Consider the following 57,671-nt stretch of genomic DNA (forward strand, 5'->3'; position numbering starts at 1 on the left):
GCCGGACCTGGGCGAGATGGGCGACCAGTGGGAGCAGGTCGGGGACGACTTCGAGACCTCCCCGTGGCAGGACGTGGCCGGCCCGGACCGGTGGGACGAGTCGGACTGGCAGTGGCACGGGCCGCCGGAGCAGGAGCAGGGCGGCCAGGGCGACGGCAGGGGCAACGGGGGGAATTGACCTGTGGGTCTGGGGGACGCGTTCGAAGCGGTCGGCGACGGAGTCGAGTGGGCCGGCGGCAAGGCCGCCGACGGCCTGGAGAGCGTAGGGCTGGAAGGCGCAGCCGAGGGCGTACGGGACGCCGGCGAGTGGACGGCGGACAAGCTCGGTGCCGACGTCTCCGAACGGCAGCTGGGGGAGACGGAGGACCCGAAGGAGATCATCCACGGCGACGTGGAGAAGCTGACCGACCGGGCCGAGCATCTGCGGGACTTCTACAAGGCGTTCGACAAGCTCGGCTCCGGCCTGAAGCGCCTGGACGTGCACGGCTGGGAAGGCGAGGCCGGGGAGGCGTTCCGCTCCGAGTTCCAGCCGCAGCCGAAGTTCTGGCTGCAGGCAGCCGACGCGTGCGAGGCCGCCGCGAAGCAGATGGTCCAGTACGCCTCCACCGTGCAGTGGGCGCAGGGCGAGGCCAAGGAGGCCATCGCCCTGTACAAGAAGTCGAAGGCCGCCTCCGACAAGGCAGTTGACGACTACAACGCCAAGGCCGACGAGTGGAACCGCAAGAACGACTCCGGTCAGGACGCCGGCCCGAAGCCGCCGCCGTTCCAGGACCCGGGCAAGGCCGGACTGGACCGGGCCCAGCACATGGTCGGCGAGGCCAGGCATCAGCGCGACGACGCCGCGCGCCGCGCGAAGGACGCCATGAAGGGGCTCGTCGAGCAGGCCCCGAAGCTGCCCGGCGCCTGGGACATGGCCAAGCTGGCCTTCAAGTCCATGGGCGAGGGCATGGCGCTCAACAGCGTGCACCTGGTCGGCGGGGCACTGAAGGGCCTGGGTGAGACGGTCGGCCTGGTGCGGATGCTCAACCCCCAGGATCCGTACAACCTGACCCACCCGGCCCAGTACATGCAGAACGTCAACGGCGTCGCCACCGGCCTGGCCTCCACCGTCGCCCACCCCGAACGCCTCGTCGGCATCGTCAAGAACCAGAACTGGCGCGACCCGGCCGAGGCCATCGGGAAAGTCGCCGTCGACCTCATCGGCGGCAAGGGCGCCGGCGGCGCCGCCAAGGGAGGCCTCAAGGGCGCCCTGAAGGCCGGCGGCAAGGAAGCCGCCGAGCAGGGCGCGAAGCAGGCTGCCCGGAAGTCGGTCAAGGAGCGCATCAGCGACCTCGCGCGGGACCTGAAGTGCAAGGTGCTGCGCAACGAGCCCGTGGACATGGCCACCGGGCGGATGGTGCTGCCGCAGACCGACGTCAGCCTGCCGGGCACCTTCCCGCTCGACTTCAGCCGCACCTTCGAGTCCGCGTACCGCAACGGCGGCTGGTTCGGGCCCGCTTGGGCCTCCACCATCGACGAGCGTCTGGAGGCCGACGCCGAAGGTGTCGTGCACGTCGCCGCCGACGGCAGCGTGCGCGCCTATCCCCATCCGGCGCCGGACCTGTCCGTCACCCCGGTCAAGGGAGTGCCGTGGACGCTGGAGCGTCACCCGGACGGCTCGTACGTCCTCCACGACCCGGTCGAGCGGATCACCCGCACCTTCGAAGCGCCCGCCGGTGTGGAACCGGGCGGGGACGGCATCGCCAGGCTCGCTTCCGTCTCCGACGCGCAGGGCAACTGGATCTCCGTCGAGTGGGATCTGGGACAGCCGCACTCCATGTCCCACTCCGGCGGCTACGAGCTGCTGTTCACCTGCGACGCGGGACGCATCACGGCGCTGTCGCTGAGCACCCCCGAGGGTCCGGTGCGGCTGCGTTCCTACGCCTACGGCGAGCGCGGCTTCCTCACCTCCGTGGCCGACTTCGAGGACCGTGCCACCCGCTACGAGGTGGACGAACGCGGCCGCATCGTCAAGTGGACCGACAGCAACGACAGTTCGTTCTCGTACGTCTACGACGACGAGGACCGCTGCATCCACCACGAGGGCGAAGCCGGACACCTCAAGTCCCGCTTCGAGTACGGCCTGGACAGCAGCGAACCCGGATGCACCACGACCCGGGTCACCGACTCCCTGGGACACATCTCCCTGTTCACGGTCGACGCCCAGCTGCGGATCGTGGCCGAGACCGACCGCGCCGGCCGCACCACCCGCACCACGTACGACGACGAGCACCGGCCGCTGACGGTGACGGACCCTTTCCCGGCCTCCGGCCGGGGAGACCCCAAGGGTGCGACGGTCTCGTACACCTACGACGAGGTCGGGCGTCCGCTGCGCGTCGTGCTGCCCGACGGCGGCGAGGTCTCCGTCGAGTACGACGAGCACGGCCGTCCGGTTCGCAGGACCGACGCCGACGGCGCGGAGTGGCACTACGCCCGCGACGAGCGAGGACTGCTCACCGCAGTCACCGACCCGGCCGGTTCGACCACCACCTACGGCTACGACGCCCGCGGCCATCTCGCGTCCGTCACCGACGTGTTGGGCGCCACCACCGCGGTCCGCTGCGACGCGGCAGGCCTGCCGGTGTGGATCACCGACCCCCTGGGAGGGACGACCGCGTACGTGCGCGACGCGTTCGGGCGGCCCGTCACCGTCACCGAACCGTCGGGCGCCGTCACCAGCTTGGAGTGGACGACGGAGGGCCACCTCCTGAGCCGTACCGACCCCGGCGGCGAGGTGCAGAGCTGGACGTACGACGGGGAGGGCAACTGCCTCACCCACACCGACGCCGTCGGCGGCGAAACCCACTACGAATACACGCACTTCGACCTGCGCACCGCCCGGACCGGCCCCGACGGCGTGCGGCACACCTTCGCCTACGACACCGAACTGCGCCTCGTCCAGGTCGCCAACCCGCAGGGACTGACCTGGAGTTACACCTACGACCCCGCGGGCCGCCTGATATCGGAGACCGACTTCGACGGCCGCACCGTGCAGTACGGCCAGGACGACGCCGGGCGCCTGGCCTTCCGCACCAACCCGGCGGGCGAGACGGTCAGCTTCACCCGCGACGCCATGGGCCGCGTCACGAGGAAGAACGCCGACGGCGACGCCACCGACTTCACCTACGACGCGGCCGGGCGTCTCATATCCGCCTCGGGCCCCGACGCGGAGCTGGTCTGCCGCCGCGACAAGCTCGGACGCGTCAAGGACGAGGTCGTCAACGGCCGTGTCCTCACCCACGATTACGACGCTCTCGGCCGCCGCACCCGCCGGGTCACCCCCGCCGGCACCGTCACCACCTACACCTACGACGCGGTCGGCAACCGCACGTCACTCACCACCAACGGGCACACGCTCACCTTCGACCACGACGAGTCGGGTCGCGAGACCAGTCGCAGCGTCGGCGACGCCCTGACGTTCACCAGCCTGTGGGACCCGGCGGGGCGTCTGGCGTCCCAGACGATCGCCGGCCCCTCGGCAGGCACGGTGCAGCAGCGCACGTACCGCTACCGCGCCGACAGTCATCTCGTGGGCGTCGACGACCGGTTGAACGGCTCGCAGCTCTTCGACCTCGACCCGGCCGGGCGCGTGACGGCAGTGCGTGCGGAGAACTGGTCGGAGGCGTACGCGTACGACGAGGCGGGCAACCAGACCAGTGCCGACTGGCCCGCGCAGCACGCGGGTTCGGACGCGCGGGGTGAGCGCAGCTACAGCGGCACGAAGCTGCTGACCGCGGGGTCGATCCGCTACGAGTACGACGAGGCGGGCCGTGCGGTGCTGCGGCAGAAGTCGCGGCTGTCGAAGAAGCCGGACACCTGGCGCTACTCCTGGGACGGGGAGGACCGTCTGACGTCGGTGACGACGCCGGACGGGACGCGCTGGCGGTACTTGTACGACCCGCTGGGCCGGCGCATCGCCAAGCAGCGGCTCGGCGGCGACGACGGCCAGGGCGACGGTGAACAGGTGCTGGAGCAGGTCGACTTCACCTGGGACGGTACGACGCTGGTGGAGCAGACGAGCACTGCTCCGAATCTGCCGGATCCGGTGACGCTCACGTGGGATCACGACGGTCTGCGGCCGTTGACGCAGACCGAGCGCATCACGAACGAGACGACGCAGGCCGAGATCGACTCGCGGTTCTTCGCGATCGCCACGGACCTGGTGGGTGCTCCGTCCGAACTGCTCGATGAGAGCGGCGGCATCGCCTGGCGCACGCGCAGCACCCTGTGGGGCACGACGACGTGGAACGCGGACGCCACGGCCTACACGCCGCTGCGTTTCCCCGGCCAGTACGCCGACCCGGAGACGGGCCTGCACTACAACTTCCACCGCCACTACGACCCCACCACGGCCCGCTACATCTCCCAGGACCCCCTGGGCCTCGACCCTGCCCCTAACCCGGTCACGTACGTGCACAACCCGCACACGTGGGCGGACCCGCTCGGCTTGGCCGCATGTCCCGCAGCTATGCGGCGGGATTTCGACGGCCTACCTGACGGAAAGCAGAAAGGGAAAGTCAAAGTAGTTGAAAGCGTGGGGGAATTGCGCGCCAAGTTCGACTCGTGGACACAGGGTGCAGAGCGTCTTCCTGCACGAGGACCAAAGATCCCTGAGGTGTACAAGCTGGAAGACGGAACTGTGGTGCAATGGCGAACGACGTCCGCTTCTGGTGGCGAGACGATCGATATCATTGAGCCAGGGAAGTCCACCCCTAAGAAGGTGCACATTGACAGCGGTTCGTGAAGGAGGCCGATGAGGGATCGGTTGCAGGCCTTCGTTACTGAGATCCTTCGTGATGCAGAAGACGACTGGATTATGGTAGATAGTGTCATCGCGTATGGATGGGAAGCAGGTGGTCAGGAAGGTGATGACCCTCGTGAGGTTACAGTCGAGCTGATCCGTTTCCTCCTGGAGGAGGGTTTGATGCGGGTCGGTGATCTCGGCGAAAGTGGGTTCGAGGCTTGGACATGTTCTGTGGACGAATCGGTCAGGAAATTCGTCGACGGTTGTGAGGCCTACGACTGGGAACCGCAGGGGGCACTTTGGTGGCTTGAAATCACCAACAAGGGCAGAGAACGGATTGATCGATCGGCGTGATTCTTCTGGCGTTGTTGCAGTGCTGACCACGTCGCATAGTGGTTCATGAAGGAACCTCAATCCCGCCTCCGCACTAAGGGAAATATGGACCAAGCGGCCTTGAGGTCATGAGCGGTAGGATCTGCTTCTTCGTTGACTCACTAACGTGGCGGGGTTGGGGGCGGCGATGGCAACGAATTCGATGCTGCTGGAACTCTGTGAACCCGGGCAGCTTCCTGGTGTGCGTTGTCCTTTCTGTATTCGCTCTGCGGGAGCTTCTTTGAGGCCTCGATGGCTCCTGGAAGCGCCAGGTCTGGTGTGCCCTGTTGCGGTGTACTGAGTTGCTTTCAGGCTGGATGCATGGGAGTCCTGCCTTGCGCACCGGCTCCCTGAACTCCTCTCCGGTCACGCAGCGTTACGCCCGCCGATCGCCATCCGCGCCCCTGCGCCGATCGCCGGGGCGGCCTGTGGCCGTGACTCGGCCCCTGGTCCGAGCGGGCGCCGGGCCCCGTGTCAGCCCGACCCCGGAGCCTTGCCGCAGCCGCCACCCGCCCGCCCGCCCCCAGTCGCTCACACTTTGTCCACATCGTGGATGAAGCCAACTTATCCGTTGCCAAAGGGGTTTCCGAATGGGACGAAGATGGCTACCGTCCTGTGGTGCAACGGACATGAGCCGCGTTCCCCCTCGTAGTTCGTACGGCTCCCGCACCTTCCCGTAAGCCCCGACTCCCGACGCACCACCGCACCACGGTCCTGCCAGGACAACCACCATGCGGCGCGACGGCGCGCGCCTGTGCCAGCTCAAGCGGTCAACGACACCCACGTCACCAACCGTTCTCCCTCTCAGGAGTAGTCGCGTGCACAGGATCACCCGTTCTTCATTCCTGCCCTCCGGACCAAACAGACACCCACGGCAGCGCCACTCGCCGCCCCGCCCCCGGCGGCGGCGCAGCGCGTTCCGCTCCCGCATCGCCGTTCTTCTCTCGGGCGTGCTGGTCGCCGGCGGCCTCACACTCGGCGCCGCACCGGCCTCGGCGGCACCGCCCCGCGGTGCGGACGCCAAGCCCGAGGCCGCCGACTTCCAACAGGTCACTCTCGCGAAGGGAGTTGCCGAGACCGGTGAGCCGATGACGTTCACGGTGCTGCCGGACCGGTCCGTGCTGCACACCTCGCGCGACGGCACGCTGCGCCTCACCGACGCGGGGGGCTCCACGAAGGTGGCCGGGCAGATCCCCGTCTACAGCCACGACGAGGAAGGGCTCCAAGGCATAGGCGCCGACCCGGACTTCGCCGACAACCGCTTCGTCTACCTCTACTACGCGCCGCCCCTGAACACCCCCGAGGGCGACGTTCCCGAGACGGGCAACCCGGACGACTTCAAGCCCTTCGAAGGTGTCAACCGGCTCTCCCGCTACGTGCTGTCCGAGGACGGCACCCTCGACATGGACAGCGAGAAGACGATCCTCGAGGTCCCCGCCAGCCGTGGCCTGTGCTGCCACGTCGGCGGCGACATCGCCTTCGACAACGACGGCAACCTGCTGCTGTCCACCGGCGACGACACCAACCCGTTCCAGTCCGACGGCTACACCCCGATCGACGAACGGGCCGACCGAAACCCGGCGTTCGACGCGCAGCGCAGCTCCGGCAACACCAACGACCTGCGCGGCAAGATCCTCCGCATCAAGGTGAAGGACGACGGCTCCTACGACATCCCGGAGGGCAACCTCTTCGAGCCGGGCACCGGGAAGACACGCCCCGAGATCTACGCGATGGGCTTCCGCAACCCGTTCCGCATGAGCGTCGACAAGCCCACGGGCATCGTCTACGTCGGCGACTACGGTCCCGACGCCGGCACCGCCGACCCGGCCCGTGGTCCCGCAGGGCAGGTGGAGTTCGCGCGCGTCACCGAGGCGGGGAACTACGGCTGGCCGTACTGCACCGGCGACAACGACGCCTTCACCGACTACGACTTCGGCACCGGCGAGTCCGGCGAGAAGTTCGACTGCGACGCCCCGAAGAACGACTCGCCCAACAACACCGGCCTCACCGAGCTGCCGCCGGCGCAGGCGGCCTGGATTCCCTACGACGGCGCGTCCGTGCCGGAGTTCGGTGACGGTTCCGAGTCGCCCATGGGCGGCCCCGTCTACCGCTACGACAAGAACCTCGACTCGGATGTGAAGTTCCCGAAGGAGTACGACGGTGACTTCTTCGCCGGCGAGTTCGGGCGGCAGTGGCTCAAGCGGATCGAGCAGAAGAAGGACGGCACCGTCACCTCCATCAACGACTTCCCCTGGGCGGGGACGCAGGTGATGGACATGGAGTTCGGTCCGGACGGAGCGCTGTACGTGCTCGACTACGGCACCGGCTTCTTCAACGGCGACGAGAACTCGGCGGTGTACCGCATCGAGAACGCCACCGACGGCCACAGTCCCGTCGCGGAGGCCACGTCGGACAGGACCAGCGGACAGGCGCCGCTGGAGGTCGCGTTCTCCTCCGAGGGCAGCAGCGACGCCGACGGGGACGAGCTCAGCTTCAGCTGGGACTTCGGTGACGGCGGGACCTCCGACGAGGCGAACCCGACGCACACCTACACCGAGAACGGCACGTACTCCGCGACGGTGACAGCCACCGACCCCGGCGGCCGCACCGGAAGCGCGAGCGTCATCGTCACCGTGGGGAACACCGCGCCCACCGTGACGCTGCAACTGCCCGCCGACGGCCAGCCGTTCGGCTTCGGTGACGAGGTGCCCTTCAAGGTCGAGGTGACCGACCCGGAGGACGGCGAGATCGACTGCTCCAAGGTCGAGGTCAGTTACGTGCTCGGCCACGACAGCCACGGCCATCCGATCACCTCGGCCAAGGGCTGCTCCGGCACCATCAAGACCAGCGCGGACGGCGAACACGACCCGAACGCCGACATCTTCGGGGTCTTCGACGCGAAGTACACCGACGGCGGAGGCGGCGGCCAGGACCCCCTGACCGGCCACGACCAGAGCATCCTCCAGCCGGAGCACCGGCAGGCCGAGCACTTCACCTCCTCGGCCGACGGCGTGACCGTCGCCGATGCGGAAGGCGCCGAAGGCGGACGTGCCGTGACCGGAGTGGAGAACGGCCAGTGGATCGCCTTCGACCCGTATGTCACCGAGCACGTCACCGAGTTGTCCGCCCGCGTCAAGAGCGGCGGCAGCGAGGGTGGCGCCGTCGAGGTACGGGCGGGAGCGCCGGACGGCACCCTGCTCGGCACCGCAGAGGCCGGTACCGGAGACGGCTGGCGGGATGTGACCACCGCCGTCGAGAACGCACCGCAGGGCACCGGGAAGCTCTTCCTGGTCTTCAAGGGCGGCGCGGGCGAGCTGTTCGACCTGGACAGCTTCAAGGTCACCACCGGTTGAGAGGAGGAGAGCAGATGACACGAACACGAACACGAACACGCAGGTCACGCGGAACGCCCGGAACCGGCGGACCTCGCACCGCTCGTGCCGCCGTCACCGCGGCCTCGGCGCTGCTGCTGGCCGCGTCGGCAGCGGTGCCGGTGCAGGCTGCGGCGCCGCAGAAACCGCCGCGCGACGGCGAATCCGTGCTGGTCTTCTCCCGCACGGCCGGCTTCCGGCACGACTCCATACCCGACGGGATCGAGGCGCTGCGGAACCTCGGTGAACAGCACGGCTTCACGGTCGACGCCACGGAGGACGCGCGCGTCTTCACCCCGGGACGCCTCGCCGCCTACGACGCGGTGGTCTTCCTCTCCACGACGGGCGACGTACTCGACAAGTCACAACAGGCCGCGTTCGAGGGCTACATAGCGGACGGAGGAGGTTACGTCGGCGTGCACGCCGCGGCCGACACGGAGTACGACTGGCCGTGGTACGGGGGGCTCGTGGGCGCGTGGTTCGACTCGCACCCGCACATCCAGCCGGCCACGGTCGACGTCGAGGACAGGGGCAACCCCGCCACCGCCCATCTGGGCACCGCCTGGGAGCGCACCGACGAGTGGTACAACTACCGCTCCAACCCGCGTGAGGACGTCCACGTCCTCGCGGCCCTCGACGAGGGCTCGTACACGGGCGGCAACATGGGCGGCGACCATCCCATCGCCTGGTGTCACGAGTACGGCGGCGGCCGGGCCTTCTACACCGGTGGCGGGCACACCAAGGAGTCCTACGCGGACGACGCCTTCCGCACGCATCTGCTGGGCGGCGTGCGGTGGGCGACCGGCGCCGCGCAGGCCGACTGCCGTCCGGAGAACGGCTACAGGGCCCTCTACGACAGCGGCACCGGGCTGGGTGAGTGGAAGCAGGCCGGGCCGGGCCACTTCGAGGAGAGCGACGACGGAACCCTCAACACCGTCGGCGGAATGGGCTTGTTGTGGCACGGAACCGAGCTGAAGGGCAGCTATTCCCTGAAGTTCGACTGGAAGATGGCCGGCGACGACAACTCCGGTGTCTTCGTGGGCTTCCCGGCCTCCGACGACCCGTGGTCCGCGGTCGACAACGGCTACGAGATCCAGATCGACGCGACGGACGTGCCGGAGAAGACGACCGGTTCGGTCTACGGATTCCAGTCGGCCGACCTGGAGGCCCGTGACGCGGCGCTCAACCCGCCGGGGGAGTGGAACACCTACGAGATCCGCGTCGAGGGCGAACGCCTCCAGGTATGGCTCAACGGCACCCGCATCAACGACTTCACCAACACCGATCCGGCCCGCAGTCTCACCGACGGCCACATCGGCCTGCAGAACCACGGTGACGACGACGAAGTGGCCTTCCGCGACATCAGGCTGCGCCCACTGGAGCCCGCGGCGGGCGGCACAAGCCGGCAGGGAGGACGGCACTGAGCCGGGGGCCCGGCCGCGCCCCGCCGCCCGGCGGGCGGGGCCGCGCCCGAAGGTGACCCCTACGTGAACCGCTGTCCGGCACACGCCGGATGACGGACCGCAGCCGGCGGTCCGTCGACACGGTGTCCACCGGTCCGAGGGGGGCCGCGGACACCGGCAGGCGGCGGGCGAGGAGAACGCCGACTCCTCCCCGCCGCCCCAGCCGTGAGCGGTGCGGCACCCGGCCCGGGAGCCGCACCGGGCACATCACCCAACGACCCGAACCAACCACCCGAACCCAACGACGCGACCGACACAACCGACCCGACCCGAACCGACCCGACCCGGAACGGCACCGGTACGGCCGCGGCAACGGGTCCGGGCTCCGCCCGGCCGGGTCCGACGACGGTTCCCGTCCGTGCGGGCGGCACGGTCCCGGGCGTGCAGCTCCGGTGCAGCTCCGTGCAACTCCGGGGCCGCGCAACCCTGTTCGGCACCCCCTCACCGCGACACCGCTACACCGCGAGACCCGGTCCACCCGTACACCCCCTCACAGCGGAGGCAGGCCGTGACCGAAGACAACCCGACCCAGTCCGACGCCACCCCGGACGGCGCGCGCACCGGTGTGTGGCTCATCGGAGCGCGCGGCTCCGTCGCCACGACGGCGGTCGCGGGCTGCGCCGCTCTCGCCTCCGGAATGCACCCGCCCACCGGCATGGTCACCGAGACCGACGCCTTCGCCGGAAGCGGGCTGCCCCCGCTGGGACAGCTGGTCTTCGGCGGCCACGACACCGCCTCGTGCCCGCTGCCCAAGCGTGCCGAACATCTCGTCGCGGGCGGGGTCCTCCCGCACGGCCTCCCCGCGGCCGTGTACGACGGGCTCGCCGCAGCCGACGCCTGTATACGTCCCGGCGGCCCCCTCCCCGGAGGTTCCCTCTCCGGCGGCCCCCTCCCCGGAGGTTCCCTCCGGCCCTCCGGGGCCGAGGGGGAGGACCCGCGCGAGGAGGACGAACTGATCGACGCCTTCGCCGCCGACATCACGGCCTTCACCCGCGACAACGCCCTCGCCCGCACAATCGTCGTCAACGTGGCCTCCACGGAGGGCAGTTGCCGCGGCGACGACGCTGCGATGCCGCCCAGCTCCCGCTACGCGGCCGCCGCGCTCCGCGCAGGCTGCCCGTATGTGAACTTCACGCCGTCCACGGGCCTGCACCATCCACGGCTGCGCGGGGAAGCCGGCCGCCGCGGGCTTCCCCACGCGGGCCGCGACGGCAAGACCGGCCAGACGCTGCTGCGTTCCGTGCTCGCGCCGATGTTCGCGCAGCGCGCGCTGCCGGTGCGCGCCTGGTCGGGAACCAACCTTCTCGGCGGGGGCGACGGCTCCGCCCTGGCCGACCCCGGCGCCGCCGCCGCCAAGAACGCCGGCAAGGAGCGCGTTCTCGCCGACAACCTGGGCGGACTGCCGGAGGGGCAGCTGCACATCGACGACGTCCCGGCGCTGGGGGACTGGAAGACGGCGTGGGACCACGTCGCCTTCGACGGCTTCCTCGGCTCCCGCATGATCCTCCAGACCGTCTGGCAGGGCTGCGACTCGGCGCTCGCGGCGCCCCTCGTGCTCGACCTCGCACGCATCGTCGCGCGCGCCCACGAGGCCGGCATCGAGGGAGCGGTGGACGGACTCGGGTTCTACTTCAAGGACCCCGACAGCGGCCCCGCCGATCTGCCGGGTCAGTGGCACGAACTGCTGGCCCTGGCCGGCCGGTTGCGGGCGGCCGCATGAGCGGCGAGTGCAGGACGCGCGGTCACGCGACGGACGGCCACGCGACGGGCGGTCACATGACGGGCCGTCGCGCAAGGAGGTGGGGGACGCCGTCCGCGCGCGGCGGCTCCGCCGCTGCCGCCTGGGCCGAACTGCTGCGCGTGTCGGCCCTGTTCACGGTGCCCGGCGACGCGATCGCGGGCGCCGCGGCAGCCGGCCACCGGCCCAACCGCGGTACGGCCCTGGCGGCCGGCTCGTCGCTGTGCCTGTACGAGGCCGGCATGGCCCTCAACGACTACTCGGACCGGCACATCGACGCTGTCGAACGCCCCGGGCGCCCGCTTCCGTCCGGACGCATCACCCCGGCACGGGCACTGGCGGCCGCAGCGGCGCTGACGGCCGCGGGAGTGGGCCTGGCCGCAGCGGCGGGCCGCCCGGCGCTGCTGACCGCCACCGCGCTCGCCGGCACGGTCTGGGCCTACGACCTGCGGCTCAAGCACACGCCGTTCGGCCCGGCGGCGATGTCGGCCGCCCGCGGCCTCGACCTCGTCATGGGCGCGGCGGCGACCGTGCCCGCCACCGCGGCCCCCGCCGTGCCCACCACCGTACCCCCCACCGCACGGCCCACCGCGCACCCCGGCACGCGAGGACGCAGGGGCGAGGTGCTGCGGGCCGCCGGACTGCTCGCAGCCCACACCTTCGCCGTGACCGCTCTCTCGCGCCGGGAGACGCTCGGCGCGTCACCGGCGGTGCCCCTCGCCGCGCTGGGCGCCGTCGGAGCGGTCGCCGCTGTCGCCGGCGGAGCCCCCGGGCCGGCGAGCGGCAGGACGACGGGCCGGGCCCGTGCCGTGATGGCCGCGGCCTACGCGGCCACCGCCGCCCGCCCCCTGGCCCATGCCGTCCTCAACCCCTCGCCGCCGCTGCTCCAGCGCGCCGTCGGAGGAGGGATACGCGCCACGATCCCGCTCCAGGCGGCGCTGGGCGCGCGTGCGGGGCGGCCCGGTCCGGCGGCCCTGGTGCTCGCGCTGCTGCCGTCGGCCGCGCGGCTCTCACGGAAGGTCAGCCCCACATGACCGGGACCGCAGGAGCCGGGACCGGGACAGCAACCGGGACCGCCCGGCAGCAGCGAAGCTCCGGCCTGCGCTACGCGTACGGCACCAACGGCCTCGCCGACCTGAGGCTCGCCGACGCCCTCGCTCTCCTCGCGGACCTCGGCTACGACGGCGTGGGACTCACGCTCGACCACATGCATCTCGATCCGCTCGCACCGGACCTGGCGCGGCGGACGGCCACCGTGGGCAGGACGCTGGGGCGGCACGGGCTGTCCGCGACCGTGGAGACCGGGGCCCGCTACGTGCTCGACCCGCGCCGCAAGCACCACCCCACCCTCCTGGACCCCGATCCCGAAGCGCGGGCCGCGCGCCTGGAGTTGCTGCTGAAGGCCGTGCGCGTCACCGCCGATCTCGGCGCGCACGCCCTGCACTTCTTCAGCGGCACACTGCCGGACGGCGTGGACGCGCACACCGGCTGGCCCCGCTTCGTGGACGGCGTCGGCGCGCTGCTCGCGGCAGCGCAGGCCGCGGGCGTGGCACTGGCGGTCGAGCCCGAACCGGGGCATCTGCTGGGCGACTTGGCGGCGTTCCACCGGCTGCGCTCCAGCCTCGGCGAGCCAGAAGGCCTCGGCCTGACGCTGGACGTCGGGCACTGCCTGTGCCTGGAGCCCGAGCCGCCGCACGAGTGCGTGCGGGCCGCGGCGCCCTGGCTGAGGCATGTGCAGATCGAGGACATGCGGCGCGGCGTGCACGAACATCTCCCGTTCGGCGAAGGCGAGATGGACGTGCCGCCGGTTCTCGCCGCGCTGCGCGAGGCGCGCTACGGGGGGCTCGTCACCGTCGAACTGCCCCGCCACTCGCACGCCGGGCCCGACTGCGCCCGCGACGCCCTCCGCTTCCTCCGGCGGGCCGAGGCCCGTGCGGCCAGCAGCGGCGGCGCGGCCGGCCCCGGGGGAGCGGCGGAACGGCCGCTGCCCGAGACGGAGAGAGGAGCAGCACCATGCTGAACCCCCGCGTCCCTCACGACCCCCCTCCCCCCGCCCCGCCCCGGCTTCCCGACGCGCACGGACATCCCACGCTCCAGGACATCCGGGTGCGGCTGGAGCACCACCTGGACGCCGACGGGCGCGCATGGCTGGCAGAAGCGCTCTCCGAGGCAGCCCAGGCAGCCGAGGCAGCCGAGGCACCGGCCGAGACGGGGCACGCCCCCGGGAACGCCGCCTGGGAGCTGCACTTCGCCTCCGCAGGGCGCCATTGCGGACGCACCGCCGCAGGTGACGCCCGCATCCTCCTCCTGCACGCGGCGGACGCCGGCACGGACACCCTCACCCGTCTGTACCGGCAGGGCACCGCAACCGAACGCGCCGCCGTGCTGCGCGCGTTGCCCCTGCTGCCCGCGGGTGCCGCCCCGGAGGCGCTGCCGCTGGTCGAGGACGCGCTGCGCGCCAACGACACGACCCTCGTGGCCGCCGCCGTCGGCCCGTACGCGGCAGCACATCTCGACCCGCACGGCTGGCGGCACGCGGTGCTGAAGTGCCTGTTCACCTCGGTTCCCCTCGACGCGGTCGCCGGCCTGGCGCGCCGAGCACGCGGCGACGCCGAACTGGCCCGGATGCTCGGCGACTTCGCCCATGAACGCACCGCCGCCGGCCGCCCCGTACCGGCGGATGTGCACCGCGCCCTCGGCCTGACGGGCCCCCCGGGCGGATGCCCGCCCGCCGCCGGAGCACCGGAGGACCACGCCCCCGCGCACCCGCCCGAGGAGATCTGATGCGCATCTTCGACCCGCACATCCACATGACCTCGCGGACCACCGACGACTACACCGCCATGTACGAGGCGGGCGTGCGCGCCCTCGTCGAACCGTCCTTCTGGCTGGGCCAGCCCCGCACGTCGCCCCGGTCCTTCTACGACTACTTCGACTCCCTCCTGGGCTGGGAGCCCTTCCGGGCCGCCCAGCACGGCATCGCCCACCACTGCACCATCGCCCTCAACCCCAAGGAGGCCGGCGACCCCCGCTGCGTGCCCGTCCTCGACGAACTGCCCCGCTACCTCGTCAAGGACGGCGTCGTCGCCGTGGGCGAGATCGGCTACGACTCGATGACACCGGCCGAGGACACCGCGCTCGCCGCCCAGCTCCAACTCGCCGCCGACCACGGCCTGCCCGCCCTCGTGCACACCCCGCACCGCGACAAGGCCGCGGGCCTGCGGCGCACGCTCGACGTGCTCGGCGAGTCCGATCTGCCGCCGGAGCGTGTCGTGCTCGACCACCTCAACGAGGCGACGGTGGACGAAGCGGCCTCGTCCGGCTGCTGGATGGGCTTCTCCATCTACCCCGACACCAAGATGGACGAGATCCGCATGGTGCGGCTGCTGCGACTGCACGGCACGGACCGTGTCCTGGTCAACTCCGCTGCCGACTGGGGCCGCAGCGATCCGCTCAAGACCCGCGCCGTGGGCGACGCCATGCTCGACGCCGGCTTCGGCGACGACGAGGTCGACAAGGTGCTGTGGCGCAACCCCGTCGCCTTCTACGGGCAGAGCGGCCGGCTCGACCTGGAGACCGCCGCCGGCTGCGGACCGGCCACGCACGAAGGCAACTCCATTCTTCGCGGCGGGAATTGAGAGGCGGACTGCCATGCGCTTCAGACACCCCGACGGCTCGACCGTCCACCTCGCCTACTGCACCAACGTGCACGCCGCCGAGGACCTCGACGGCGTGCTGGACCAGCTGCGCGAACACGCCGAACCCGTGCGCCGCCGCCTGCACCGCGACCGCCTCGGCATCGGCCTGTGGCTGGCCCACGACGCCGTACGCAGACTCACCGCCGACCCCTCGGCCGTCCGGGCGCTGCGCGCCGAACTCGACCACCGCGGCCTCGAAGTCGTCACCCTCAACGGATTCCCCTACCAGGGGTTCGGCGCCGAACGGGTCAAGTACCGCGTCTACAGGCCCGACTGGACCGAACCCGAACGGCTGGAGCACACCACCGAACTGGCCCGGCTCCTGACCGTGCTGCTCCCCGAGGACGCCGACGCAGGCACCGTCTCGACCCTGCCGCTGGCCTGGCGCGAGGGGTTCACACCCGAGCGGCGCCGCGCTGCCCTCTCCGCCCTCGGCAAGCTTGCCGCGCGCCTCGACGCGCTGGAGGAGACGACCGGACGCAGCATCCGCGTCGGCCTCGAACCCGAGCCGGGCTGCACCGTGGAGACCACGGCAGACGCGCTGGAGGTGCTCGGCGGCGCGGACGGACCGCCCGCGCACCGCATCGGCGTGTGCGTCGACACCTGCCATCTGGCCACCCAGTTCGAGGAGCCCGGCCGTGCGCTGGACGCCCTCACCGAAGCGCGCGTGCCGGTCGTCAAGAGCCAGCTCTCCGCCGCGCTGCACGCCCAGCATCCGGATGCCGAGGGGGCGTTGGCGGCACTCGGCGCCTTCGACGAACCCCGCTTCCTCCACCAGACCCGCGCCCTGACCCCCACCGGGGTGCGCGGCACCGACGACCTCGGCGAGGCCCTGCGCGACGGAGCCCTGCCGCAGTCCGTCCCCTGGCGTTCGCACTTCCACGTGCCGCTGCACGCGCCGCCCCAGCCGCCGCTGACCTCCACCCTCGACGTGCTGGAGGCCGCCCTGGCCCGGCTCGTCGGCGGCGCCGTCCCGCTGACACACCACCTCGAGGTGGAGACCTACACCTGGCAGGCCCTCCCGCACGGCCTGCGGCCGCGCAGCCGCGCCCAGCTGGCGGACGGGATCGCCGCCGAACTCGACGCGGCACGGGAGATGCTCACCGCCCTCGGCCTGAAGGAGCTGCCGTGAACGAGCCCCGGCAGGACCAGCAGTCGCCCCGCCCCCGGGGGTCCGGCCAGGCACCGACTCCGCTGCTCGTCCTGGACGTCGTCGGCCTGACCCCGCAACTCCTCGCCCACATGCCGCGGTTGAAGTCCCTGGCCGGCGAGGGCAGCTACCGGCCGCTGGGCACGGTGCTGCCGGCGGTCACCTGCGCCGCGCAGTCCACGTTCCTCACGGGCCTCACCCCGCAGGAGCACGGAATCGTCGGCAACGGCTGGTACTTCCGCGAACTTGGCGAGGTACTGCTGTGGCGCCAGCACAACGCTCTGGTCTCCGGCGAGCGACTGTGGGAAGCCGCCCGCGCCCTGCACCCCGGCTACACCGTCGCCAACGTCTGCTGGTGGTACGCCATGGGAGCCGGCACCGACTGGACCGTCACCCCGCGCCCCGTCTACTACGCCGACGGACGCAAGGAGCCCGACTGCTACACCCGGCCGCCGGAACTCCATGACGAACTCACCGACGCCCTCGGCACGTTCCCCCTCTTCCACTTCTGGGGCCCCGGAGCGGACCTGGTCTCCTCGCGCTGGATCGTCGAGGCGACCCGGCACCTGCTGCGCACCCGCCGGCCCGATCTCGCCCTGGCTTACGTCCCGCACCTCGACTACGACCTTCAGCGCTACGGTCCCGACGACCCCCGCTCCCACCGCGCCGCCGCCGAACTCGACGCCGTCCTCGCCCCGTTGCTGGACGATGCGGACGCCGAGGGACGCACCGTCGTCGCGCTCTCCGAATACGGAATCACACGCGTCGACCGCACCGTCGACATCAACCGTGCGCTGCGCCGCGCGGGTCTGCTCGAAGTGCACGCCCAGGACGGCATGGAGTACCTGGACCCCACCACCTCGCGTGCCTTCGCCGTCGTCGACCATCAGCTCGCCCACGTCTACGTCCGCGACCCCGCCGCCGACCTGGAGGCGGCCCGCGAGGTGGTGGAGTCCCTGGACGGCGTCGCCGAACTCCTCGACGAGCGCGGCAAGAAGGCGCACCACCTGGACCATCCCCGCTCCGGTGAACTCGTCGCCGTCGCCGAGCCCCGCGCCTGGTTCACCTACTACTACTGGCTCGACGACGCCCGCGCCCCCGACTTCGCCCGGCTTGTCGAGATCCACCGCAAGCCGGGCTACGACCCCGCCGAGCTGTTCATGGACCCGCTCGACCCGTACGTGCGAGTGCGCGCCGCGACGGCGCTCGCCCGCAAGAAGACCGGCATGCGCTACCGCATGGCGGTCGTGCCCCTCGACCCCTCACCGGTGCGCGGCAGCCACGGCCGGCTTCCCGGACGCAGCGACGAAGGCCCCGTCTTCATCTGCTCACGCCCCGGCGTGGCGGAGGGTACCGGTCCGCTGCCCGCCACCGACGTCAAGTCCCTGCTCGTCAACCTCGCTCTGGGAGAGCCCACATGAGACGTCCGACGAACACCCCCGACCCCGAACTGTCCCGCCGGCTGCGCCGCCGCGGCTTCCTCGGCGTCGCCGCAGGCGCCGCCGCAGCCTCCCTCCTGGGCACGGGCGCCGGAACGGCACACGCCGCCGGCGGAACCGAGGCGGCGGCGCACGGCCGCTGCGGCCCGCTGGTGCCCAAGGGCCGCCTGGGCATCCAGCTCTACACCCTGCGCGACAAGGTCGCCTCGCTCGGCTTCGCCGCCGTCTTCGAGGAGCTGTCCCGCTACGGCTACGAGCAGGTCGAGTTCGCCGGCTACAGCCAGGGGACCGGGGAGATCTCCCTCGCCGAACTGCGCAAGCTGCTGCGGGAGTACGGGCTGCGCGGCATCGGCAGCCACGTCGGCTACTACTCCGGCAACCCGGACGACTACACCTTCGACACCCAGCTGGAGAAGGTCCTCGACGACGCCGCCGCGCTCGGTCTGCCCCATGTCGGCACCGCCGCGAGCCCCGACCGGTACGGGCGCACCGTCGACGCGTGGAAGCGCGCGGCGGAGGACTTCAACCGGTACGGGGCCGCCGCCCGCAGGCGCGGCCTGAAGTTCTACCAGCACAACCACCAGATGGAGTTCGGCTTCGCCGAGGACCGCCCCGACGTGCGCCTGTACGACGTGCTGCTCGCCGAGACCGACCCGGACCTGGTGTACCTGGAGATGGACATCTACTGGGCGTACGCCGGCCAGTACCGCTTCAGCGTCCGCCCGGACGGCACCCCGGCACCCTTCGAGCCCGTCGACTACGTCCTCGCGCAGCCGGAGCGCTACCCGCTCTTCCACGTCAAGGACGGCGAGCACGACGAGACGTCCGACGACGGCTACCGGATGGTGGACGTCGGCGACGGCGACATCGACTACCGGCGCTTCCTGACGGAGGTCGGCCGCTCGCCCGGCGGGAAGAGGCACAACTGGCTGGTGGAGCACGACCGGCCGGAGGACTCCCTCAGGACGGCGCGCCGCTCGGCGTCGTATCTGCGCTCGCTGCGCGGCAGTTCACGCTGAAACGTCCGACGGCACCGGGCCGCTTCCCCCTGTGCGGGTGGGGGAGGCGGCCCGCGGCGGTGTGCACACGTGCCGCGTGTCCCACACCCCCGCTGCCCGGGGATGGCCGAGATGACACTCGTCACGCTCCGCGCACGTCGATAAGGTTGTCCGTGACGGTCCGTCACGACTCCGGAGGTATCGGTGGGGAAGCACGGGGGGAAACCCGATCCGTCCGAAAGCGACGGCCACAAGCCTGAGAAACCCATTCCGCCGCCGCCTCCTCCGCCGAAGAAGGACTGACCGTGTCCGGCCCGGAGCAGCTGGCCGCGTACCTGCACGACGCCGGTCATCTCTCCGACGACTGGCTGGAGACTTTCCGCAAGGTCCGGCGGGAGGACTTCATCCCCCATCGCATCTGGGTCCGTACCGAAGCGGGTTACCAAGCCCTCACCCGCGGCGCCGATCACGCACGGTGGCTGCGGCTGGTGTACTCCGACACGGCGCTGGTCACCCAGGTCGAGGACGACGACGGCTCGAACATCGCGCTGGTGCCGACCAGTTCGTCGAGCATGCCGCGTGTGGTCGCCGGGATGCTCCGCGGTCTCCGGGCAGAGGAGGGGCACCGCGTCCTGGAGGCGGGCACCGGCACCGGATTCAACGCCGCCCTGCTGGCCCACCGGCTGGCCGACCACAACGTCACCACGATCGAGGCCGACCCCGAACTCGCCGACGCCGCCCGGGTCTCGCTCACGCGCGCCGGCCGTGCCCCGACGGTGGTCACCGGCGACGGTGCCGAGGGCTGGGCCGAAGGCGCCCCCTACGACCGGGTCATCGTCACCTACGCGCTGCACCACGTCCCGTACCGGCTCGTTCAACAGACCGCCCCGGGCGGCCAGTTGCTGCTGCCCTGGGGGACCGGCCTCTACAACGGCGTCCTGGCCAGGCTCACCGCCGGACCGGCGGGCGACGGCACCGCAAGCGGACCGGTCCTGGGCGACTGCGCGTTCATGTGGGACCGGGGCCAGGCCCCGCCTCAGCGGGACGTCATGGCCGCCGTGAGTCACCGGGACGACGCGGTCGCCGGCCGCACCGCGCTCGACCCCCGCCTGGTCCTTGGCGACGACGACGCGGCTTTCGCCGCCGGCGTCGCGGTGCCGGGCTGCCGGTACACCGTGGGCCACGGTGCCGCCGGGGAGTGGACGCTGTGGCTCGCCGACGCCGGCAGCGGATCGTGGGCCTCGCTCGACTTCCTTCCCGGCGCCGGGTCCTTCGACGTGCAGCAGCACGGGCCGCGCATGCTGTGGGACGAGGTCGCCGCCGCGTACACCTGGTGGCGGGAGGCGGGCAGCCCGCCGCGTACCCGTTTCGGGCTCACCGTTGGGCCGGACGGGCAGCACGTCTGGCTCGACACCCCCGACAACCCCGTGCCGGGCCGGGAATGACCGGGGGTGGGGGTGCTGCCGCCCCGCGAAGTCGTCCTGCCCGCACGGGAGTCGAGGCGGATGAAGGCGCAGCGGCGGGCGCACCGAGGCACGCGCCGACGGACAACTGCCGGGCCACCCGCGGGATGCGGGCGGCCCGGCAGTTGCCGGATCTGTCGTCCTCTGTCTCCTCTTCCTCACTCACCGCCGATCGGCTGCGGGTTGGGCTTGATGACCGACTTGCGGGGCCGCCCCGGCTGCGTCAGGAACAGCGCGACGACACCCGCGAACAGCGACGTGCTGCCGGCGAGCCAGAACGCGCCGCCGAAGCCCCACGAGCTCACGACCATCGAGCCCAGGCCCGCGCCGGCTATGCCGGACAGCAGCTTGGAGCTGTAGACCATGCCGTAGTTGGTGGCGTTGTTGTTCTCACCGAAGTAGTCCGCCGTCATCGCCGCGAACATCGGGAAGATCGCGCCGCCGCCGAAGCCGGAGATCATCGAGCAGAGCAGGAACAGCGGCATCGACTTCGCCTCGCCGGACAGCAGGATGCCGAACTGCGACAGCCCCAGTACGGCGCAGACGAAGATCAGGCACTGCTTGCGCCCGTAGCGGTCGGACAGCCAGCCGATGACGCCTCGGCCGGTGCCGTTGACGATGGCCTTCAGCGACATGGCGGTGGCGACGATGCCGCCCGCGAAACCCATTTCGTTGCCGAAGGGCACCTGGAAGGCGATACCGAAGATGTTCACGCCGGACGTGCACAGCAGACAGAACCACATCAGCGGCACCCGTCCGGTCTGGAACGCTTCCTTGGCGGAGTACTGCTTGACCGCGGGCGGGTTCATCTTCAGCGCGCGGCGTGCGCGCGGGTCGTCCGGCTCCTTGAGCGGGTCGACGTGCGCGGGCCACCAGTTCTTCGGTGGGTCCTTGAAGAAGGAGCCGGCGAACGCCACCACGGCCGCGAGGAAGATGCCGACGGAGATCAGCACCCAGCGGAAGTTGCCGACGTCCATGAAGCCGGTGAAGATGAACACGAACGGCACCGAGCCGTAGGCGAAACCGCCGTTGACGAAACCGGTCTTGCCGCCGCGGCGCTCCGGATACCACTTGCCGACCATGTTCACACAGGTCGCGTACACCGCTCCGGCGCCCATGCCACTGAAGACACTGAAGCCGATGTAGGCGAGGATGACGTTCGGCGAGTAGGCGAGTGCCAGGTAGCCGATGAAGGTGCCCAGGGCACCCCACATCATCGCCTGCCGTGCGGGGAAGCGGCCCGACTCGCGCAGCTTGCCCACCGGGAAGGCCACGCCTCCCTGGAAGAGGACCCAGATGCCCATCATCCAGAAGATGTGCGCGCTGTTCCAGCCGTGCGCGGTGTGGAGGGTCGACTCGGCGGACGCGAACGCGTATTCGGCCGACGAGATGCCCATCATTCCGACCCAGGGGAGGATGACCATCCAACGGCGGTGCCGCCCCATGATGTCGATGTCGGTCTCGCCTATCCGGTAGGTCCGACCGTTCTTGTCGGTCACCTCCCTGTACGGGAGGGCCGACGGTGCTTCCGTTGTTGTCATGTTCTGCACCCCTTGCGTGGAGAGAGTCTGGCCAGCGCCCCCTGTCCCGATCTCTTGCTCTGGTGCTGCGTCCTGCCTTTCAGCTCGTCCTGCGGGTGTGGGGACTCCGGCGGCCGCGGTTCCGCCGGAGCCCTGCCGGGGCTTCCCGCCGTAGCGGCGGAGGGAGGTGGATCCGCCCTCATGTGGGAAGCCCACGGCATCTGCGGCTCGTCAGTGGTGTCGCTGTTGTCGTCTCCTGTGCGGTGTCACACGCGGTGTCACGTGCGGTGTCACCGCAGCAGGCCCGCCGCCCGGGCCCACCGGTACTTGGCGCCCAGCACCGCGACCGGCTTCTCCGTCGTGTACGGGTAGGCGACCACGCCGCGTTCGAAGAGGTACTGACTTGCCTCCTCGACCTCGGTGTCGCCCGCGAGGGACGCCACCACCGGCTTCTCGATGCCCTTCTCCCGCGCCTCGGCCACGACCCTGGCCGTCAGCTCCGCGAACACCATCGGCGGAGTGACGATCGTGTGCCAGTAGCCGAGCACGAGAGAGTGGATGCGGGGGTCCTCCAGCCCGAGCCGGATCGTGGCCTCGTACGTGGAGGGCGGTTCACCGCCGGTGATGTCCACCGGGTTGCCCGCGGCGCCGAACGGCGGGATGAAGGCGCGGAAGGCCTCGTCCAGGTCCGGCGGGATCTCCATGAGCGACATTCCGTTGTCGACGATGGCGTCCGAGAGCAGCACTCCCGAACCGCCCGCGCCGGTGATGATCACGGTGTTGTCGCCCTGGGGGGTGGGCAGCACGGGCAACGCCCGCGCGTACTCCAGCATTTCGTTCAGGCCCGGCGCCCGGATGACGCCGGCCTGCCGCAGGACGTCGTCGTAGACGGCGTCGTCGCCCGCGAGCGCACCAGTGTGCGAACCCGCGGCCTTGGCGCCCGCACTGGTGCGGCCCGCCTTGAGCACGACGACCGGTTTCTTCGGCACCGTCGCCCGTGCCGCTTCGACGAACGCCCGCCCGTCCTTGAGGTCTTCGAGGTGCATCGCGATGCACTTCGTGTTCGGGTCGTCCGCGAAGTAGGTGAGCAGGTCGTCCTCGTCGAGGTCGGACTTGTTGCCGAGCCCCACGATCGCGGAGACACCGGTGCTGGTGCTGCGCGCGAAGCCGAGGATGGCCATGCCGATGCCGCCGGACTGGGAGGTGAGCGCCACACCGCCCTTGACGTCGTACGGCGTGCAGAACGTGGCGCACAGGTCGTGCCACGTCGAGTAGTAGCCGTAGATGTTCGGACCCAGCAGCCGCACACCGTGCTTCTCGCCGATGGCGACGATCTTCTCCTGGAGCTCCACCTCACCCGTCTCGGCGAAACCGGACGGAATCAGCACGGCGTTGGGAATCCCCTTCGCGCCGACGGCCTCCAGGGTGTCCGGCACGAACTTCGCCGGCACGGCGAAGACCGCCACGTCGACGTCGCCGGGGATGTCGGCGACCGACTTGTACGCCTTGCGCCCCAGGATCTCGTCGGCCTTGGGGTTGACGGGGTGGATCTCCCCGGGGAAACCGCCGTCGACGAGGTTGCGCATGACCGAATTGCCGATCTTGCCCTGCTCGTTGGAGGCACCGATCACCGCGACCGACGACGGCTGCATGAGCCGCTTCATCGAGGTGCGGATCTCCTCCGGCGAGTAGCGCCGCCGCTCCGCGGGCTGCCCTTCGGAGAGGAGGATACGGATGTCCGCCGCCATCGCGCCGTCGGGCGAGGCGAACACCGGGTTCAGGTCGACCTCCACCAACTCCGGGAAATCGTGGGCGAGTTGCGAGACGGAGGTGATCACCTGCGTCAGCGCCTCGCGGTCGACCGGGTCGCCGCCGCGTACGCCCTTGAGGATCTCGGAGGCCCCGATGCCGTCGAGCATCGACTCCGCGTCCTCGCGGGACGCCGGCGCCAGGCGGAAGGTGACGTCCTTGAGGACCTCAACCAGCACGCCGCCCAGACCGAAGGCGACGACCTTGCCGAAGGTGGGGTCGGTGACAGTGCCGACCAGCACCTCCTGCCCGGGCTTGGCCATCTGCTGCACCTGCACGCCGAGCACGTTCGCGTTCGCGTCGTACCTGCGGGCGTTGCCGACGATCTCCGTGTAGGCGCTGCGCACCTCGGCGGAGGAGGACACCCCGACGCGGACGCCGCCCGCGTCGGTCTTGTGCAGGATGTCCGGCGAGACGATCTTCATGACGACGGGGAAGCCCAGCCTGTCGGCCAGCTGCACCGCCTCGTCGGCGGATTCCGCCAGTCCCTCGTCCGGCACCGGGATGCCGTAGGCGTCCGCGACGCGCTTGCCCTCGGGAGCCGTCAGCGACGTGCGCCCCTCGGCGCGGGCGGCATCCAGTACCGCCCGTACCGCTTCCTTGTCCGGCGTGGCGAGGCCGTCGTTCTTATCCTGCGCCATCGGTCAGATCACTCCGTTCGTCTTGAGCAGCGCCAGTTCTTCCTCGTTCAGGCCCAGCTCGCCTATGTAGACCTCCTCGTTGTGTTCGCCCAGCAGCGGCGAGGAGGTGATTTCCACCGGGGAGTCGGAGAGCTTCATCGGGGAGCCCACGGTGGTGAACGAACCGCGCTGGGGGTGATCGACCTCGACGATCATCCCGTTGGCGGCCAGGGACTCGTCCTCGACGATCTCCTTCGTCGAAAGGATCGGCCCGCAGGGGATGTTGTGGGCGTTGAGGGCGCCCAGCACCTCCCACTTGGGCAGCGTCGACGACCACTCCTCGATCATCTGGAACATCTTGTTCAGCTTCGGCAGCCGTGCCTCCGGGGTGTTCCAGTCCGGATCGTCGGCGAGTTCGGGACGGCCGATGAGCTTCGTCAGCGGCTCCCAGCCGACGGGCTGCACGATCACGTACACGTAGTCGTTGGGGCCGCCCGGCGCGCACTTGACCGCCCAGCCGGGCTGGCCGCCGCCGGAGGCGTTGCCCGAACGCGGCACCTCGTCGCCGAAGTCCTCGTTCGGGTACTCGCCGAGCGGACCGTGCGCCAGCCGCTGCTGGTCGCGCAGCTTCACACGGCACAGGTTGAGCACCGAGTGCTGCATGGCCACGTTGACGCGCTGTCCCCGGCCCGTGCGCTCGCGCTGGAGCAGCGCGGCGAGGATCGCGGCGACGGTGTGCACGCCGGTGCCCGAGTCGCCGATCTGCGCCCCGGTCGCCAGCGGCGGCCCGTCCTCGAACCCGGTCGTCGACATCGAGCCGCCCATGGCCTGCGCGACGACCTCGTACGCCTTGAAGCTGGTGTACGGGCCCTCGCCGAAGCCCTTGATGGACGCGTAGATCAGCTTCGGGTTGATCTGCTTGATGCGGTCCCAGGTGAAGCCCATCCGGTCCACCGCTCCGGGACCGAAGTTCTCCACGAGTACGTCGCTGCGCCGGATCAGCTCCGTCAGCAGCTCCTTGCCGCGGTCGCTCTTGGTGTTGAGCGTGATGCTGCGCTTGTTGCAGTTGAGCATCGTGAAGTAGAGCGAGTCGGCGTCCGGCAGGTCCCGCAGCTGCTTGCGGGTGATGTCGCCCGAGGTCGCCTCGAGTTTGATCACGTCGGCGCCGAGCCAGGCGAGGAGCTGAGTGGCAGAGGGCCCGGACTGGACGTGTGTCATGTCCAGTATCCGAATCCCGTCGAGTGCCTTCTCCGTCACCGTTGTCGGGCCGGTGGCATGACTGATATCCGTCACATCGGTCACCGCAGTCACCTCACTTGTGCATCGTCTGGTTCATGGGTTCCGGGGGCGTACGCGTCCGGGCCGATCCACCACGTCGACCAGCTGGGGCTCGCCGGACCCGCGTGTGCGCTCCGGCGCCGGCCTGATCCCGGAGGGCCCGCGCACCACTTCGCCGTGGCCGCCGGGCCGTGCGAACTCCTCGCGGGGAACGTCGCCGAGGGTGTTGCCGACCCGCTCCCGCTCCTCGCTGTACTCGGCCTTCCGGCCGTGGTGCCGCAAAGCGTGCAGATGACCTCCACGCCCTCCGTCTTCAGCGCCTCGGCGACCAGGTGCCCGCCGGTTGTCGGGTCCGGGCTCCCGCGGCTGTCCTGGCTGTCGTCGGGCATGGATCACGAGTCCCTTCGTCGGGTGAGAGCTCTGGTCGGAGCAGATTGCATACAGTCGACGAATACTGTATGAACCTTGTTATCCCGCATCGAGAGAGCGATGTCCAGGGGGCGTGCACCGATCGTTTCGAAGATCGACCAGGGAGCACATGTGGACCTTTTCGAGCACCAGGCGAGGGAACTCTTCGAGAACTACGGCGTTTTGGTACCGGAAGCGGCTGTCGCGGAGACGGGCAGCGCGGCCCGCGAAGCGGCGGTGAAGCTCGACGCCGATCAGCACGGCGTCGTGGTCAAGGCGCAGGTCAAGACCGGAGGAAGGGGCAAGGCCGGCGGCGTGAAGCTCGCGGCCGACGCCGCCGCCGCGGAGATCACGGCACGCCAGATCCTGGGCATGGACATCAAGGGCCACACCGTGCACAAGGTGATGCTCGCCCAGCCGGTGAAGGTCGAGAAGGAGTACTACGTCTCCTTCGTCCTGGACCGTGCACAGGGATGTTTCATCGCCATCGCGTCCGCCGAGGGCGGCATGGAGATCGAGGAAGTGGCCGCGGCGAGGCCCGAGGCCGTTGCCCGCGTCCCCGTCGATCCTGCGGAGGGCGTGACCGACGAGAAGGCCGCGGAGATCGTGGCGGCCGCGGCGCTGCCGGTGAACGTGGCGCCCGTGCTGCGCAAGCTGTGGCAGATCCTCCAGTCCGAGGACGCGCTCCTCGTCGAGGTCAACCCCCTTGTCCGCACGGCCGACGGCGAGATCGTCGCGCTCGACGGCAAGGTCACCCTCGATGACAACGCCCGCTTCCGGCAGGCACGTTGGGGCGAGCAGGGCCACGGTGGCGAGGCCGGCGGCCAGGACGCGCTGGAGGCGCAGGCCGCCGAGAAGGGCCTCAACTACGTCAAGCTGGACGGCGAGGTCGGAGTCATCGGCAACGGCGCGGGGCTCGTGATGTCGACCCTCGACGTCGTCGCCGGCTGCGGTGCGCGGCCCGCGAACTTCCTCGACATCGGAGGCGGCGCCTCCGCGCAGGTCATGGCCGACGGCCTGTCCGTCGTCCTCGGCGACCCGTCCGTGAAGTCCATCCTCGTCAACGTATTCGGCGGCATCACGGCGTGCGACGCGGTCGCCGACGGCATCACCCAGGCCCTCGGGCAGATACGGCTGACCAAGCCGCTCGTCGTTCGGCTCGACGGCAACAACGCCGTGCGCGGACGCGAGATCCTCGAGGCGAACGCCCATCCGCTGCTGGAGCAGCGGACCACCATGGACGGCGCCGCGCAGCGGGCCGCCGAACTGGCCACGGCCGCGGCTGCGGCCGCGTAGGGAGGCGGGAGACCATGGCGATCTTCCTCAGCAAGGAGAGCAAGGTCATCGTCCAGGGCATGACCGGCTCCGAGGGGATGAAGCACACGAAGCGCATGCTCGCGTCCGGCACGGACATCGTCGGCGGCGTGAACCCCCGCAAGGCCGGACAGGACGTCGACGTGGACGGGCGGTCCGTGCCCGTCTTCGGCTCGGTCGCTCAGGCGCGGGAGGCGACGGGGGCCGACGTGTCGGTCCTCTTCGTGCCACCTGCCTTCTCCAAGGCGGCCGTTGTGGAGGCGGCGGACGCGGGCATCCCGCTCGCCGTCGCCATCACCGAGGGCATCCCCGTCCACGACGCGGTCGCATTCCGCGCATACGCGCAGGAGCGCGGCACGCGCATCATCGGCCCCAACTGTCCCGGTCTCATCAGCCCCGGGCAGTCCAACGCGGGCATCATCCCCGCCGACATCGCACCGGAGCCCGGCCGTATCGGCCTGGTCTCCAAGTCCGGAACGCTCACCTACCAACTCATGTACGAGCTGCGGGAGATCGGTTTCTCCAGCTGTGTCGGCATCGGCGGCGACCCCGTCATCGGCACCACGCACATCGACTGCCTCGCGGCCTTCGAGGAGGACCCGGAGACGGACCTGATCGTGATGATCGGTGAGATCGGCGGCGACGCCGAGGAGCGTGCGGCTGAGTTCATCAAGGAGAACGTCACCAAGCCCGTCATCGGTTACGTCGCGGGGTTCACCGCTCCCGAGGGCAAGACCATGGGGCACGCGGGCGCCATCGTCTCCGGTTCGTCGGGCACCGCCCAGGCGAAGAAGGAGGCGCTGGAGGCGGCGGGCGTGCGGGTCGGCGAGACCCCCACGGCGACGGCGCGGCTCGTGCTCGACCGGCTGGCGTGAGCTGACCGGGCCGGCGTGAGCTGCGCGGGACGACGTGACGTTCCGCATATCTGGGCGGGGGCGGGTGTAAAGGCACGCGCCAACTGGCTACTGTCCAGTAATAAGTTCACGCCGGCTTCAGCGACCCGCCCCGTATGTGCAACGAGAGCGGAGAAGAACGATGGGCACCACACCCTCACCCTGTTCACTCCCACCCCGGACACCGAGAGGTACTCACGGCCTCACACCCGGGCCCGCCCACCCGGCGGGCACCCGGCGCCGCCGCGGCGCCGCAACCGAGGACCTCACCGGACGGCGGCCGGGCCCGCCGCCGCGGCGGGCGGAACGGCACCACCCCGGCCGTGCCGCCCGTCCACCGGGGATCACCGAGGTGAAGACCGCTGCCGGAGCTTGGTATGGTTGTCCGCGTCGCCACGGCAGAGCCGGGCGACGACCCTTGTCCGGGTGGCGGAATGGCAGACGCGCTAGCTTGAGGTGCTAGTGCCCTTTATCGGGCGTGGGGGTTCAAGTCCCCCCTCGGACACAGATCTTGCGCCCGCCGGCGTCGGCCCCTTCCCCGTCGGCGCCTGCGGATTTCTCTCCGGCGGGCGGCTTTCCCCTCTGCGTCCCGTGGGTGGTCCACCCCGTGACAGGCTCCGTTTACGCGCCGCGGCAACGTGCATCCTCACATCAGCCGCTGCTCCGCTGCCGGCCGTTCGCCCTTCTACCCGAGGCCGAGCCGGAAGAGCACCCGCCACCGCGGGTGGGCCACGGAGAACTCACATCGGCAAAGTCCCTGCACAGGGCCCGTCACCCTGGCATTAAATAAGCAGCCCCGCAGCAGTCCCCTGCTGCCGTCCGGTCCCGCAGCGCAACGGACGGCGCAGCCGCCCAACACCCCGCAAAGGGAGATCGATGTCAGATTCACATCCGCAGCAGATCGGCGTCCCCGCCGAGTCGAAAGCCGGAGAGACCCGGGTCGCGGCCACACCCGACAGCGTCCGGAAGATCGCGAAACTCGGCTACGAAACCGTCGTCGAAGCGGGAGCCGGCGCGGCCTCGGGGTTCTCCGACGAGCAGTACACCGAAGCGGGAGCGACCATCGGCGACGCCTGGCAGGCGGACGTCGTCCTGAAGATCAACGAACCCTCGCGGCAGGAGATCGGGCGGCTGCGGGACGACGCGACGCTGATCGGCATGCTCGCCCCCGGCCTCAACCCGGAACTCCTGGACGACCTGGCGCAGCGGTCCCTGACCGCACTGTCCATGGACGCGGTGCCGCGGATCTCGCGGGCGCAGTCCATGGACGTGCTCAGCTCCATGGCCAACATCGCCGGATACCGGGCCGTCATCGAGGCTGCGCACGTCTTCGGGCGGTTCTTCACCGGGCAGGTCACCGCGGCGGGCAAGGTCCCCCCGGCCAGGGTCCTCGTGGCCGGAGCGGGAGTGGCGGGCCTCGCCGCGATCGGCGCGGCCAGCAGCCTCGGCGCCGTCGTGCGGGCCACCGACCCGCGCCCGGAGGTCGCCGACCAGGTCCGTTCGCTCGGCGGTGAGTACCTCGCCGTCGACGTCGAACAGGAGGCGTCGACCGACGGATACGCCAAGCAGACCTCCGACGCCTACAACCGGCGTGCCGCGGAGATCTACAGCGAACAGGCCGCCGAGGTCGACATCATCGTCACCACGGCCCTGATCCCCGGCAAGCCGGCACCACGGCTGATCACCGCCGAGGACGTGGCGAGCATGAAGCGCGGCAGCGTCATCGTCGACATGGCCGCCTCCCAGGGCGGCAACGTCGACGGCTCGGTCGCCGGCAAGGCCGTCGTCACCGACAACGGCGTCACGATCATCGGCTACACCGACCTGGCCGGGCGCCTGCCCACCCAGGCCTCGCAGCTGTACGGAACCAACCTCGTCAACCTGCTGAAGCTGCTCACGCCGGAGAAGGACGGGCAGCTGACGCTGGACTTCGACGACGTCGTGCAGCGGTCCGTCACCGTCGTGCGGGACGGGGAGAAGACCTGGCCGCCCCCGCCGGTGCAGGTGTCCGCGGCTCCGGCCGCCAAGCCCGCCGAGGAGACGAAACCGGCCGAGGAGGAGAAGAAGCCGCGGCTGACACCGGCGGCACGGTACGGCCTCATCGGTGCCGGAATGGCCGCCGTGTTCACGCTGATCGCCTTCTCGCCGAGGCAGCTCGCCGAGAACTTCACCGTGTTCGCGCTGGCCGTCGTCATCGGCTTCTACGTCATCGGCAAGGTCCACCACGCCCTGCACACGCCGCTGATGTCGGTGACCAACGCCATCTCCGGCATCGTCGTCGTCGGGGCGCTGCTGCAGATCGGCCACGTCGGACCGGTCGTCACGGTCCTGTCGTTCGTGGCGATCCTGCTGACCAGCATCAACATCTTCGGAGGCTTCTCCGTGACCCGCCGCATGCTCGGCATGTTCTCGAAAGGCTGAGGCCCCATGACTGCCACCACGTCTGCACAGGCCGCGGATCTCGTAGCGGCCCTTCTGTTCATCCTCAGCCTGGCCGGGCTCTCGCAGCACCGCACGGCACGTGCCGGGATCGGCTTCGGGATCGCCGGCATGGCGATGGCGCTGCTCGCCACCGTGGTTCTCGCCGCGCGGGAGATCTCCGCCACCGCCACCGTCCTGATCCTGGTCGCCATGGCGATCGGCGCCGTCGCGGGACTGTGGCGCGCGCGTCTCGTGGCGATGACCGAGATGCCCGAACTCATCGCGATCCTGCACAGCTTCGTCGGCGTCGCCGCGGTGCTGGTCGGCTGGAACAGCTACTTCGAGGTCGAGGCGAAGGGCGACGCCCAGCACGTCGTCCCCGCCGAACTCCTGGGAATCCACCACGCCGAGGTGTTCATCGGGATCTTCATCGGTGCCGTCACCTTCACCGGCTCGGTCGTCGCGTTCCTCAAGCTTTCCGCGCGCATCAAGTCCCAGCCGCTGATGCTGCCGGGCAAGAACGCGCTCAACCTCGGTGCGCTCGCCGCGTTCCTGGTCCTGACGGTCTGGTTCACCATCACCCCCAGCCTGGGCCTGATGATCGCCGTGACCGTGCTCGCGCTCGCCCTCGGCCTGCACCTCGTCGCCGCCATCGGCGGCGGTGACATGCCGGTCGTGGTCTCGATGCTCAACAGCTACTCGGGATGGGCCGCGGCCGCTGCCGGTTTCCTCCTCAACAGCAACCTCCTCATCGTCACCGGGGCGCTCGTCGGCTCCTCCGGTGCCTACCTGTCGTACATCATGTGCAAGGGAATGAACCGCTCGTTCATCTCGGTGATCGCCGGCGGGTTCGGCATCGAGGCTCCCTCCAGTGGCGACGCCGAGCAGGGCGAGCACCGTGAGACGAGCGCGGAGGAGGCCGCCGAACTCCTCGGCGCCGCCAGCTCCGTGATCATCACGCCCGGCTACGGCATGGCCGTCGCACAGGCCCAGCACCCCGTGGCGGAGCTGACCCGCACGCTGCGCGAACGCGGCGTGGAAGTCCGCTTCGGCATCCACCCGGTCGCCGGGCGCCTGCCGGGACACATGAACGTCCTGCTGGCCGAGGCGAAGGTGCCCTACGACGTCGTGCTCGAACTGGACGAGATCAACGACGACTTCCCGGAGACCTCGGTCGTGCTGGTGATCGGTGCCAACGACACCGTCAATCCGGCCGCGGCCGAGGACCCGACCAGCCCGATCGCGGGCATGCCGGTGCTGCACGCCTGGGAGGCGGAGAACGTCATCGTCTTCAAGCGGTCGATGGCATCCGGATACGCGGGAGTCCAGAACCCGCTGTTCTTCCGCGAGAACACCAGCATGCTCTTCGGCGATGCGAAGCAGAGCGTGGAGAACATCCTCCGGGCGCTGGACGACGCGGGGTCCTCTTCCGGCTCCGGTGCGCGTCCGCAGGCGGCGGGGGTCTGAGACGAGGAGACCTTTGACGGGGCCGGGCCGGGCCGGGCCGGGGCCCGGCCCCGCCGGTCTCGAACCGGCAGGCGGCGCCACCGCCGCCTGCCGGCCCCTCGGACCGGGCGCCTCGCCGCTGCGGCACGAAGTCGGGCCGCTCCGTGGTCCTCCCAGGGAGGGGCTGGACCGACGTGCTGTCGTCGGCGAGCCATTCCCTACATGTCCTCGGGCAACAGGCGGAATGCTGCATGGCCGGTGAGAGGAACCATTACGCGGAAATGCCGGTCCGTGGTGAAGATCGAGTCCGTACGGTATGCGGCAGCCAACGCCACGTTCATCGCGTCCGCAAGGCCGACGCCCCTGCCCTGATCCGCGTCCCGGTAGCCCTCGAGGACGGCCAGGGCGGTGCCCATGTGCGGTCCGATCTCCGCGATTTCGAACCGTCGGGTGGCGACGTACCGATCGACGAACCGCAGCGCGGTGATTGCCTTGTGGGCTCCGGCCCTCGTCGAGACGAGGCAATCGAGCTCACCCAGCACCAGTGGGGAGACCACAAGGTGTCGAATTCTCCCCAGTGCTTTTCTGTGCTCTTCGTGACCGGCGAGACGCGGGTCCAGGAGGCGGTACAAAGCGTTTGTGTCAGCGATGACTACATCGGTCACGAGCCCATGCCTCGCAGGGTCTCCTCGATTTCGTCGTTGGTCACCTCGGGCAGGTCCAGGGACGGAAGTTCGATGTCTCCCATGGGGCCGGCGGGGTAGGGCGGGACTTCGGTCTCCTCGAAGGGACGCACTATGGCCACCGGGCGCCCGTTCTTGGTGACCGTGATGGTCTCACCGGCTTCTGCTGCGGCAAGGATGCGTGAGGAATTCTGGTTGAACTCTCGAGCAGTGGCTTCCATGTAGTACACGGTAGTACATGGAGCAAGGTCTCGCTTTTCGGGCCTGGTCAGCACTGTCTCCGAGTCCTGCCGGAGCGTGGTACCAGCGGGTGTCTCCTTTCCGGCAGTCATGGAAGGTCCGCACTCCTGTGGGTCCGTGGAAGCGGCCCCGCGGACCCACAGGAGCCATGATGTGCCGACTGCCTCATCGGCTGCGGCAGCGCTCAGGCATCGGTGTTCAGCACTCGCGCCGAACGAGTACGGCATCTCCCGGTGCCGTGGGTCGTTGCGGTGCGTGCCTGGGTCAGGTGCTGTGCCTGGTGCGGTGCGCCTACTTGTCCGGGCGCGGTGGCGGGGGGACCGGATCCCCCTGCTGCGGGGGGTCGATGCAGCCGGGGACGCTCCCGGGGGGTGCGCAGTTCTCCGGTGTGTTGCCGGTGACTTCACCGCCGGTGAGGCTCACCGCGCCACCATCCTCGTAGATGCCGCCGCCGCTTCCGGGACCCCCGGTAGCGGTGTTGTTGATGACGCGGGCGCCGACGAGCGTCGCAGTGCTGTCGGAGTTGTAGATGCCGCCGCCGAATTCAGCTTGGTTGTTGCTGATGGTGCCGGAGGTGACGCGCAGTGTCGACGGGTCATAGTTGTCGATTCCACCGCCGAGACCGCCGCTGGTGTTGCCGGTGACAGTGGTGCCGGTGAAGGTGGCGTTGGCCGTGGGATAGTTCTCAAGGCCGCCGCCGTCGGATGCGGCGGTGTTGTTGCGCAGCGCTCCTCCCGACATCGTCATCGTGCCTGCGTCGTTGCGGATCCCGCCCCCGTAGGTGTCAGTGGCCTCGTTGTTTTCGACTGTGGTCTGGTTGAGAGAGAGGCGGCCTTCCTGGTTGTAGATGCCTCCGCCGCTCCCGGCCTCGTTGTCGGTGACGCTGCCGCTGGCGAGGCGGAGCGTGCCGCTGTTGAGGATGCCTCCGCCGTCCGTGGATGTGAGTTTCCCGCCGCTGACGGAGGTGCTGGTCAGGCTGAGGGTGCCGCTTTCTGCGACTTCGAAGATGCGAAAGTCGTCGGTGGCGCCGGCCGAGCGTTGAATGGTGGCTCCGTTCGAGGTGATCCGGACGGTGCCGGTGATCAGGGGGAGGCCGTTTTCGCCGTTGTCGGGGTCGGTGAGGACGTAGGTGCAGCCGGTGGCGAGCGTGATACTCGCGCCGGTGGCGTTGGATTGGTTGACGGCGCCGACGAGGGCGGGAATGTCGTTGCAGGGGACGTAGGTTGCGGCCTGTGCTTGTCCAGCGGGCAGGAGTGCCAGGCCCAGAGCCAGACCGAGGGCGGCGCTCAGGCCACCACGTTTGCATGTGGTCTTCATGCGAGGTCCCGTCTTCCGTAAGGAATTGAAGGGCGTACGTGAGCGCCCGTCAACAAGCGTTCCTGCTATGCCTGTTCGGACGCGCAGCCGATGCATCGGGAATACCCCCAGCCGATTACGCCCTTCTGTGCATGCTCCCTGGTTGTGAAATGCAGGAGCAAGGCCGTGTTGGTGCATTCGGTATTCGGGGGTGAATGCGTTTTATATGAACGCCCTCGTTGAGGCTGCGTGAGACCTTCTTGCACGCCCCTGGCGCACATCCCGCTTTTCGAACGACGGCAGGGAGAAAACCAGTTGAATTCCGAAGCAAAGGGCCGGCTGTCACCGGGCAGGCTTTCGAGAGCGGGAAACTGTGCCTAGCCCGGCCGATTCCGGTGACCAGCCCGCGTGACGTGGCGGCAAGCGACCACAGGTGGGGTCCGCCGAGGTATCGCCACGGGGGACCGGGACAGCAGGAGAATCGCTGTCAAACCACTGTCCTGCTTGGCGAGTTCTGCTCGATGTAGCGCCGGAAGCCCTGTGCCAGAGGCTTGAAGCCGCAGGACTCGTAGAACGTGTGCACGTACTCGTCGTCCGCTGCCAGCAACTGCACTTTGTAGCAGCCGGCCGACTCGCCCAGGTGCACGGTGGCCTCCATCAACCGTTGTCCCACGCCTCGCCGTCGGCTGGAGCCGTCGACCACGACGTTCTCCACGAACAGGATGGCCCGGCCGCCCCGGGTGAGGTTCGGCAGGACCATGCAGTCCGCCGTGCCGACGACAGCACCGGCCACCTCGGCGACCAGTACGGTGCGCCCCTGCTGTTCGGCGATTCCGGTCCATATGGCATCGGCTGACTCCTGCGACAGGGGCGCGTCGTCAGGGTTCAGCTCGCGGTAGAGAGCAAGTAGCGATGCCAGGTCCCTGCCGACAGCCGGCCGCACGGTGATCTCCATGCACCGAACCCTAGAACGGTCGAAGTCCCGGAGGTCAGGAGGAAGGGCACCGGTCAAGACGGTGACCGAAGGTCGTCCCGCGTGCCGCGTCCCGTCACCGCTGGGCAGCCATCGCCTCGCAGGCTTGGTCGTCGGGACCGGCCCACCGATAACTGCTGTACCTCGGTCACGGAGCCCGGAAGACTGCCGGTATGGAGTTCTTCTGCTACCACCGTGACCGGCCCGGCTCGCTGGCGCTGCGCGAGGAGCTGCTGGAACAGCACTGGTCGTACATGGATGGGTATGCGTCGGAGATGATCGCCCGAGGGCCGACCCTTTCCGGCGCGGACGGACTGCCCACCGGCAGCGTGCACATCGTCGACCTCGCCGGCCCGGCAGCCGCCCGCGCGTTCGCCTTCGACGAGCCGGGCTACCAGGCCGGCGTGTACCGGGATGTGCTGTTGCGACGGTGGCGCAACCTGCTGGGGCGCACGATGTGGGAATTCCCCGGTGGCCGGACCGGCGGCGACCGGTTTCTGGTGCTCGGCCTGGGCTCGGGCGAGGCCGCCGACGTCACCGTGCCGTCCGACCGGGACGAACTCATCGCCTACGGACCCCTGCTGTCCGACGACGCAACCACATGGCTGGGCACAGCGGCGCTGGTCCGGGCACCGGACCCCGAGAAGGCACGCGCTGTCCTCGCCTCGGACCGGTACGCAGAAGTCGAGGTCCGCAGTTGGCAGTTCGGAGGGCGGCCCTCATGAGCCGCGCGCTGTCCGCAGGGGGCGGGCCGCCCCGGAGAGTGCCGCCCTACGGCTTTCCGTGACCGCAGCCGGGCCGGGCCCGTCCGGGAAGCGCCGGTCGAATGGCGAACTCGCTACGGGCCAGGTGCAGTTCAGCTGAAGACAGCCAGTTCGTACTCCGCCCATACGGTCTTGCCCGGGCCGTCGCGACGCGGACGCCAGCCCCAGCGGGCAGCGAGCGCGGCGACGAGCAACAGCCCTCTGCCGCCCTCCCGGTCCTCGGAGGGCAGGGCGGTCACCGGCATGCTCTCGGCGCGGGTGTCGGTGACCTCGACGCGCACCGTGCTCCCGAGAGCCGTCAGCGTCAGACGGAAGTCACGCCCGGAGACCCGGCCGTGCTGGACTGCGTTGGCCGCGAGCTCGTCGACGACGAGTACGAGCTCGTCGTGCGCGGTGCCGCCGTACGGGATGCCCCACGTCTCCAGCCGGTTCCCGGTCAGTCGGCGGGCGAGTCGCGCACCGCGCGGCGTGGAACTGAACCGCATCGTGAAGTGGCCCACGAGAGCCGGGACTTGCGCTGCGTGGGGCGGTGGAACTGTCTCATCGGTCATGGCCGCAACGCTCCCGCCGGTGGCGTAGCGTGACCAGTGGTGACGCGCTGCGAGCCGGTCGTTGTACGCGCAGGTGCGGGGCGTTGTACGCGGCAGGCGGCGTGACGGCGGCGGGCGGCACGGCGTTGAGCGGGGGAGTGGTCGCCGATGGGGCGGAAGGTGCCGATGACTCAGGGTGAGGCCGAGCGTGAAGCCGGGCGGGGAGACGTTGTCGGGGCGAGCCCGGAAGGCGAGCCGGGGACGGGTGTGGTCGTCGCGTTCGGACGGCAGTTGAAGCTCCTGAGGACTCGAGCGGGCCTGGACCGGGCGGAGTTCGGCAGGCGCACGGGCTACGCGCCGCAGTCGGTCGCCTCCTTCGAGCAGGGTCGGCGGATTCCCCCGCCGCGCTTCATCGACCGAGCGGACGAAGTGCTCGGCGCCGGGGGCGTGTTGACCGCACTGAAGGAGGAGGTCGCACGGGCCCAGTACCCGGCGTTCTTCCGGGACGCGGCGCGGCTGGAGGCCGAGGCAGTTGCCTTGCACGCGTACGCGAGCCAGGCGATCCCCGGCTTGCTCCAGACCGAGGAATACGCGAGGTCCGTCTTCGGAATGCGACGCCCGTTGCTTGAAGAAGAGACCGTGGAACAGCGAGTCGCTGCGAGGCTCGCGAGGCAGGACATCTTCTCGCGCAAGCCGATGCCGACGCTGAGCTTCGTGGTCGAGGAGTCGATTCTTCGACGTCCCATCGGCGGTTCAGCCGTCCTGCGCGGTCAGTTGGAGCACTTGATGCTGGTGGCACCTCGCCGCAATGTGGAAGTGCAGGTCATGCCCAACGACCGCACAGATCATTGCGGACTGGCAGGACCGTTCACCTTGATCGAGACCCGGGACGAACGGAGGATGGCCTACGTCGAGGTCCAGCGAGACAGCCGTCTCCATACCGACCGGGCAACGGTCAGGGAGATCGAGGAACAGTACGGCATCCTCAGGGCACAGGCGTTGACACCAAGTGACTCGCTGGCGTTCATCGAAGACTTGCTGGGAGTGGAATGAGCATCGGAATGCGCATGTCTCCTGTGCCGGAGTCGGCCTGGCTCAAGAGCAGCTACAGCAGTGGTGAAGGCGGCGAGTGTGTAGAGGTCGCCGCCGTACCCGAGTCGGTGTGCGTCCGGGACTCGAAGGTCCCGGCCGGACCCGTGCTCGCCGTACCTCCCGAGGCCTGGGCCGGGTTCCTCGCGATGGCGGTAGGCGAGCTCGACTGAGCCGCACGGTCGTGGGGCGGGGACCGCCCCACGACTGACGCGTGACGTGCCACTCCGTACCGTCCTCCTGACGGGTCGTCCGTCCGTATGAGCCACCCTCACCCGCTCGCCTCGAATGTCTGATTTGTCGTGATAGTCATCTGATGACCCCGACCATCGGACGGAAGAGGAACAGTGGACAGAAGAGGCTTCATCCAAGCCGGCACGACCGTAGGGGGTGCTTTGCTCCTCCCAGGCATCGAAGCCGCCACAGCGGCCGGGACGGCCGAAGCGGCCCCACGGCGGAGACTCCCGTCGGTCACCGACCCCTTGTATCTCACCCCGATCGCCGACGCCTCCGCCATCCCGCGCTTCGTCAACGCGTTGCCGCGCCCCTCACGTGTCGACCTCACGGCAGGCGGCACCCGGACGCTGAGGATGAGCCCGGCGGTCCAGGACCTGCTCGGTGGCGGACTGGGACTCACCACCCCCGTCTGGGGATTCGGGACGAACAAACACACTCGCGGCGGCGGGGGTTCCGTCAGCACACCCGGTCCGACCCTCGTGGCGCGCAAGGACCGGCCCGTCCACGTCCACTGGGCCAACCACCTGCCCTTCCGGCACCTGCTGCCGGTGGACACCACGATCCACTGGGCCTATCAGGACACCCAATACACCATCGCGAGGAATGGTGTGCCGGTCGTGACGCACCTGCACGGCGGGCATTCCGCCTCCCGGAGCGACGGCTACCCCGAGGCCTGGTACACCGCCGACGGCACTCAGGGTCCCCGTTTCGGGGGGACCCGGTTCTCCTACGAGAACAGCCAGGAAGCCGCCACGCTCTGGTACCACGACCACACCCTGGGCATCACCCGGCTCAACGTCTACGCCGGTCTCGCCGGTTTCTACTTCCTGCGCGACCGTCACGAACTCTCGCTGATCGAGCACCACAAGCTCCCCAGCGGTCCGTACGAGGTCGAGCTGGTGCTCCAGGACCGGACGTTCTACCCCGACGGGCGTCTGGCCTACCCGAACGTTCCCGCCGATGCCCCGGACTGGCCGGGCGGGCCCTCCATCCAGCCCGAGTTCTTCGGTCAGGTCGTCCTCGTCAACGGAAAGGCGTGGCCCTACTTCGAAGTGGAGCCCCGCCAGTACCGGCTGCGCCTGCTCAACGGTTCGAACTCGCGTTTCTACCGTCTCTCCGTCGACGGGTCCTGGCCCTTCCCGGTCACGCAGATCGCCTCTGACGGCGGCTTCCTGAACCGGCCGTTCCCGCTCGACGGCCCCCTCGTGATCTCCCCGGGAGAGCGAGTGGAGCTGATCGCCGACTTCCGAGGGATGCGCGGATCGGAGTTCACGGTCACCAACGACGCGCCGACACCCTTCCCCGACGGAGACCCGGTCGCCCCGCCCGCTGACCAGATCCTTCAGTTCCGGGTCAGCAGACCCCTGTCGCGGCAGGTGCCGGAGCCGCACCTGCCGAAAACCCTGCGCAAAGCACCGTTCCGGGTGGACGAGCGGACGGCGCGCACTCGCCGTCTGCTGCTGTTCGAGACCACCGGCAGCTACGGCAGGATCCTCCCGCTGCTGGGCACGGTGGAGCGGGGCGCACTGTCGTGGACAGAGCCGATCACGGAGAACCCGGCACTGAACACGGCGGAGATCTGGGAAATCTTCAACACCACCGCCGACACTCACCCGATCCACCTGCATCTGGTGCAGTTCCAGGTGCTGGACAGCGCGCCCTTCACCGCGGACCAGGACCCTGAGACCGGTGCCCTCTCGAACATCCAGGTGGGCACGGCTGAGCCGCCCGGCCCCGGCGACAGGGGCCCGAAGGACACCGTGCAGGTGCCGCCCGGTCAGGTCACCCGGGTCAAGGCGTTTTTCGACAAGCGAGGGCGTTACGTCTGGCACTGCCACATCCTCGAGCACGAGGACAACGAGATGATGCGGCCCTACGAGGTCGTCTGAGCGCGGGCGGGACCGCTCCCGCCGGCTCCGAAGGTTTGCGCGCGGCGGGCCCTCCGGGAGGGCCCGCCGCGCTTTGAGCGCCATGAACGTGTCACTAGGGGCCGGGCCTGCCCGGCACCCCTAGTGACGAGTGGCCCTCGTCGTGCGGCCGGCACAGGTCGGGTCGTCGGTCGCATCGGCTTGGGCGTCCTTCAGTGTGCACGGAGGGAGGAAGTGCCGAAGACCGCCCGTTGAGCAGCAGCCGAATATCTCCTCAACACGACGCGCATGGGCGGGTGTTGACCAGACATGAGGCTTCCCTCGGGGCAGTCGGGAGGGCTCCGCCCCTGCCGTACACGTGCCCACGATGCTGAGATACGGTCGGAGTTGGCTGAGATTATGAAGTGACAGCCGCGACCAGGGGACGGGGGTTCGGTCGCCGGATGCTGTATGACGCTGCGCGAACGGGGCCAGCCGCACAACTGTGTGCCGAGGGCGCGATGACGCCTGCCCTGGACATGCTCGGCCCTTCCATCACCCCTCGGTCGTCCAGTCCTCTGCCTTGGGAGTTCACATGGCACCGTCTTTGAAGACAGCAGTGGTGATCGCAGCGCCACCGGGGGGTGAGTTCGGCGGTTGGGGTTGGTGGGTTATCGGCGCCTTCGGCGTCCTGTTTGTACTGTCTATCTTCTTCACGTTCCTGGACGGCTGGAAGATGCGGAAGCTCTCCTACGATGAGCAGGTGGAGGTCTTTCTGAAGGATCTACGTTCGGGGGCTGTCACCGTCCGCGGCCACATCGGCTTGAACCCGCATAAGTACACGAAGCTGAGAGACAAGGACGCGGATCGGATCGCCGAGGAAGCCGGGTACTACCGGCAGACGTTCGGGACCAAGGGCCAATGGCTGTTCTTTCGCCCCGACTCCAGTGACGGGTCCAGGTAATTCGCGATGCCCCGGGAGTTGGCTACCGGGTTCTGGATTGTGTAACAACTTCAGTGCGTATGGAACGGGGGGAACGTGGCACAAGCCGACTTCCAAGTCGACCTGTCTGAATTGCGTCAACTCAAGAAGAAGTTGACCCAAAGTAAGGACCGTCTCGAGGAATCCTTGCGGCGCATGAAGGACACCGGTCCCAAGAATCTGGGCAAACGCTCGCTCGATAGTGCATGTGAGGACTTCGAGGACGACTGGGAGCACGGGCTGAACGAGACGAAGAAGCGCATCGAGATCCTGGAAGAAGGTATCGATGCGATTCTCAAGAATTACGAGAAGACAGAATCAGAGATCCACAAGAGTCTTACGCAGTCTACACGGGGGCGGTAATGACGGATGACTGGAGCGGGTTGGGTTGGAATCCCACACCGGGACACCCGCGTTTGGCGACCAATCTCGCGACGCACCTCAAGGGTACGGCCAAGACCCTCAAGGAAACCCATGACCTGCTGGATTCCTTGACGAAAGAGAGCTCGCACTGGAAGGGCAAGGCCCGGGAGAACTTCGTCGACAAGATCGCCGATCTCCCCAAGTACCTTGCGGATGCCAAGGATTCTTTGCAAGGAGCCAGCAAGGAAATCCAGTCCTGGAGCGACTCGCTCGACGGGATGAAGACGAAGGCAGCGCACTACGAGGCGGACGCGAAGAAGGCCCGGCAGCAGATAAGGGCTGCTCAGTCGAAGTACGACGCGGCGCGGAAGAACCCCGACCTTCAGCTTGCCGGGCAGAGCTTCAGTACCAAGGGTGAACTCGACAGCGCGCAGCACCGCCTTGATGCCGCCAACAACGAAGTGCAGTCGGCGTGGAGCCGACTGGACCGTGCCCAGGCGGAACTCCAGGAACTCATCGACGCCGCGGAAAAGTTGGAGCGCAACCACTCCGACACCGCTCAGGATCACGCGGACCAGATACGCAAGCACGCCGAGGACCACGCCCCGGAGGGTGGGTTGTGGTCGAAGATCTCGGACTGGTGGGACAAACACGGTGGCGATGTCCTGACGGTCGCGGCCACGATCGCAGGCATTGCCGCCATCTTCGTGCCAGTCCTCGCTCCGGTCGCGATCGGCCTGAGCCTGGCCGCGGCAGGGCAGCACGCCTACCAGTATGCGAAAGCGGGCAAGGACATGTGGCCACCCACGTCCAAGAACATGTCCGAATGGGCAACCCTCGGCGGAGATGTGCTCGGAGCCGTTCCCGGTGTGGGCCCCGCTGTTCGGGGCGCCAAGGCGGCGATCGCTACCGGCCGTGGCGCCAACGCCGCGAAACTGGTGGGCACGGGGATGAAGAACGTCCGCGGGATAGTGGAGGCAGGCGAAGCCGCGAAGGGGGCCACCGGTGCTTCCCGCGCAGTGCACGCAGTACGGAACGGCGCCGCTCATTTCAAGGAGTATTCGAAGGCGGCAGATCCATTGAACCCTGTATTCAGGATCACGGTGCAGAAGGGGACCGCTGCCATAGGTGCCTCTGCGGAAGCGGCTCGTACCACCGCGGAGGTCTCGCAAGCTGTATTGACGGGAGGGCTCGGTGCCCCCACAGCAGCGACCCTGTGGGACTCCAGTGAAGGTACAACGGATGCTGCGACCAAAGGTACGGTTGCAAACGACATTGTGGTGGGCGGAGGACTAGTAGAAGGGCCGCTGAAGAAGGTCTCTTCCATTGCGAGGGCACTGTGATGGCTGCTCCCACTGAAAGCGCCGGGCTCGCCCCCGAGCCCATCCCCCTCTGGTACCGGATACCCGAGGGGTTTCGTCCGATCGACTTCGAGCAGCCGCCGGAGGAGCGGTTCGACCAGGTTGTCGCCGATCTGTCGGAACTCCATCCCTCCGCAACGCCCGAACAGATAGCAGTCACTGCCCTCAGTTTCGAAGCCTCACTCGCCAAGCTGGTCGACGACGGAGTCGTGCACTTCAGCTCGTTCCTGCTGCGCACCGACGACGAACTGGTCTCCGGCGTCTGCCAGATCGCGGTGGTGCCACGTCCTCCGGGCGACTCGCACCTGTATCCGCTCAGTGTCCTTGAATCTCAGGACCCTCCCCCCAAGGGCACGCACCAGGGATTGGTGGAGCTCCCGGCGGGAGTGGCCGCCGTCATCGTTGCCGGTCACGAAATGGCTGTCCCGGGGATGGTGTTCGGCATCGAGGAAGACACGCTGTCACGGGTGCGCACGGTCACCTTTCAGCTTGCCTTCCCCTACACCCCTGAAGCTGTCTCCATCTCATTCGCGACGGAGGACTTGGAACACGGCGACGAATTCCTCGAACTGGCAACGGTGTTCGCCGGCGGCGTCTCCTTCACCGCACCTCCCGAGCCGCCACAGGAGGAGGAGCTTCAGGCAGCTCAGCAGATCCGGGAGGACATCAGGGAAACGTTCGGGTGATGGTGGCAGCGGGCGGGCCGTCCTTCGGCCCACCGTCGTCGAGCCGTCTGTCTTGGGAGTTCTCATGGCACTGTCCGTGGAGACAGCAGTGGTGATCGCAGTAGCGGGGGGTGAGTTCGGTGGTTGGGGTTGGTGGGCTATCGGTGGCGCCGGCGTCTTGGTGCTTTCGTCAATCTTCGTCACGTTCTTCGAGGGTTGGAAGATGCGGAAGTTCTCCTACGAGGAGCAGGTGGAGATCTTCCTGAAGGATCTGCATTCGGGGGCTGTCACTGTTCGCGGCCACATCCGTTTGAACCCGGTCAAGTACACGAAGCTGACGGACAAGGACGCGGATCGGATCGCCGATGAGGCCGGTTACTACCGGCAGACGTTCGGGACCAAGGGGAATTGGCTGTTCCTCCGCTCGTCGGCCGACCCTCCCGATTCGCACTCGTAAGGTGGCTTCGGTCTCATGCCAGGCGTCTGGCGCCCCCACTGCCGACACTCGGCCGCCCCGGGGACGCAGGTGACGTCATTCGCGGGCCCCTCCCGCCCCGGGCCGGAAGCTGGTTGCCGAACGGGACAATCGCCCGCAGCACGTTGACGCCCGCCGGGCCGTGAACGAGCGCTGTGACTGCGAGTGGCGGCGTGCGTGACATGCATGCCTTCTCCCTTCATGCGGCTGGAGGAGGCATGCGGAGCGCGGGTCGGCCCGGACTCCTGCCCCGCCGCGCCTCACGCCCCGCGCTTCCTCGCGGGGCGGTGTCGGACCCGTCCGGACCGCCGCCAGCGGCGGCACGCCGCGCCCGGTCCGCCGCTGGCCCCGGTGTGCGCTCAGCAGTCGAACACCGACCAGCAGATGTCGTTCCGCAACCGCTGGTCGTCGAGTACGAGTTCGCGAATCGCTTCCGGCAGCTGATCACGTTGCCACTGGCACTCGAGCCTGCCCGCGGCCTCGGCCTCGCCGACCGGTGCGGCAGCACGTACGGCCTTGATCGCATAGGCCGCCGCACCGAGTTCGTGTGCTGCGACGTGCGCGACGGCCCCGGCCTGGCCGGCGGCGTATGCGGCATGCCGGGCTGGCCCACGCAGGTCTCTGGCCGCGCCCATCGCGTGGCCGCCCGCCGCGCGGGCCTGCATCATTCTGACCTCGCCGCGCACCCAGGCGCGGGCATGCTCGATCGCCTGGCGCGGCCGTGCGTCCTCGGGCCGGACCGACTCGAAGAGATCGAGTACGTGCTCCGCGCACGACGCCGCCCAGAGAGCGAGGAGGTGGTGATCCGCATCAGTGAGCGTCCCACCGCGGCGGATCGTCACGAAACGAGGATCCCGGACCTTCGGGAGGATCATGGCGGGCAGTCTTCACCGGCGGCGGACGGGTCGGCAAGCCGGTTCCTGAAGAGACTGCTCGAACGTCCGGGTGCTCCGCCGGGCACCGCAAGCCCGGACGCGGCCGGAGGCCGTGCCACGCGCCTCGCGTGGCACGGCCTCCGGGAACGCCCTCCGGTCGTCACGCCTCCGCGCAGTACTCCGCCTCCTTGCCGATGGAGCGGTACATGCAGTCGGCGTTCTCGATGAGCTGGAGCACCGCGTCGCGGTTGCGGCTCGTCTCGCGCTCGATGACCTCGTCGGGCGGGTAGAAGCCGCCCTCCAGGAAGCTCCGCGGATACATCTCGTAGGTGTAGCCGAAGATCTTCTGGTCGCCCCACAGCCAGTCGTCGATCGATCCGTCCGTGATGTAGAGGTCGCTGGACTGCTCGGGGGTGTAGCCGTTGCTGGCGGCCATCTTCTCGCCGACGGCGGCGAAGGCGTCGCGGTCGTCCTGGGTGAGACCTTCGGCGGTGTCGTCGTAGGTGTATCCGTAGGGCCACAGCACCAGTTCGCTGTAGGTGTGGAAGTCGACGGCCGCCTTGATCTGCTGCTCGCCGCCGACCACCCGGGAGCGTGCGAAGTCGGCGACGACCTGTACCTCGGGCGCGGATTCGGCGGCCGGACCCCGGTAGGTGTCGGAGCCGGGGCTGCCCGAAGAGCCGCCGCAGCAGCCGAACTTGTAGGCCCAGTTGCGGTTCAGGTCCGTACCCACCGAGCTGGAGCCGGAGTTGGGCTGCCGGTTCTTGCGCCAGCTTCGGTAGGAGCCGGATTCGATGTCGTACTCGCCGCCGTCCGGGTTGAGGTCGGGCACGATCCAGATCTCGCGGCCGTTGACGGCGTCGGCGATCCGGGAGTCGCTCGCGTAGTCCTCGCCGAACTCCCGCAGCAGGTAGAGCGCCATTTCGACGGTGAGGTGCTCGCGGGCGTGCTGATGGTGGGTGAAGAGGACTTCGGGCTCGTCCTCGTCGGTGGCGACGTTGTCGCTGATCTTGACGGCGATGATGTCCCGGCCCTCGTAGGACTTGCCGATGACCTGCTTGCTCATGATGGACGGATGCTGCTCGATGCGCTGGTCGATCTCCGCCATCGCCTCGGCGTAGTTGTGGTAGCCGGAGTCGGAGGGCGGGAAGTCCCCTGGTTTGCGGGTCTGTTCGCCGGTGCGCGCCGGGGGCCCGGCGAGCTTCTTCAGCGTGTGTCCGAGCTTGCGCAGGCTGCGGGCCTGCGCCGCATCGGCACTGACGACGACGGAGTGGTCGCGGACCTCGTCCACCGAGACCCCGGTGGCGGCGAGCGCGCTGCGGTCGGCGGGGGTGGACGGCCCGTGGATCTCGTACTGCCTGATGTCCTCGTCGACGGTCGCGCCGGCCGGCCGGTCCGGGGGAGAGGCGCTGGCGGTGGTGGCGGTCAGTGGTGCCGCGAGTGCGAGCGCCAGGAGGGCGGCGCAGGTGACCGATCGTTTTCGGTGTGTACGAAGTCGCATGGCAACTCCTGGGTCGGGAGCAGGGGGTGGCCCCGCCGGGCGTGGACGGGAGCCGCGGCCGACGGGTGTGGCGATGCGAGCTGTCGTGCGTGGATCCCGGCCCGGCGGGCACAGCTCGGGCTGCGCGGCGCCGGGCCGGAGCGCTCGGCCCGGTGGCGAGGAGGCGTGGGAGCTCCTCGCCACCGGACCTGCCGGGTCAGAACAGGCTGTGCAGGAGCTTGTTCGGCGAACCGGCCATCGGGTCCTGGACCTTGTCGCTCGTGGCGTTGTCCACGAGGGCGTCCCGGACCTCGGCGGGGGAGGCGTCCGGGTGGTCGGCCAGGTAGAGGGCGGCGACGCCGGCGGTGTGCGGCGAGGCCATGGAGGTGCCGCTGATGGTGTTCGTGGAGGTGTCGCTGTCCTTCCATGCGGACGTCACGTCCACGCCGGGGGCGAACACGTCGACGCAGGTGCCGTAGTTGGAGAAGTACGCGCGGGTGTCCGAGCTGTCCGTGGCACCGACCGTGATCGCCTCGGTCACACGGGCGGGGCTGACGGTGCATGCGTCCTGGGGCATGCCGAGGAAGTTGCCGTTGCCGGCCGCGAGGGCGTAAGTGACGCCGGAGTCAACGGAGTTGCGCACGGCGGCATCGAGTGTGTCGCTGGCGCCGCCGCCGAGGCTCATGTTCGCGACGGCGGGTTTGGCGGCGTTGGCGGTGACCCAGTCGACGCCCGCGATCACACCGGAGGTGGTGCCGGAGCCGTTGCAGTTCAGGACGCGGACGCCGATGACGGAGGCTTCCTTTGCCACACCGTACGTAGCACCGGCGGCGGTGCCCGCGACGTGAGTGCCGTGCCCGTTGCAGTCGTTTCCGTTCTGGCCGTCGCCGACGGTGTCGGTGCCGATGGACGCCCGGCCGCCGAACTCGCTGTGCGAGGTGCGCACTCCGGTGTCGATGACGTAGACGTTCACGTCCGACGCCGTCGTGTTGTAGGTGTAGGTGCCGCTCAGCGGAAGGTCCCGCTGGTCGATCCGGTCGATGCCCCACGTGGCGTCGGGCTGGGTGTCGCTGACCGTGACCTTGGAGTCCTGTTCGACGAGAGCGACCCGGGGGTCGGCGGCCAGCTTCTGCGCCTGTGCCTTGGTCATCTTCGCGGAGAAGCCGTTCAGCACGTCTTCGTAGACGTGCGAGAGACGGCCGTCGCCGCGCTTGGTCAGTTCGTCCGCGACGGAACTCGTCGACCGGGTGCCGTCCTTGAGGGTGACGATCCAGCTGCCCGGGATCGCTGTTTCGGAGGCGGCCAGCCGGACTTCGGCGGAGGGGGGTGTCGAGCTGTGGGCGGGGGAGCCGGCCATCTGCATGCCCGCCAGCAGCATGACAGCCGGGACGAGTGCGCTCAGACGGCGCGTGACAGTTCGCATGGAAGTGCACCAGACCTTTCCTGAACCGGATCTCGGACGTGTGCGGACCGGACTGCTGCGTGCCCTGCCCTGGGCAGGGCGTGGGGCGGCACGCAGGTGTGCGACTGGTCAGGTGGTACACGGGGCAACAACTGCAGTTGCTTTCCGTCGAGTTGACCGGCACGCCGTCGCCCGGCTGCGCTGCTCCTCATCGGGCGGGGGCGAGGAGACAGCGCCGGGACAAGGGGCGCACCGCAGTTGTCAACAAGAGTTATGGAAGCTGTTACCCTGCTGCCGAGAAGTGTGGAGGCCCCCGCAGAGGGCGTCAAGAGCCGTGCGCGGCAAGGAAGTTGACGTTCCGGCGAGGAGTGGCCGCGGGCGGCTGCCCCGGAACGGCAGGCCCGGACCGGCCGCCGTCACACGCCTTCCAGGGCCGCCAGTCCCCGCCGGTAGACCGCGGCTGCCTCTTCCGTACGTCCCCTCCGCAGCAGCTGGTCGCCGAGAAGCCGGCATGTCCCGATGGCCTCGAGCGTGGCACCCACCTCCAGATAGCGCTCGATGGCGGAGCGGAAGAGGGCCTCGGCGGCCGCGGCGTCACCCCGGTCGACCGCGATCCGCGCCTCGATACGGTCCAGTTCGGCGGCCTGCTCGGGGTCCTGGCGGCTGGGCGCCAGGGCGGAGCGGCATTCGCCGACGAGTTCCGCGGCCTCCCCGGGACGCCCCGACTTGCGTACGACGTCCGCCAGTTCCGCGGTGGCATTGATGCGGCGCTGAACGGCGCCGGTCCCGCGCAGGATGCCCCGGGCCTCACGCAGCTGCCCTTCGGCCTCCGCGAGCCGGCCACGGCGCGCGGTGAGGAATCCGTGGGCGAACCGGCACGTGCCCACTTCCGTGCGCAGCCGCAGCTGCTCGTACAGGGCCGTGGCGCGCACGATCGTCTGCTCGGCCTCGTCGTACCTTCCCTGCGCCACGAGAACCCGGTTGATGTGGTAGTAGCCCTGGGCGAGGACATCGAGCGCGCTCACGTCCCCGGCACGCTCCAGCGCCGCGTCGGCGACGTTCCCGGCCCGCCTCAGGTCGCCACGCTCCACATGGGGGAGGCCGCACGCCGCGAGCAGGGCGAACTCCGCCGTCGGTTCGCAGGCCCGTACGGCCTCGTGCAGGTGTTCCTCGACGAGTGCGAGAGCGTCGTCGATGGACCCGGCGGCGAACAGCGCCCACAGGCGGCCCATCAGCGCCGGAAGCCGCTCGGTGAGCGCCTGGTCGTGCAGCAGTGCGTAGGCCTCGTCGAACAGCGCGCCGCCGGCGGCGGGGTCTCCCCGGTGACGGGCCACGAGTCCGAGCCCGTACCGGCCGAGCGCCCGCAGCGTCCGGTCCCCGTGCCTCTCGGCCTCCGCGGCCAGGGTCTCGTATACGGAGGACGCCCCCTCCGTCTCGCCGCCGGACAGGGCGACGCGTGCCTCGGCGGCCTCGGCCCGCAAGGCGCGGCGCCTGCCGGGGGGATAGCCGAAACAGAGGTCTTCGAGGCCGGTGCCGAGCCGGACGGCGAAATACGTGGCCGCTGCCGGTGAGGGGGTGCGCTTGCCGCCCTCGAGCGACGACACGTATGCCCGGGTGAACCGGTCGCCCGCCAACTCCGTCTGTGTCAGGCCGCGTTGGACACGCAGCTGAAGCATCCGCGGGCCGATCCCCGCCACATCGGCGTCGGCGGGGAACGAGGCGTCTGACATGCGGGTCACTGTAGGCCCACAGGTGACGCGGGCTCAGCGCTTGCGTTGAACTGCCGGCGCATCAGCGGAGGTTGGGACAGGAGTTCCTGGTTCCGAGGCCAGGGTGTTCCAAATTCCTGGTTCCGAGGCCGGGTTCCGGCTCCCGGTTCCGGGACGAGGCCGGTGCCCGGTCATCGGTACCCCGGGGCGACGGCACCCCGGGTCCGCCGTCGGTGCACCCCGCCCGCCCGGGCCGCCGGCCACCTGGCCGGCCGCCCGGGCGGTCCCGGGACACGCGTCAGCCGAAGATGTCCATGATCTGCTGCCGCACCGTCAGGACCGACAGCACACCGAAGAGCACGATGACCCAGATGAGCGCGGCGACACGGACACCGCGCACCTTGAGTGGCCCCGGCAGTGCCTTGCGGTTCATGTAGAGCAGCAGACCGGCGTAGACGAACATCATCATTCCGGCCACGCAGGCGGAGATCACCAGCAGCACGAGCGGCTGGTCGGTGACCGTCAGCAGGACGAAGATGCCGACGACGACGATCGCCCACACCAGGTAGAAGTACAGCCGGCTCTCGGAGAGCCGGGAGTTGCGCATGTATGTCGACTTCAGCACGTCGGAGGCGAGCCTGCTGGTGTAGTCGACGATGCCCGTCGCCGCGGTGAACAGCGAGAACGCGCCGATCAGCCAGAACAGCACGCCGAACCAGTCGCCGACCTGAGCCTGGAGGGCTTCGCCCTCCTTCTGCAGGAAGCTGATGTCGTTGGCCAGGCCCTCCGTTCCGAAGAGCGTGGAGTGGGCGAGGAGCGAGGAGAGCACGATCGTCAGCACGGTGACCGCGCCGAAGGTCACGGCCTGCTCCATGTTCGCGAACCGCCACCAGCGCTTCCACCGCGCCATGTTCTCCTCGTCGGGAACGAAGACGTACCCGGTGGTGGCTGCGGAGTCCTCCTCGCTCTTGCCCGTCACGGGGCTGACCAGCCGCGGCACGTAGTGGCCCATGCCGAAGCCCTTGTCGCGTATCCAGTTGCTCTGGCACAGGTTCTGTCCGCCGCCCGCTCCCGCGTAGGCGACCGCGCCCATGAGCACGGCCACGCCGAGGTCGGTGGGGAACTGGCCGACGTGCGTGGCGCCCTGCGGCAGGTCCGCCCAACTGGACGCCTTCACCGCGAAGATGACCGCCAGCGCGAAGAAGCCGCCGATCACCGCGACCTTCACGAACAGCAGGCCCTCCAGTGCGGTGTAGACGACCGGGGCGAGCGTGAGGATCGCACCGATGGCCAGCAGCAGGGCGATCGCTATGTAGGCGGGATTGCCGCCGAAGACGTACGAGGCCATCGTGGCGGAACTGGTGACCCAGCCGGGCCATAGGTTCGAGGCATACGTCAGCAGCGCCATCACCGCGCCCCAGTGCCGCCAGTACCGGTTGAAGCCCGTCATCGCGGTCTCACCGGTGGCGAGCGTGTAGCGCTCGATCTCCATGTTCAGGAACCACTGGGTGACGACGCCGATGACGGCACCCCACAGGAAGACGAGGCCGACCTGCGAGGCGATGTACGGCCAGAGGATGAACTCGCCGGAGGCCAGCCCCACGCCCGCGCCGACGATGCCGGGTCCGATGATCTTCCACGTCTTGCGTGGAGGCGGCGGCATCTCGCGCACTTCGGGTGGTGGGAGGTTGCGGGTGTTCAGGGGGAAGGGGCCTGCGGCAGAGCTGCCGGTGCCGCTTCGGTCGTCGGTGTGCGTCATGGGGAACGTCTCTTTCGAGCGGGTGTCGGGGGGCGGCGGGTAATGTGGCGGCAATCATCGAATGATTCGGTGGAGGCGTCCAGGGGGTGAACAAAGATCGTGGAGCGGTACCGGACCAAGCACCAGCGAGTCGTCGACGAACTCGGCCGGCGCATCGTGAGAGGTCAGCTCGCCCCGGACCGGCCGCTGCCCGTCGAGGACACGCTCGCCGCCGAACTCGGGGTCAGCCGTGGCGCCCTGCGCGAGGCGGTCAAGGTCCTCGCCGCGAAGGGCATGCTGCGCACCCGCCCCCGCACCGGCACGCAGGTACTGCCCAGCAGCGACTGGGATCATCTCGACCGCGACCTGCTGCAATGGCAACAGGCCTGTGAGCCGGTGCAGTTGCTGCGCGACACCGGCGAACTGCGGCGTGCCGTCGAACCCGAGGCCGCCCGGCTCGCGGCGGGGCGCGCAGGCCCCGGACACATACGCGCCATGTCGGAAGCGCTGGAGGCGATGGCTGCCGCTGCCGTGCACCCGGGTTCCGAGGAGTTCGTCGAGGCCGACATGGCCTTCCACCGGGCGCTGCTGGACGCCAGCGGCAACCGGCTGCTCGGCTCGCTGGGGCGCGCGCTCGAAGTCGCCCTGGCACACAGCTTCGCGGTGAGTTCCCAGACGCCCGGCGCCGTCGAGGCCTCGCTCCCCGCCCACCGGGCACTCGCGGAAGCCGTCGCGGGCGGCCGGCCGTCCGAGGCGTCCGCTGCCATTCTGGCGATCATCGATGCGGCCGAGCAGGAAATCGCCCGTTCCCCCGGACTGCCGGGCGTGAAACCGGCACCCAGCCCGCTGCGCTGACTGCCGCACGTCCCGTCCGTGTGCGCCCCTCTTCACCGCTCCGGGGCGCCGTGACGGACGCCCCCCGCCCCGCCGCGCTCGGCCCCTCAGCCGAGGGCGCACGGACCGCACCGTTCCCGGAGTCGCCTGTGAGCCCCTACGAGCGCTCCGCGCGTGCCGCTTCCGTCGCGGCGAGCAGGCTGCCCGCGACGGTCCTGGCGCCCTCGTCGCCCAGCAGCAGGGTGTAGTGGTTCGTGCCGGGAACCATGCGCGTGCGGATCATCGTGTCGCTGATGCCGGCCGCTTTCAACCGCTCGTCGTCGTAGAGGCCTTGGGGTTCGTCGAGGAGGCCGCGCTCCGCCCAGAGCAGTTCGGCGGGAAGGGCGAGGCGGTGCACCGCGGCCGCGGTCGCTTCGCCGAGCGCGTCGGTGCCGTCGGTGCGCACCGCGTCGATCCGGCACGAGGAGCGCAACTCCGGCTCCGTGCCCACCAGATCGCGCTGGATGTGGGCCTCGGTCCACGGCTCCCAGGAGGAGGCGAACGCGGGATGGCCGCGCCAGAAGGCGCGGTAGGCGTCGCGGTCGGGGAACGTGGTCTTCAGCCGCTCCATCGCGGGCCCGATCACGGCGGTGACCAGCTGGTCGGGCGTCAGTCCCGCCGGCACGGGGAAGCCGACTCCGCCGTCGACGAGGAGGAGCGAACGGAAGCTCTCCGGGTGCCGTACGGCGGCGACCGCCGCGACGAACGCGCCCATCGAATGCCCCGCGAGGACGACCTCCTGCAGGCCGAGCGCGCGGGAGAGCGCCACCGCGTCGTCGGCGTGGACCGCGATCCCGTACGGGCCGGGCAGGCTGTTGCTTCCCGCGCGGCCGCGCAGGTCGGGAGCGACGAGGGTGACGCGGCCCGCGAGGTGATGTGCGACGCCCGCCCACGACAGGGCGTTCGAGGTGATTCCGTGCAGGGCGAGGACCGTGGGCGCGGGGCCGTTCCCGTCCCGCCGTACGGTCGCCGGCCAGCGCAGCACGGTCAAGTGGCCTCCGTATACGGGCACTTGGAGCTCTTCGAAGGTGATCGCTGCCATGCGTTCTCTCCTCGTCCTGGGCGGCGGCGGCCGTGCGACGGAGCCGGTCCGGCATCGCCGGGCCGTCGTCGGTGCTGAAGGTTTCGGCCGGGGCGGTCGCGGGCCGCCGCATACGGCTCCTCGCCACCCGCACACATGGTCGGCGCCGTCCGGGTGCGGGGACGATGGAGCCCGGCCACATCCCTCCAGCCGTATCTGTGGTGCGGATACCCACGCGCGGGCCCGATCAGGCAGCGAGCCGGGGTCGGGGCGGGCGATGAGCCTTCGGTAAGGGCTCCCGTGCCGGAACCCGGTAATGGCTCCTGTTCCGGCACGGCACACCTGCCGCCCGTCGCCGCCGCGGCAGCGCACGCCGAGGGCACACCGACGGCCCATCGGCGGTTCAAGGCGTTCCCCGACGTGGAACGGCTGTCTGTTCGGAGAGGCTTCGAGCAGGGGAGAGCGACGTGCGGGCGACCTTCGTGCTGGGACGGATCGCCGGTGTCCGGATCGGCGTCCACTGGAGCGTGCTGCTCATCTTCGGCCTCATCGCCTTCGGCCTGGCCCGGGGGCGCCTGGCCGCCGCGTATCCGGACAGTCCCGTGGCCGCGTACTGGGCGGCCGGGTTGCTCGCGGCGGTCGTCTTCTTCGCCTCGCTCCTCGCCCACGAACTCGCCCACGCCGTCGTGGCCCGCCGCAACGGCGTCGACGTGGACGACATCGTCCTGTGGCTGCTCGGCGGCGCGGCCCGCCTGAAGTCGGAGGCGGCCGACCCCGCCGCGGAACTGCGCATCGCCGGCATCGGGCCGCTCGTCAGCCTGGTGCTGGGCGGCCTCTTCGTGCTGCTGGCCTGGCTGCTCCACCTCGGCTCCGCTCCCGGGCTCGTGGTGGAGTCGGTGGCCTGGCTCGGCGCCATCAACGTGCTCCTCGCCGTCTTCAACACCATTCCCGCCGCTCCCCTCGACGGAGGACGGTTGCTGCGCGCCTTCCTGTGGTGGCGAACCGGGGACCGGCTGAAGGCGACCGTCGGGGCGACGGCGGCGGGACGGGTGTTCGGCTGGCTCCTCGTGCTGGTGGGAGTCGTCTTCTTCCTCAGCAGCGGCTTCTTCGGCGGGCTGTGGCTGGCGATCGTCGGCTGGTTCGTCATCGCGGCCGCGACCGCCGAGGGGCGGCAGGCGCAGCTGCGGAGCGTGCTGGCAGGTGTCCCGGTGCAGGACGCCATGACGCGCGACCCGGTCACCGCGCCGTCCGGGCTGTCGGTGGCCGACTTCCTCACCGGTCCGTCCTTCCGCTACCGGCACTCCGCGTTCCCGGTCGTCCAGGACGGCGGTGTCCCCGCGGGGCTGCTGACGCTGGACGACGCCAGGAAGGTCCCGTGGGACCGGGCCGAGGAAGTGCCGGTGGACGAGGTGATGGTGCCGCTCACGGACGTCACCGTCGTGGCCCCGCAGGACCCGCTGGCCGACCTCGTGCCGCGCATGGAGCCCGGTCCGCGCAACCGGATCGTGGTGGTGGAGGGAGGACGAGCCGTCGGCATCCTCACCTCCACGGACATCAGCCGCACGGTGTCGTGGCTGATGAACTTCACCTCGCAGGGGCGCAAGGGGTGACGGGACGGCGGGGCGGGGGCCGGCCCTGACGCGGTCCGGGGACCCCGCCCCCGCCCCCGCTCCCGGCCTCACGGTGACGGGGTGCCGGCTCCGAACCGGGCCCCCTTCACCCGGGCTTGGGGACGAGACCGTCCGCGACCAGACCCGCGAGCACCGCCTCACCGAGTGCCTGCACGGCGGACTGCGGCCGGACCATGACGGTGAACTCCGCTACGCGGCCGGCCTCGTCGAAGTGGAGCATGTCGATGCCGTGGATCTGCTTGCCCTGCACGGTGGCGCGGAACGCGAGGACCGCTGCGGGGCCGTCGGCGGCGTCGGCGCCCGTCTCCGCCGTGCCCTCGAACTCTCCGACGTAGCGGAAGTCCTCGAAGGTGCGCAGCAGGACGTCGAAAAGCCCCATCACCATCGGCCTGCCCTCGAAGGGCGTGAACTTCACCGGGCTGTAGAAGCGGATGTCTTCGGTGAACAGGTCCTCCAGTGCTGTCCGGTCGCGCGTCTCGACGGCGGCGCGGAAGCGTGCGGCGGTCTCCATGGCCCTCCCCGGCTCCTCCTGCTCGTTGGCACACCTCGCGTGCGCAGGGTTCCGGCTTTCCGGCCTGCTCAAGGTTCTCGTGCCTGCTTTCTCGTGCCTACTGTGGCTACTACTCAAGGATCTGACTAATCAATTTCTTGAGTATGATGCACGACCGGACGACGAGCGGGAAGGGGGCGGGCCGATGGCCCTGAGGCACGCGGTGCTGGCGGCCCTGCTGGACGGGGAGTACAGCGGATACCAGTTGGCCAAGGCGTTCGGCGTCGGCGTCGCGAACTTCTGGCACGCGCTGCCGCAGCAGCTGTACGCGGAGCTGGCCAAGCTGGAGAAGGAGGGGCTGATCACCGGGCGGCAGGTCGTCCAGGAGACCCGGCCCAACAAGCGCCTCTTCCGGGTCTCGGACGCCGGTCTGGCGGAACTGGAGGACTTCGTCTCCGCCCCGTCGAAGGCCTCGTTCATCCGCGACGACCTGCTCGTGAAGGTCCAGGCGGCCGACAGCGTCGAGGCGGGGCCCGTCATCGACCAGCTCGAAGAGCGCGCGGCCGCGGCCCAGGCGAGGATCGAGCTCTTCGGTGAGCTGTTGCGGCGGATGCGCGGTGATACGGACGAGGCGGCGTTCCTGCGCCGCGGCGCACGGATCGGGCCGTATCTGACCTGCATGCGCGGCCTCGCGTTCGAAGAGGGCCACCGGGACTGGTGCCGGCGCACCGCGGATGTGCTGCGGGAGAGGCAGACGGCTCGGGGGAAGACCGGCAGCACCGGGACCGACGGCTCCGCCGGAACCGGCACCACCGGAACCGCCGGCACCGGTTCGAGGAAGCGGCGCAACTGACGGAACCCGCCGGGGCTCGGGGCCCGGGGGTGGCGTCGCGGGCCCGCGGATGTCACATCCCGGTACGCCGGACCGTCGTGGTGGGTGACGTCTGATTTCCGACCTGGAGCCGCACCATGAATACCGCCCTGTGGTCCGCGCAGATCCTGCTGGCAGTCCTCTTCCTCGTGTCCGGATCGCTGAAGGTCAGCATGAGGAAGGACCGGCTGATCGCCACGGGACAGACCGGCGTGGCACCGTTCCCGCCCGCCGTGATCAAGACGACGGCCGTGTGCGAACTGCTCGCCGTGGCAGGCCTGTTGCTGCCCCGCCTGACGGGCGTCGCTCCGCTGCTGACACCGTTGGCCGCGGTGGGCCTGGCACTCGTGATGGTGGGAGCTGTGACGAGCCACGGCTCACTGCTGCGAGCCGACCGTGCCGCCGGACGCGGTTCGCGGGAAGCCGTGAACGTCGCCGCGAACCTCGTCATCCTGGCGCTCTGTGTGTTCGTCGCGGCCGGACGCTTCTGAGGCCGGCCGGAAGGCCCGTGCTCTGCCCGCCGCGCCGGTGCGACCAGTGCCCGGCCGCGCGGCGCGGACGGCTGGACCGGTGCCCTGCCGCCGCGACGCGGGCGGCTCACCCGCCGCAGCGACGAGCCGCCCGCCGCTCCGTGGACGTGCCCGGACGTCAGCCCGGCAGCAGCGCCTCCGCGAGAGCGCGCCACTGGGGGAGCGGCAGCACGCTCGACAGGTCATCGGTGACGACCTGCAGCGCCACATGATCTGCGCCGGCGTCGAGGAACGAGCCGACCCGCTCCCGCACGGCGTCCGCGTCGCCGAAGGCGTACACCGCGTCCAGCAGGCGGTCGCTGCCGCCGTCCGCCAGGTCGTCCTCGCCGAATCCCATCCGCAGCCAGCTGTTGCGGTAGTTGGCCAGGGCCAGGTAGCGCCTGAGGTAGTCACGGGCCGTGGCGCGGGCCCGCTCCGGGTCGGAACCGAGGACAACCTTGAGTTCGGGGGCGAGCAGCGCGTCCGCGCCGAGGACCTCGCGGGCCCGGGCGGTGTGCTCGGCCGTCACCAGGTACGGCAGCGCGCCCAGCGCACGGTCCCGCGAGAGTTCCAGCATCCTCGGACCCAGGGCGGCGAGAGCGCGCTCCTGCGGCGGCACGGGCTGCGGTGCGGCGTCCAGTCCGTCGAGATATCGGCGCATCGCGCTGTACGGGCGCCGGCGCAGCTCCTCCCGTGTGGCGTCGTCCTGTGCCGCCTCGGCGTGGCTGACGCCCAGACCGAGCACGAAGCGCCCGCCGTGCGCCGAGTTGAGCCGGGCGTGCTGCGTCGCGACGTCCTCCGCCCTGTGCTGCCAGATACTCATGATGCTGGTGCCGACGGTGATGCGTGAGGTCGCCGCCAGGAGGGGCTCGGCCCGGTCCACGCCGGGACTGCCGCCGATCCAGAGGGAGCCGTAGCCCAACTCCTCGAGTTCCGCGGCCGCTTCCTCGATCTCCGTGCGCCGCGACGGACTCGCGGAGGCCAGTGCCGTGCTCCACAGCCCGATCCGGCCGAACCGCCGGGTGTGCCTTGAGGGTTCGTTCGTCGTCATGCCGGGAGAGCCGCGGGGGCCTTCGGCGGTATTCCTCCCGGTCACCCGATCGGTGCACGTCATTCCCGGACGGTCACCGAAACGGCCCGCCCGGACCTGTCCGTCCACCGGTTTCCGTTGTCCTGAGACACCGCAGCCAGCGGCTTGATTCGGCTCCGTGTCGCATCAGTGGTCAGGGATTGCTGCCGCACTTGCCTCAGCCGAAGACGGCGAACGCGACAGCGAAGCCGACGGCGAGGCCCACGAGGGCCAGGCCGAAGAACATGAGGAGGACCATGATGAGGAGGTTGAGTGCGCCGCTTACCGTTGCCCGGCCCGGGCTTGCGGGTGGT

At 69.8% G+C, this 57,671-nt stretch carries 48 protein-coding genes, 1 tRNA gene and 1 pseudogene (2 of these 50 running past the window's edge); 32 read left to right on the forward strand and 18 right to left on the reverse strand.

The features are described from left to right. The 14 genes from H180DRAFT_RS14805 to H180DRAFT_RS14865 form a co-directional block, all read left to right on the forward strand. Positions 1–178, forward strand: the final stretch of a protein-coding gene (locus H180DRAFT_RS14805; protein WP_055486534.1) for a hypothetical protein. The gene continues 446 nt to the left of window position 1, outside the view; the window shows 178 of its 624 coding nt (coding positions 447–624); its start codon lies off the left edge, out of view; the stop codon is at positions 176–178. Between the two features lie 3 nt (positions 179–181). After that, the gene (locus H180DRAFT_RS14810; protein WP_055486535.1) at positions 182–4,783 is read left to right on the forward strand and encodes a putative T7SS-secreted protein; all 4,602 of its coding nucleotides are present in this window, start codon (positions 182–184) and stop codon (positions 4,781–4,783) included. Between the two features lie 9 nt (positions 4,784–4,792). After that, complete coding sequence (locus tag H180DRAFT_RS29510) at positions 4,793–5,137, forward strand: hypothetical protein (RefSeq protein WP_139151390.1); 345 nt, start codon at positions 4,793–4,795, stop codon at positions 5,135–5,137. A 947-nt stretch (positions 5,138–6,084) separates the two neighbouring features. Beyond that, positions 6,085–8,508 carry a PQQ-dependent sugar dehydrogenase gene (locus tag H180DRAFT_RS14815; protein ID WP_055486688.1) on the forward strand — a complete coding sequence of 808 codons (2,424 nt, stop codon included), beginning with the start codon at positions 6,085–6,087 and terminating at the stop codon, positions 8,506–8,508. A 14-nt stretch (positions 8,509–8,522) separates the two neighbouring features. Next, positions 8,523–9,950 (forward strand): ThuA domain-containing protein, encoded by a 1,428-nt coding sequence (locus tag H180DRAFT_RS14820; RefSeq protein ID WP_079100123.1) that lies wholly within the window; start codon positions 8,523–8,525, stop codon positions 9,948–9,950. Between the two features lie 547 nt (positions 9,951–10,497). Further along, on the forward strand, positions 10,498–11,709 hold the full coding sequence (locus tag H180DRAFT_RS14825; RefSeq protein ID WP_055486536.1) for an inositol-3-phosphate synthase: 1,212 nt from the start codon (positions 10,498–10,500) through the stop codon (positions 11,707–11,709). Beyond that, positions 11,706–12,761, forward strand: coding sequence for an SCO3242 family prenyltransferase (locus H180DRAFT_RS14830; RefSeq protein ID WP_079100124.1), 1,056 nt, complete (start codon positions 11,706–11,708; stop codon positions 12,759–12,761). The genes H180DRAFT_RS14825 and H180DRAFT_RS14830 overlap by 4 nt, the downstream gene beginning before the upstream one ends. Then, entirely contained in the window at positions 12,758–13,747 is a 990-nt protein-coding gene (locus tag H180DRAFT_RS14835) for a sugar phosphate isomerase/epimerase family protein (RefSeq protein ID WP_079100125.1), read from the forward strand. Before H180DRAFT_RS14830 ends, H180DRAFT_RS14835 begins: the two co-directional genes overlap by 4 nt. Further along, complete coding sequence (locus H180DRAFT_RS14840) at positions 13,741–14,511, forward strand: EboA domain-containing protein (protein WP_175437773.1); 771 nt, start codon at positions 13,741–13,743, stop codon at positions 14,509–14,511. Before H180DRAFT_RS14835 ends, H180DRAFT_RS14840 begins: the two co-directional genes overlap by 7 nt. Then, positions 14,511–15,365 (forward strand): TatD family hydrolase, encoded by an 855-nt coding sequence (locus H180DRAFT_RS14845; protein WP_055486538.1) that lies wholly within the window; start codon positions 14,511–14,513, stop codon positions 15,363–15,365. The genes H180DRAFT_RS14840 and H180DRAFT_RS14845 overlap by 1 nt, the downstream gene beginning before the upstream one ends. Before the next feature lie 13 nt (positions 15,366–15,378). Beyond that, entirely contained in the window at positions 15,379–16,557 is a 1,179-nt protein-coding gene (eboE, locus tag H180DRAFT_RS14850; protein WP_055486539.1) for a metabolite traffic protein EboE, read from the forward strand. Then, the gene (locus H180DRAFT_RS14855) at positions 16,554–17,996 is read left to right on the forward strand and encodes an alkaline phosphatase family protein (protein ID WP_055486540.1); all 1,443 of its coding nucleotides are present in this window, start codon (positions 16,554–16,556) and stop codon (positions 17,994–17,996) included. Before eboE ends, H180DRAFT_RS14855 begins: the two co-directional genes overlap by 4 nt. Then, positions 17,993–19,033: a sugar phosphate isomerase/epimerase family protein gene (locus H180DRAFT_RS14860; protein ID WP_055486541.1), complete on the forward strand. Its 1,041-nt coding sequence runs from the start codon at positions 17,993–17,995 to the stop codon at positions 19,031–19,033. The genes H180DRAFT_RS14855 and H180DRAFT_RS14860 overlap by 4 nt, the downstream gene beginning before the upstream one ends. A gap of 284 nt (positions 19,034–19,317) precedes the next feature. Next, the gene (locus H180DRAFT_RS14865; RefSeq protein ID WP_055486542.1) at positions 19,318–20,457 is read left to right on the forward strand and encodes a methyltransferase domain-containing protein; all 1,140 of its coding nucleotides are present in this window, start codon (positions 19,318–19,320) and stop codon (positions 20,455–20,457) included. Between the two features lie 176 nt (positions 20,458–20,633). Here H180DRAFT_RS14865 and H180DRAFT_RS14870 read toward each other — a convergent pair whose 3' ends face one another. The 4 genes and pseudogenes from H180DRAFT_RS14870 to H180DRAFT_RS14885 form a co-directional block, all read right to left on the reverse strand. Then, the gene (locus H180DRAFT_RS14870) at positions 20,634–22,016 is read right to left on the reverse strand and encodes an OFA family MFS transporter (protein ID WP_055486692.1); all 1,383 of its coding nucleotides are present in this window, start codon (positions 22,014–22,016) and stop codon (positions 20,634–20,636) included. Between the two features lie 269 nt (positions 22,017–22,285). Then, a complete protein-coding gene (locus H180DRAFT_RS14875; protein WP_055486543.1) occupies positions 22,286–24,445 on the reverse strand; it encodes an acetate--CoA ligase family protein in 2,160 nt (719 codons plus the stop codon). A 3-nt stretch (positions 24,446–24,448) separates the two neighbouring features. Then, positions 24,449–25,681 carry a formyl-CoA transferase gene (frc, locus tag H180DRAFT_RS14880; protein WP_074466821.1) on the reverse strand — a complete coding sequence of 411 codons (1,233 nt, stop codon included), beginning with the start codon at positions 25,679–25,681 and terminating at the stop codon, positions 24,449–24,451. Positions 25,682–25,736: 55 nt separating this feature from the next. Then, positions 25,737–25,993, reverse strand: a pseudogene (locus H180DRAFT_RS14885) (acetolactate synthase); the annotation flags it as partial. Positions 25,994–26,242: 249 nt separating this feature from the next. On the opposite strand from H180DRAFT_RS14885, the gene sucC reads away from it, so the two are divergent. The 5 genes from sucC (at position 26,243) to pntB (ending at position 32,205) form a co-directional block, all read left to right on the forward strand. Next, entirely contained in the window at positions 26,243–27,406 is a 1,164-nt protein-coding gene (gene sucC / locus H180DRAFT_RS14890) for an ADP-forming succinate--CoA ligase subunit beta (protein ID WP_055486545.1), read from the forward strand. A 14-nt stretch (positions 27,407–27,420) separates the two neighbouring features. Then, on the forward strand, positions 27,421–28,299 hold the full coding sequence (sucD, locus tag H180DRAFT_RS14895; RefSeq protein WP_055486546.1) for a succinate--CoA ligase subunit alpha: 879 nt from the start codon (positions 27,421–27,423) through the stop codon (positions 28,297–28,299). A gap of 438 nt (positions 28,300–28,737) precedes the next feature. Then, positions 28,738–28,822 (forward strand) — tRNA-Leu (locus tag H180DRAFT_RS14900). 371 nt (positions 28,823–29,193) lie between these two features. Continuing rightward, entirely contained in the window at positions 29,194–30,738 is a 1,545-nt protein-coding gene (locus H180DRAFT_RS14905; RefSeq protein ID WP_055486547.1) for a Re/Si-specific NAD(P)(+) transhydrogenase subunit alpha, read from the forward strand. 6 nt (positions 30,739–30,744) lie between these two features. After that, entirely contained in the window at positions 30,745–32,205 is a 1,461-nt protein-coding gene (gene pntB, locus H180DRAFT_RS14910) for a Re/Si-specific NAD(P)(+) transhydrogenase subunit beta (protein ID WP_055486548.1), read from the forward strand. 197 nt (positions 32,206–32,402) lie between these two features. On the opposite strand, the gene H180DRAFT_RS14915 is transcribed toward pntB, so the two are convergent. The 4 genes from H180DRAFT_RS14915 to H180DRAFT_RS14930 all read right to left on the reverse strand — a co-directional run bounded on the left by H180DRAFT_RS14915 (position 32,403) and on the right by H180DRAFT_RS14930 (position 35,358). Next, the gene (locus H180DRAFT_RS14915; RefSeq protein ID WP_055486549.1) at positions 32,403–32,849 is read right to left on the reverse strand and encodes a PIN domain-containing protein; all 447 of its coding nucleotides are present in this window, start codon (positions 32,847–32,849) and stop codon (positions 32,403–32,405) included. Beyond that, positions 32,846–33,088: a type II toxin-antitoxin system Phd/YefM family antitoxin gene (locus H180DRAFT_RS14920; RefSeq protein ID WP_055486694.1), complete on the reverse strand. Its 243-nt coding sequence runs from the start codon at positions 33,086–33,088 to the stop codon at positions 32,846–32,848. The genes H180DRAFT_RS14915 and H180DRAFT_RS14920 overlap by 4 nt, the downstream gene beginning before the upstream one ends. A gap of 310 nt (positions 33,089–33,398) precedes the next feature. Then, positions 33,399–34,424 (reverse strand): hypothetical protein, encoded by a 1,026-nt coding sequence (locus H180DRAFT_RS14925; RefSeq protein ID WP_055486550.1) that lies wholly within the window; start codon positions 34,422–34,424, stop codon positions 33,399–33,401. A 466-nt stretch (positions 34,425–34,890) separates the two neighbouring features. Further along, a complete protein-coding gene (locus H180DRAFT_RS14930; RefSeq protein ID WP_055486551.1) occupies positions 34,891–35,358 on the reverse strand; it encodes a GNAT family N-acetyltransferase in 468 nt (155 codons plus the stop codon). Between the two features lie 191 nt (positions 35,359–35,549). Between H180DRAFT_RS14930 and H180DRAFT_RS14935 the strand changes: the two genes are divergently transcribed. After that, complete coding sequence (locus H180DRAFT_RS14935) at positions 35,550–36,101, forward strand: YciI family protein (RefSeq protein WP_055486552.1); 552 nt, start codon at positions 35,550–35,552, stop codon at positions 36,099–36,101. 131 nt (positions 36,102–36,232) lie between these two features. On the opposite strand, the gene H180DRAFT_RS14940 is transcribed toward H180DRAFT_RS14935, so the two are convergent. Then, positions 36,233–36,691: an ATP-binding protein gene (locus H180DRAFT_RS14940; protein ID WP_055486553.1), complete on the reverse strand. Its 459-nt coding sequence runs from the start codon at positions 36,689–36,691 to the stop codon at positions 36,233–36,235. A gap of 165 nt (positions 36,692–36,856) precedes the next feature. Here H180DRAFT_RS14940 and H180DRAFT_RS14945 point away from each other — a divergent pair, with 165 nt between their 5' ends. The 8 genes from H180DRAFT_RS14945 (at position 36,857) to H180DRAFT_RS14980 (ending at position 43,671) form a co-directional block, all read left to right on the forward strand. Beyond that, a complete protein-coding gene (locus H180DRAFT_RS14945; RefSeq protein WP_055486695.1) occupies positions 36,857–37,723 on the forward strand; it encodes a helix-turn-helix domain-containing protein in 867 nt (288 codons plus the stop codon). Beyond that, positions 37,720–37,932, forward strand: a complete 213-nt coding sequence (locus H180DRAFT_RS14950; RefSeq protein ID WP_368073124.1) for a DUF397 domain-containing protein — start codon at positions 37,720–37,722, stop codon at positions 37,930–37,932. The genes H180DRAFT_RS14945 and H180DRAFT_RS14950 overlap by 4 nt, the downstream gene beginning before the upstream one ends. 222 nt (positions 37,933–38,154) lie before the next feature. Then, complete coding sequence (locus H180DRAFT_RS14955; RefSeq protein ID WP_055486555.1) at positions 38,155–39,885, forward strand: multicopper oxidase family protein; 1,731 nt, start codon at positions 38,155–38,157, stop codon at positions 39,883–39,885. A 553-nt stretch (positions 39,886–40,438) separates the two neighbouring features. After that, the gene (locus tag H180DRAFT_RS14960; protein WP_139151391.1) at positions 40,439–40,807 is read left to right on the forward strand and encodes a hypothetical protein; all 369 of its coding nucleotides are present in this window, start codon (positions 40,439–40,441) and stop codon (positions 40,805–40,807) included. A gap of 75 nt (positions 40,808–40,882) precedes the next feature. After that, positions 40,883–41,188 carry a hypothetical protein gene (locus H180DRAFT_RS14965; protein ID WP_074466822.1) on the forward strand — a complete coding sequence of 102 codons (306 nt, stop codon included), beginning with the start codon at positions 40,883–40,885 and terminating at the stop codon, positions 41,186–41,188. Between the two features lie 53 nt (positions 41,189–41,241). Beyond that, positions 41,242–42,531 carry a putative T7SS-secreted protein gene (locus tag H180DRAFT_RS14970; protein WP_055486558.1) on the forward strand — a complete coding sequence of 430 codons (1,290 nt, stop codon included), beginning with the start codon at positions 41,242–41,244 and terminating at the stop codon, positions 42,529–42,531. Continuing rightward, positions 42,531–43,235, forward strand: coding sequence for a hypothetical protein (locus H180DRAFT_RS14975; RefSeq protein WP_055486559.1), 705 nt, complete (start codon positions 42,531–42,533; stop codon positions 43,233–43,235). Before H180DRAFT_RS14970 ends, H180DRAFT_RS14975 begins: the two co-directional genes overlap by 1 nt. Positions 43,236–43,299: 64 nt before the next feature. Beyond that, positions 43,300–43,671 (forward strand): hypothetical protein, encoded by a 372-nt coding sequence (locus H180DRAFT_RS14980; RefSeq protein WP_139151392.1) that lies wholly within the window; start codon positions 43,300–43,302, stop codon positions 43,669–43,671. Positions 43,672–44,048: 377 nt separating this feature from the next. On the opposite strand, the gene H180DRAFT_RS14985 is transcribed toward H180DRAFT_RS14980, so the two are convergent. The 5 genes from H180DRAFT_RS14985 to H180DRAFT_RS15005 all read right to left on the reverse strand — a co-directional run bounded on the left by H180DRAFT_RS14985 (position 44,049) and on the right by H180DRAFT_RS15005 (position 50,914). After that, entirely contained in the window at positions 44,049–44,564 is a 516-nt protein-coding gene (locus H180DRAFT_RS14985; protein ID WP_055486561.1) for a putative immunity protein, read from the reverse strand. Positions 44,565–44,724: 160 nt separating this feature from the next. Then, positions 44,725–46,065: a M14 family metallopeptidase gene (locus H180DRAFT_RS14990; RefSeq protein WP_055486562.1), complete on the reverse strand. Its 1,341-nt coding sequence runs from the start codon at positions 46,063–46,065 to the stop codon at positions 44,725–44,727. A gap of 196 nt (positions 46,066–46,261) precedes the next feature. Further along, positions 46,262–47,467 (reverse strand): S8 family peptidase, encoded by a 1,206-nt coding sequence (locus H180DRAFT_RS14995; protein ID WP_055486563.1) that lies wholly within the window; start codon positions 47,465–47,467, stop codon positions 46,262–46,264. 395 nt (positions 47,468–47,862) lie between these two features. Continuing rightward, positions 47,863–49,176, reverse strand: a complete 1,314-nt coding sequence (locus tag H180DRAFT_RS15000; RefSeq protein WP_055486564.1) for a tetratricopeptide repeat protein — start codon at positions 49,174–49,176, stop codon at positions 47,863–47,865. Positions 49,177–49,453: 277 nt separating this feature from the next. After that, entirely contained in the window at positions 49,454–50,914 is a 1,461-nt protein-coding gene (locus H180DRAFT_RS15005) for an Nramp family divalent metal transporter (RefSeq protein WP_055486565.1), read from the reverse strand. 96 nt (positions 50,915–51,010) lie between these two features. Here H180DRAFT_RS15005 and H180DRAFT_RS15010 point away from each other — a divergent pair, with 96 nt between their 5' ends. Then, positions 51,011–51,748 (forward strand): FadR/GntR family transcriptional regulator, encoded by a 738-nt coding sequence (locus H180DRAFT_RS15010; protein ID WP_254666038.1) that lies wholly within the window; start codon positions 51,011–51,013, stop codon positions 51,746–51,748. 136 nt (positions 51,749–51,884) lie between these two features. On the opposite strand, the gene H180DRAFT_RS15015 is transcribed toward H180DRAFT_RS15010, so the two are convergent. Further along, entirely contained in the window at positions 51,885–52,808 is a 924-nt protein-coding gene (locus H180DRAFT_RS15015) for an alpha/beta hydrolase (RefSeq protein WP_055486566.1), read from the reverse strand. Between the two features lie 446 nt (positions 52,809–53,254). Between H180DRAFT_RS15015 and H180DRAFT_RS15020 the strand changes: the two genes are divergently transcribed. Further along, the gene (locus H180DRAFT_RS15020) at positions 53,255–54,397 is read left to right on the forward strand and encodes a site-2 protease family protein (RefSeq protein ID WP_055486567.1); all 1,143 of its coding nucleotides are present in this window, start codon (positions 53,255–53,257) and stop codon (positions 54,395–54,397) included. A gap of 106 nt (positions 54,398–54,503) precedes the next feature. On the opposite strand, the gene H180DRAFT_RS15025 is transcribed toward H180DRAFT_RS15020, so the two are convergent. Then, complete coding sequence (locus tag H180DRAFT_RS15025) at positions 54,504–54,929, reverse strand: nuclear transport factor 2 family protein (RefSeq protein WP_055486568.1); 426 nt, start codon at positions 54,927–54,929, stop codon at positions 54,504–54,506. Positions 54,930–55,113: 184 nt separating this feature from the next. On the opposite strand from H180DRAFT_RS15025, the gene H180DRAFT_RS15030 reads away from it, so the two are divergent. Then, on the forward strand, positions 55,114–55,761 hold the full coding sequence (locus H180DRAFT_RS15030; RefSeq protein ID WP_079100126.1) for a PadR family transcriptional regulator: 648 nt from the start codon (positions 55,114–55,116) through the stop codon (positions 55,759–55,761). Positions 55,762–55,877: 116 nt separating this feature from the next. Beyond that, the gene (locus tag H180DRAFT_RS15035; RefSeq protein WP_055486569.1) at positions 55,878–56,270 is read left to right on the forward strand and encodes a DoxX family protein; all 393 of its coding nucleotides are present in this window, start codon (positions 55,878–55,880) and stop codon (positions 56,268–56,270) included. Positions 56,271–56,427: 157 nt separating this feature from the next. Here the strand turns inward: H180DRAFT_RS15035 and H180DRAFT_RS15040 are convergent, their stop codons facing one another. Both H180DRAFT_RS15040 and H180DRAFT_RS15045 read right to left on the reverse strand, forming a co-directional pair. After that, positions 56,428–57,339 carry an LLM class F420-dependent oxidoreductase gene (locus tag H180DRAFT_RS15040; RefSeq protein ID WP_055486570.1) on the reverse strand — a complete coding sequence of 304 codons (912 nt, stop codon included), beginning with the start codon at positions 57,337–57,339 and terminating at the stop codon, positions 56,428–56,430. Positions 57,340–57,535: 196 nt separating this feature from the next. Continuing rightward, on the reverse strand, positions 57,536–57,671 hold the 3' end of the coding sequence (locus H180DRAFT_RS15045) for a DUF3376 domain-containing protein (protein ID WP_055486571.1). It continues 2,327 nt past the right edge of the window; 136 of the gene's 2,463 nt are visible here — the last part of the coding sequence; its start codon lies beyond the right edge, outside the window; the stop codon is at positions 57,536–57,538.

It is taken from the genome of Streptomyces sp. WMMB 322, assembly GCF_900090145.1.
Taxonomy (GTDB): domain Bacteria; phylum Actinomycetota; class Actinomycetes; order Streptomycetales; family Streptomycetaceae; genus Streptomyces.

Excerpts from the sequence above, each read along its gene's own strand:
- H180DRAFT_RS14960 (WP_139151391.1), top strand. The coding sequence starts at position 40,439 with ATGGCACCGTCTTTGAAGACAGCAGTGGTGATCGCAGCGCCACCGGGG.
- H180DRAFT_RS14860 (WP_055486541.1), top strand. The coding sequence starts at position 17,993 with ATGAGACGTCCGACGAACACCCCCGACCCCGAACTGTCCCGCCGGCTG.
- H180DRAFT_RS14820 (WP_079100123.1), top strand. The coding sequence starts at position 8,523 with ATGACACGAACACGAACACGAACACGCAGGTCACGCGGAACGCCCGGA.
- H180DRAFT_RS14975 (WP_055486559.1), top strand. The coding sequence starts at position 42,531 with ATGGCTGCTCCCACTGAAAGCGCCGGGCTCGCCCCCGAGCCCATCCCC.
- H180DRAFT_RS29510 (WP_139151390.1), top strand. The coding sequence starts at position 4,793 with ATGAGGGATCGGTTGCAGGCCTTCGTTACTGAGATCCTTCGTGATGCA.
- H180DRAFT_RS14875 (WP_055486543.1), bottom strand. The coding sequence starts at position 24,445 with ATGGCGCAGGATAAGAACGACGGCCTCGCCACGCCGGACAAGGAAGCG.
- H180DRAFT_RS14905 (WP_055486547.1), top strand. The coding sequence starts at position 29,194 with ATGTCAGATTCACATCCGCAGCAGATCGGCGTCCCCGCCGAGTCGAAA.
- H180DRAFT_RS15015 (WP_055486566.1), bottom strand. The coding sequence starts at position 52,808 with ATGGCAGCGATCACCTTCGAAGAGCTCCAAGTGCCCGTATACGGAGGC.
- H180DRAFT_RS14995 (WP_055486563.1), bottom strand. The coding sequence starts at position 47,467 with ATGCGAACTGTCACGCGCCGTCTGAGCGCACTCGTCCCGGCTGTCATG.
- pntB (WP_055486548.1), top strand. The coding sequence starts at position 30,745 with ATGACTGCCACCACGTCTGCACAGGCCGCGGATCTCGTAGCGGCCCTT.
- H180DRAFT_RS14835 (WP_079100125.1), top strand. The coding sequence starts at position 12,758 with ATGACCGGGACCGCAGGAGCCGGGACCGGGACAGCAACCGGGACCGCC.
- eboE (WP_055486539.1), top strand. The coding sequence starts at position 15,379 with ATGCGCTTCAGACACCCCGACGGCTCGACCGTCCACCTCGCCTACTGC.
- H180DRAFT_RS15040 (WP_055486570.1), bottom strand. The coding sequence starts at position 57,339 with ATGACGACGAACGAACCCTCAAGGCACACCCGGCGGTTCGGCCGGATC.
- H180DRAFT_RS14930 (WP_055486551.1), bottom strand. The coding sequence starts at position 35,358 with ATGGAGATCACCGTGCGGCCGGCTGTCGGCAGGGACCTGGCATCGCTA.
- H180DRAFT_RS14990 (WP_055486562.1), bottom strand. The coding sequence starts at position 46,065 with ATGCGACTTCGTACACACCGAAAACGATCGGTCACCTGCGCCGCCCTC.
- H180DRAFT_RS15035 (WP_055486569.1), top strand. The coding sequence starts at position 55,878 with ATGAATACCGCCCTGTGGTCCGCGCAGATCCTGCTGGCAGTCCTCTTC.
- H180DRAFT_RS14935 (WP_055486552.1), top strand. The coding sequence starts at position 35,550 with ATGGAGTTCTTCTGCTACCACCGTGACCGGCCCGGCTCGCTGGCGCTG.
- sucD (WP_055486546.1), top strand. The coding sequence starts at position 27,421 with ATGGCGATCTTCCTCAGCAAGGAGAGCAAGGTCATCGTCCAGGGCATG.
- H180DRAFT_RS14830 (WP_079100124.1), top strand. The coding sequence starts at position 11,706 with ATGAGCGGCGAGTGCAGGACGCGCGGTCACGCGACGGACGGCCACGCG.
- H180DRAFT_RS14940 (WP_055486553.1), bottom strand. The coding sequence starts at position 36,691 with ATGACCGATGAGACAGTTCCACCGCCCCACGCAGCGCAAGTCCCGGCT.
- H180DRAFT_RS14945 (WP_055486695.1), top strand. The coding sequence starts at position 36,857 with ATGACTCAGGGTGAGGCCGAGCGTGAAGCCGGGCGGGGAGACGTTGTC.
- H180DRAFT_RS14925 (WP_055486550.1), bottom strand. The coding sequence starts at position 34,424 with ATGAAGACCACATGCAAACGTGGTGGCCTGAGCGCCGCCCTCGGTCTG.
- H180DRAFT_RS15005 (WP_055486565.1), bottom strand. The coding sequence starts at position 50,914 with ATGACGCACACCGACGACCGAAGCGGCACCGGCAGCTCTGCCGCAGGC.
- H180DRAFT_RS14840 (WP_175437773.1), top strand. The coding sequence starts at position 13,741 with ATGCTGAACCCCCGCGTCCCTCACGACCCCCCTCCCCCCGCCCCGCCC.
- H180DRAFT_RS15030 (WP_079100126.1), top strand. The coding sequence starts at position 55,114 with ATGGCCCTGAGGCACGCGGTGCTGGCGGCCCTGCTGGACGGGGAGTAC.
- H180DRAFT_RS14845 (WP_055486538.1), top strand. The coding sequence starts at position 14,511 with ATGCGCATCTTCGACCCGCACATCCACATGACCTCGCGGACCACCGAC.
- H180DRAFT_RS15000 (WP_055486564.1), bottom strand. The coding sequence starts at position 49,176 with ATGTCAGACGCCTCGTTCCCCGCCGACGCCGATGTGGCGGGGATCGGC.
- H180DRAFT_RS14920 (WP_055486694.1), bottom strand. The coding sequence starts at position 33,088 with ATGGAAGCCACTGCTCGAGAGTTCAACCAGAATTCCTCACGCATCCTT.
- H180DRAFT_RS14950 (WP_368073124.1), top strand. The coding sequence starts at position 37,720 with ATGAGCATCGGAATGCGCATGTCTCCTGTGCCGGAGTCGGCCTGGCTC.
- H180DRAFT_RS14985 (WP_055486561.1), bottom strand. The coding sequence starts at position 44,564 with ATGATCCTCCCGAAGGTCCGGGATCCTCGTTTCGTGACGATCCGCCGC.
- H180DRAFT_RS15025 (WP_055486568.1), bottom strand. The coding sequence starts at position 54,929 with ATGGAGACCGCCGCACGCTTCCGCGCCGCCGTCGAGACGCGCGACCGG.
- H180DRAFT_RS14870 (WP_055486692.1), bottom strand. The coding sequence starts at position 22,016 with ATGACAACAACGGAAGCACCGTCGGCCCTCCCGTACAGGGAGGTGACC.
- H180DRAFT_RS14980 (WP_139151392.1), top strand. The coding sequence starts at position 43,300 with ATGGCACTGTCCGTGGAGACAGCAGTGGTGATCGCAGTAGCGGGGGGT.